This window comes from Ciceribacter thiooxidans (assembly GCF_014126615.1).
In the GTDB taxonomy this organism is placed as follows: Bacteria; Pseudomonadota; Alphaproteobacteria; order Rhizobiales; family Rhizobiaceae; genus Allorhizobium; species Allorhizobium thiooxidans.
In genome coordinates this window covers 1,201,459-1,259,129 of the sequence record NZ_CP059897.1, presented here as the reverse complement: position 1 = coordinate 1,259,129, position 57,671 = coordinate 1,201,459, and the positions used below count along the sequence as shown (strand labels likewise).

The window sequence follows — 57,671 nt, the reverse complement described above, 5'->3', positions numbered from 1 at the left end:
CGACGGGATGGTCATCGGCACGACGCCAGTCTTGTCCGATCCGGCGGACTACGCGATCCAGGCGGGCGGCGGCAATGTCGACCTGTTCATCGCTGCATCCGGCGACGACACCCTGCAGCACTGGCAGGGTGGCAACGGTACATGGAACGCGACCGATGACAAATGGCTCAGCACCGGCGGCGTGATCCCCGTCGCCTGGGCGGGAAATACGGCGGTGTTCAAGAACGAGCCCGGCGGCTTCAGCGGCGGCACGATCACCGTGACCGGCACGCAGAGCTTCAAGGGGTTGCAGTTCGTCGACGGCGGCTACCGCCTGGAAGGCGCCGGAGAACTCCTGGTGGACGGGTCGGCGCGCGCGGACGGCAACGCGGAAATCCGCGTGCTCGCGAATGAGACGGCGGAAATCGCCACCGAGATCTCCGGCACCGGCGGCATCTCGAAGACCGAAGGCGGCGTCCTGGTGCTCGCGGGGTCCAACACCTATCAGGGCAGTACGCGGCTGCTCGGCGGCACGATTTCCGTCTCGGCGGATGGGAACCTCGGCGATGCCGCGGGTGCCCTGGCCTTCGACGGCGGCACTCTCAAGGTGACCGGCACAAGCTATAACGGGACGGCACGGACCCTTTCCTGGGGAGCGGGCGGCGGCGGACTGGAGATTGTCGACCAGAACAACACCTTCACTCTTTCGCAGGACATCGTAGGCGGTGGTGCACTCGTCAAGAACGGTACCGGCACGCTCATCCTGACCGGCACGAACTCCTACGGTGGGACACTCGTTGCCGCCGGAACCCTCCGCGGCGACGCGGCGTCGCTTGCCGGCGATATCGGGAATGCGGGGACGGTCATCTTCGACCAGAGCGCCGACGCGAGCTTCGCCGGTGATATCTCGGGCTATGGTGGCACGAGCGGGACGATGGTGAAGCAGGGTGCCGGAACGCTGACGCTCGCGGGGACTTCATCCCTCGACTGGACGATCGACGACGGTGGGCTGACGACTGCGGCCGAGCGCTTCACCGGCGATGCGGTGATTGCGGCCGGCGGCAACCTCACTTTCTCCCAGCAGGCGGACGCCCAATATGGCGGCACGCTCTCCGGTTCGGGCAGCGTGGTCAAGAGCGGGGACGGGGCGCTGCTCTATACCGGGGACGGGTCGGGCTTCACCGGCACCACCACCGTTGCCGGCGGGCTCCTGAGCGTCGGTCTGACGGGGGAACGACCGTCCTCGGCGGGGCCATAGACGTGCTCTCCGGCGCGACGCTCGGCGGGTCGGGCACGGTCGGCACGACGACACTCGGCGCCGGCGCGACGATCGCGCCGGGCAACTCGGTTGGAACCATCAATGTCGTCGGCGACGTGGTCTTCGACGCCGCATCCAGCTATGAAGTGGAAGTCGATCCGGCAAGCACTGACAGCGACCTCATTCACGCGACAGGAACCGCCTATCTGAATGGTGCCACCGTCGCCCATGTCGGCATGACCGGGAGCTACCGGCCGTTCTCCACCTATGTCATCCTGACCGCCGACGGCGGTATCGACGGCACGTTCGGCGATGTCGTCTCGAACTATGCTTTTCTCACGCCGGAGCTCGGCTATGACGCCAACAACGTCTATCTCGAACTGACGCGCAACGACATAGACTTTGTCGACAAGGCGAGGACCAGGAACCAGAAGGCGACCGCTGCGGGCGTCGAGGGACTCGGCCTCGGTTCCGAAATCTACGGTGCGGTCGCGATCCTGCCTGACGACGAGGAACTGATCGGCCAGGCGTTCGACGCGCTTTCCGGCGAGATTCATGCCTCGGCCAAGACGGCACTGATTGAGGAGAGCCATTTCGTGCGCGATTCCGTCAGTGAACGCCTGCAGGCTGCATTCTCCGGCGTTCCCTCATCCTCCATGCAGACCATGGCGTACGGGCCTGTCGGGTTGCACTCTGCGCCGGCCGATGCCGACGGACTGCTTGCGTGGGGCCACGCCTTCGGCGCCTGGGGCTCTTCGGACGGCGACGGCAATGCTGCTGCACTTGATCGCTCGATCGGAGGATTTCTCGCCGGCATTGACGGTGCGTTTTCTCCCGACGTCCGGGTCGGCCTGCTGACAGGTTACAGCCACACCTATTTCGCGTCGAACGACAGGTCATCTTCCGGTTCGAGCGACGATTATCACATCGGAGCCTACGGCGGCGGCCGTTGGGATGCTTTCCGGTTTACAGGTGGATTGGCCTATACTTGGCACGACATCGGAACCGATCGCTCCGTCGCCTTCAACGGCTTCTCCGATCGCCTGTCCGCCGCCTATGATGCCCACACCTTCCAGGCCTTCGGTGAAGCGGGATACCGGATCGACACTGCCAACGGCTTCTTCGAGCCCTTCGCCGGCCTTGCACATGTCAATCTCCGCACAGGCGCCTTCAGCGAAGATGGCGGCGCGGCGGCGCTGGCGGCAGGTGCCCAGTCGACCGCAACGACCTTCACCACGATCGGACTGCGCGTCGCGTCGGACCTGGGTGCGCCGGATCTGCGAGCCCACGGCACGCTCGGCTGGCGACATGCCTTCGGCGACACGGTGCCTCAGTCGACGCAGGCCTTTGCCGGTGGTGATGCATTCACAGTTGCGGGTACGCCGATTGCCGAGGACGCCGCCGTTATCGAGGCAGGTCTCGATTTCGATATCGCCACGGGCGCCAGGCTCGGACTTTCCTACAACGGCCAGATCGCAGCCGACGCTCGGGAACACGGATTCAAGGCGAGGATCGACGTGCGGTTCTGATACGTCCTGTCGTGGAAGGCGTGGCGCTTCACCGGCGCCGCGGCCGTATGATCCGACGGGATGGAAATCTGCAAACATTGGCATGTGCTGTTCTCGGCCGTTGCGACCTGTCGCAACCATCTGCCAGCCGATGCTCCGCATACAGAATATTCTGCTTCGAGGCGCGGCAATTCAGTCGGGCTGGCGGCCTGAACGCGGCTTATGATGATCCCAATAGCCGATCCGGCTCCCGCGCCGCTTTCTCAAAGGATGCCCCGCATGACGACCTTCCGCCCGAAATACATCACCTTCGACTGCTACGGCACGCTCACCAATTTCCAGATGGCGGAAGCCGCGCGCGATCTTTACGGCGATCGGCTCGACGAGCCGAAGATGCTGGAGTTCATCAGGAACTTCGCCGCCTACCGGCTCGACGAAATCCTCGGCGACTGGAAGCCCTACGCCGAAGTCGTGCACAATGCACTCGAGCGCAGCTGCAAGCGCAACCATGTTTCCTTCAAGGACGAGGATGCGCGCATGGTCTACGAGCGGGTTCCGACCTGGGGACCGCATGCCGACGTGCCGGCAGGGCTTGCGAAAGTGGCGAAGGAAATTCCGCTCGTCATCCTGTCCAACGCCATGAACGCGCAGATCATGTCCAACGTCGGGAAGCTCGGCGCCCCCTTCCACGCCGTCTATACCGCCGAACAGGCGCAGGCCTACAAGCCGCGCTTCAAGGCCTTCGAATACATGCTCGACATGCTGGGCTGCGGTCCGGAAGACATTCTTCACTGCTCCTCGTCCTTCCGCTACGATCTCATGTCCGCCCACGACCTCGGCATCAAGAACAAGGTGTGGGTCAATCGTGGACACGAGCCGGCAAATCCCTTTTACGGTTACGTGGAAATCTCCGACATTTCCGGACTTCCTGGCGTGGTCGGGCTCTAGGCGAGGCGGAGATGCCATGAAATACCTGTCCTATTGGCATGACACCGCACCCGCCTTCGCCGGCGGAACCGAAGGAGATGTCGAAGGTCACTTCGATGTCGCAGTCATCGGCGGCGGCTTCACCGGACTGGCCGCGGCCCGAAGGCTCGCCATGGGCGGCGCGCGGGTCGTCGTGCTGGAGGCTGAACGCGTCGGCTCCGGTGCATCCGGTCGCAATGGTGGACATCTCAACAACGGTCTCGCCCACAGCTATCTCGCCGCCAAGGCGGAGCTCGGCAAGGAGCGGGCCATCGCGCTCTACAGGGCGCTCGACGAGTCCGTCGATGAGATCGAGGCACTGGTCGCCGTGGAAGGCATCGACTGCAATTTCCGCCGTGCCGGCAAGCTGAAACTGGCTTCGAAGCCGCAGCATTTCGAGGCCATCGCCCGCAATTTCGAGGCCGTGCACAGCGAGGTCGATCCCGACACGGCGCTTCTTTCGGCCGCCGACCTGAAGAACGAGGTCGGGTCTCTCTTCCACGGCGCGATGCTCTCGAAGAAGAGTGCCATGATGCACATGGGCCGTTATGCGGCCGGTCTTGCCGATGCGGCCTGCCGGCGCGGCGCGGTGATCTACGAGAATGCAGCGGTCATCGATCAGGGCACGGCCGGTGCGCGTCACATCCTGCAGACGACGCGCGGAACGGTCACGGCCGATCAGGTGCTGGTCGCGACAGGAGCCTATACGACGCCGAGTTTCGGTTATTTTCGCCGCCGTATCATCGCCGTCGGCAGCTTCATCATCGCAACACGGCCGCTGACCGATCAGGAAGTGGCCGTGACGATGCCGGGTAACCGCACCTGCGTCAATTCGATGAATATCGGCAACTACTTCCGGCTGTCGCCGGACAATCGGCTGATCTTCGGCGGGCGCGCCCGCTTCTCCGCCACGTCCGACCAGCGCTCCGATCAGAAGAGCGGCGAGATCCTGCGGGAAAGCCTCGCCCGGATTTTCCCGCAGGTCGCAGATGTCGAGATCGACTATTGCTGGGGCGGGCTGGTCGACATGACGAGAGACCGCTATCCGCGGGCCGGCTACCATGACGGCCTCTGGTATGCGATGGGCTATTCCGGCCATGGCGCGCAGTTTTCCACCCATCTCGGCATGGTGATGGCGGATGCGATGCTCGGGCGGGACGACCGCAACCCGTTGAAGGGCCTCGACTGGCCGGCGGTGCCGGGACATTTCGGCAAGCCGTGGTTCTTGCCGCTCGTCGGCCTCTACTACAAGATACTCGACAGGATCCGTTGAAGGTGGGACTCACGGAAGGGCATTGACGCCCGGTCGATGCCGCAGGCGCTCGGCGGCGAAGTCGACGAAGGCACGCACCCGTGCCGACACCATGCGCCCTTCGGCATGCACGATGTGGACCGGCACCGGCTCGCGCTCGTAATCGGCAAGGACGACCTCAAGCCGCCCGGCCTCGACATCTGCCGCTACCTGATACGACTGGAAGCGGGAGATACCCCATCCGGCGACAGCTGCGGCGATGCTCGCATCATTGGTATTGCAGATGAGACGGGGAGCGATCGGAACGCGGATGTCGTTGTCACGCCCGAACAACCATTCGGAATGGCCGAAAAGGCCGTCGCGTCCGATGACCCGATGGTGCACAAGGTCCTGTGGCGTTTGCGGCTCGCCGAAACGGCTGAAGTAATCGGGTGACCCGCAAAGAACCTGACGGATAGACCCGACCCGCCGCGCGACGAGGCCCGAGGCGGGCAGGGTGGCGATCCGCACCGCGACGTCCAGCCCCTCCTCGACGAGGTTCGCCACACGGTCAAGGAAAACCGTCTTCACCTGCATGGCCGGGTAGCGATCGAGGAAGTCGAGAACCACCGGCAACACATGGATGCGGCCGAAGAGCGTCGGCGCCGTGACCGTGAGCAAGCCCGCAGGTCGGGTGAAACTCCCGGCGGCATTCGCCTCGGCTTCGGCAATTTCCGCCAGGATGCGCCGGCAGTCGGCGACATAGCCTTCACCGGCGGCGGTCAGCTTCAGCGACCGGGTCGTGCGGACGAGGAGCCGCGTGCCGATGTGCTTCTCCAGGCTGGCGACCGCACGGGTCACGGCCGGCGGGCTCATATGCAGTAGTCTCGCGGCCGGTGCAAAACCGCCGCAGTCCACCACCTGGGTGAATATCCGCATCGCTTGCCAGCGATCCATACCTGAAGCTCCCGCGCATCATTCCACTCAATGCAATAGTCCAGTGTCGATAACGATAGTTCTCAACATCGAAAATAACAATCACTCTGCGCCATCGTCGTTTGCAGGAGACCCGACATGAAGCTCTACTATCATCCGCTATCCGGCCACGCTCACAGGGCACGGCTCTTCCTTTCACTGCTCGACATCCCGCATGAGCTCCAGAACGTCGATCTCGCCAAGCGCGAGCACAAGTCGGAGACGTTCCTCGCGATCAACCCGTTCGGGCAGGTTCCCGTTCTCGACGACGACGGGACAATCGTTTGCGATTCGAACGCCATCCTTGTCTATCTCGCCAAGAAGACGGGCAGGACCGACTGGCTGCCGGAAGACCCGGCCGGTGCTGCTGCGGTCCAGCGGTGGCTTTCGGTGGCTGCCGGACAAATCGCCCACGGCCCGGCGCAGGCCAGGCTGATCAATGTCTTCAAGGCACCCTATCGGCCGGAGGAAGTCATCCCCCGTTCGCATGCGATCCTGGCCCTGATCGAAGGCGCGCTCGGCGGGAGAGAGTGGATTGCGGCCGACCATCCGACGATCGCCGACGTCGCTCTCTACAGCTATGTCGAGCGGGCGCCGGAAGGGGATGTCGACCTTAAGCCCTATCCGAACATTCGCCAGTGGCTCTGGCGCATCGAGGCACTGCCGGGGTTCGTCGAATTCCAGAAGACGCCGATCGGGATCGATGCCTGAGGGGAGATTGCCATGGATGACCCTGCGCTCCTCGGTTCACCCTGGCACGAGGGCGAACTTGCCCTCCAGAGGCGCTATGGCGTGGCGACGCGCATGGACGAGGTCGGCCGCCGTGTGCTGCGCGATCATCTCATTGATCAGCACCGGGAATTCTATCCGCTGCTGCCGATGGTGGTGCTCGCGGCCGTTGATGGGGAGGGGCATGTCTGGTCGACCCTGCGGGCGGGTCACCCCGGGTTCCTCCGGGCGCGCGACGCGCACCGGTTGACGATCGAATTCGCGCGGGATCCGGCGGACCCTGCCGACGCCGGCATGGAGGATGGTGCAGCCATCGGCCTTCTCGGGATCGACCTGACGACCCGCCGTCGCAACCGACTGAACGGCACCGTGCACCGCCACGAAGAAGGTTTCGATGTCGTCGTGGAGCAGAGCTTCGGCAACTGTCCCAAGTATATCCAGCTTCGGGAGCCCCGTTTCGTCCGCGATCCGGTAATGCCGTCGGCGGCACGGCCGGTGACCAGCGCCGGGCTCGACCCGGTCGCCCGAAGCCTCGTCGAAGGCGCGGACACGTTCTTCGTCGGCACCTATGCCGACATAGACGGTCGTCGCCAGGTGGACGTCTCCCATCGCGGCGGACGGCGGGGTTTCGTTCGCGTCGGCGACGACGGCTGGTTCACCATTCCGGATTTTGCCGGCAATCGCTTCTTCAACACGCTCGGCAACATCGCCGTCAATCCGCGGGCCGGGCTGGTCTTCACGGACTTTTCGACTGGTACCTTGCTACAGATGACGGGCGAGGCCGAATTGCTGCCGGACGACTTGGCCGATGTTTCGGTCGCCGGCGCGGAACGGTACTGGCGATTTCGCCCAAAACGCGTCATCCGCAGGGATGATGCGCTGCCACTTCGCCATGAACTCACCGAGTGGTCGCCGTTCTCACAGGCAACTGGTGAATGGGCGAAGTGACGACCGTCTGGCAGGTGGACCGGTTCAGGCGAGCCCTCCGATGTGGAAGGTTTTCATTTCCAGATATTCTTCGATGCCGGCCTGGGCGCCCTCGCGACCGAGACCGGACTGTTTCACGCCGCCGAAGGGAGCGACCTCGGTCGAGATCAGCCCGGTGTTGAGGCCGATCATGCCGGCTTCGAGCGCTTCACCCACGCGCCAGGAGCGCTTCAGGCTCTGGGTGTAGAAATAAGCCGCGAGACCGAACGGCGTGTCGTTGGCGATCCGGATCGCCTCGTCGTCCGTTTCGAAGCGGAAGAGCGGCGCGACCGGACCGAAGGTCTCTTCATGGGCGAGCAGCATATCGGTCGTCGCACCCGTCAGCACCAGCGGTGCCGTGAACTGAGGTCCGAGACCGTCGATTGTGGCGGCCGAGGCAATCTGAGCGCCTTTCGACAGGGCGTCCTCGACGTGCCGGTTGATCTTCTCGATCGCCGCCTGGTTGATCATCGGTCCGATCGCGACGCCCGGTTTCGTGCCGGGGCCGACCTTCATCGCATTGACGCGGGCGGTGAGCCTGTCGGCGAATTCGTCATAGACACTGGACTGGACCAGTATGCGGTTGGCGCAGACGCAGGTCTGGCCGCCGTTGCGGAACTTGGACGTGATCGCACCTTCGACTGCGAGATCGAGATCGGCGTCGTCGAAGACGATGAAGGGGGCGTTGCCGCCGAGCTCGAGCGACAGGCGCTTCACAGAATCCGCGGCCCCGCGCATCAGAAGAGAGCCGACGCGCGTCGATCCCGTGAAGGAGATTTTCCGCACCGTCTCGTTTTCCAGGATCTCGGCGCCGATTTCGGATGGCAGACCCGTGACCACGTTGATGACGCCGGCCGGAATACCGGCACGCTCGGCGAGCACCGCGATCGCGAGCGCCGAATAGGGCGTGAAGTCGGACGGCTTGATGACGACCGTGCAGCCGGCGGCGAGCGCAGGCGCGACCTTGCGGGTGATCATCGCATTGGGGAAGTTCCACGGGGTGATGATGCCGCAGACGCCGACCGGCTCCTTGAGAACCACGATGCGGCGGTCAGGCGTCGGCGAGGGGATCGTCGTGCCACCGATGCGGCGGGCCTCTTCCGCGAACCACTTGACGAAGCCTGCGCCATAGCGGATTTCACCGGCGGCTTCGCTTAAGGGTTTGCCCTGCTCGGTTGTGAGGATCAGCGCGAGGTCGGCCTCGTGCTCCGCCATGAGCGCGTACCATTTCTCGATGAGCGCCGCGCGTTCGGCATGGGTCCTGGCGCGCCAGGCGGGATAGGCGGCGCCGGCAGCGGCGATTGCCGCGCGGGTGTCCTCGGCTCCCATGTCCGGCACCGTGCCGATCATCTCCTGGGTCGCCGGATCGATGACCTCGATCACCTTGCCGGAGGCCGCCGCGCACCACTTGCCGCCGATGAGGCCGGCCTGGCGGAAAAGATCTTTGTCCCTGAGGGTCTTCATGGTGGTCATCCGTCTGAAAATACGTTGTCAGGCCAAGGCCGCGAGAACGGCCTCGGTGATCGTGTCGGTCTTGTCCTTGCCGGGCACCGTGCCGATGCCGGCGGCGGTCGTCCTTTCGATTGCCGCCATCACGGCCGCGGCCGCTTCCGTTTCGCCGAGGTGATCGAGCATCATGGCGCCCGACCAGATGGCGGCGATCGGATTGGCGATCCCGAGATGGGCAATATCCGGGGCAGAGCCGTGCACCGGCTCGAACATCGAAGGTGCCGTGCGGTCGGGATTGATGTTGGCCGAGGCGGCAAAGCCGAGACCGCCCTGGATGGCTGCACCGAGATCGGTCAGGATATCGCCGAAGAGGTTGGATGCGACGACGACGTCGAGGCTTTCGGGCGCCATGACCATGCGGGCCGCCATCGCGTCGATGTGGTAGCTGGTGACCTCGATATCCGGATATTCGGCCGCGAGCCGCTGGGTCACCTCGTCCCAGAAGACCATGGTGTGCTTCTGCGCGTTCGACTTGGTCACGGATGCGAGTTTTCCGCGGCGTGTGCGGGCCCGTTCGAAGGCGAAACGCAGGATGCGTTCGACGCCAGTGCGCGTGAAGATCGAGGTTTCGATCGCGACCTCGTCGGCGGTGCCCTGGTGAACGCGCCCGCCGGCGCCCGAATATTCACCTTCCGTGTTTTCGCGGATGCAGAGGATGTCGAAACCCTCTGCCTTCAGGGGACTCTGCACACCGGGCAGGAGGCGGTGCGGGCGAATGTTGGCGTACTGGACGAAGGCTTTGCGGATCGGCAGGAGAAGACCGTGAAGCGACACCGAGTCCGGCACCTCCGCCGGCCAGCCGACGGCGCCGAGCAGGATGGCATCGAAGCCGCGCAGCGTCTCGATGCCGTCGTCCGGCATCATCGCACCGGTTTCCTTGTAGAATTTGCAGGACCACGGGAATTCGCGGCCTTCGAACCTGAACCCGCCAGCGCTCGCCGCTTTCGTGAGAACCGCCCAGGCTGCGGCGGTGACGTCGCGTCCGATGCCGTCACCGGGGATCTGTGCAATTTTGTAGACCTTCATGGGTTTCCTCAGGCGGTTTCCTAGAGACTGATGAGGACGCTCTTCGTCCTGCGATTCGCGTGATAGGCTTCGCGGCCGAGATCCTTGCCGATGCCGGAGCGCTTGTAGCCACCCGTCGGCAGGATATGGTCGCGCGAGCGGCTGTAGCGGTTGATCCAGACCGTGCCGGCCTGCAACCGCCTCGTGAGGCGGACGGCGCGTGAAAGGTCACGGGTGAAGAGGCCGCTCGCCAGTCCGTAGTTCGGGTGGTCGGCGAGCGCGAGGGCCTCCTCCTCGTCGCGGAAGGTTTGCAGCGTCAGCACCGGCCCGAAGATCTCCTCGATGAGCGCGGGCGAGGCCTGATCGACACCTGCAATCAGCGTCGGCTGATAGAAATATCCGGGTGCATCCATCGGGGCCCCACCCGTCAGGCATTCGCCACCGGCACGGACGGCCGCCGAAACGATCGAATGGATGCGCTCGCGCTGCCGCTCGGAGATGATCGGCGAATACTGGCTCGCCGCGTCCCAGGTCGGGCCGGCGCTCGCCGCCTTCATGCGGCGGACGATCGCCGCCACGAGGGGTTCGGCGACAGCTTCCTCGACGATCAGCCGCGATCCGGCCACGCAGGCCTGCCCGGCATTCGAAAGGATGCTGCCGGCGATCGCCGCCGCGGCCTTGTCGAGGTCGGCATCGGCAAAGACGAGTTGCGGGCTCTTGCCACCAAGTTCCAGCGTCATCGGCTTGACGCCAGTGCGGGCGATGTTCTCCATGATCGCGGCGCCGGCGCGGGTCGAGCCGGTGAAGCTCACCTTGGCGATATCCGGATGGCCGGTAATCGCATTGCCGGTGACCGGGCCGTCACCGAGCACGACGTTGATGAGCCCAGCGGGGATGCCGGCGCGAACGGCAAGCTCAGCGATGCGGACGGTGGTGAAGGGCGTCATTTCCGACGGCTTGATCACCACCGCATTGCCTGCGGCAAGTGCAGGACCGAGCTTCCATGCCGCCATCGAGAGCGGGAAGTTCCAGGGCGTGATCGCGCCGACCACGCCGTAGGGTTCGCTCATGATCATGCCGAGGCTCGCATCGTCGGTCGGAACGAGATCGCTGCCCTCCTTGTCGGCGAATTCCGCGAAGAAGCGGATCTGCTCGGCCGACACGGCAATGTCGCCGTCGACCAGATGGCTGACGGGCCGGGTGGAGGAGACGGCCTCGAGCCTCGCGAGTGTCCCTGCGTCTTCCTCGATGAGATCGGCCCAGCGCTGCAGCACGCGCGTGCGTTCACGCGGGCGAAGGCCGCCCCAATTGCTGTCCTTCAGCGCCTTCCTGGCCGTTTGCACGGCCTGGTCAACAACGTCGCCGTCGGCAACGGGACAGCCGGCATATGCATGCCCGTCGGACGGACGATGCATGTCGATGATGCCGTCTGCGGCGATCAGCCTGCCGCCGATGAAGTGACCGACCGGAAAGGGCAGGCTGTCTGGATCGAAACTCAGCGTCATGGGTACACCTTTCATCACTGGAAGGGATGGTAGGCGACCCGGCGGAGCAGCTTGATCCGAGCAGCGAGCCGGCAATGGCGGAAAAAGCCGTTTTGCCGGCTCGCTGCAGCGTATTCTACGGCAAGCGGACCTTGCTCTCGGCCGAGGGCCGGGCTTCGTCGGTCAGCCCTTCGGGGTAACCGTCAAGTAGATCTTGCGGACCGTTTCGATCGTCTTCCAGACACCGGTAAAGCCCGGTTTCATGACGAAGCTGTCGCCCGCCTTGTAGATCACCGGCGCACCGCCCTCGGGCGTGATTTCAACGACGCCGGCGAGGATGTGGCAGAATTCGAAGGTTTCGCCCTTGATCGAGCGGGTTTCGCCCGGGGTCGCTTCCCATACGCCGGTATGCACCAGGTCTCCGTGGGCGACGTCCTGCGCCCAGGTCTTGAAGGCCGGACTTCCGGAAATCAGGCGGTCCGGTTGCGGCAGGCTTTCGCGCGGCGCAAAGGAGGGGTTCGGGTCTATGGTCTTGAGGAGCGACATGGTTTTCCTTTCAGGGTTCGAAGGTCAGTAGCCGCGGCTGGGGTCGATGAGCCCGACGGGATCGAGGCCTTCGCGCAGGCGCCTGATGTTGTCGACCACGGCACGGGCTGCGGTTTGCGGTTGGGTGACGCTTGCGACATGCGGGGTCAGCACGATCTTCGGATGGCTCCAGAAGGCATGTCCGGGAGGCAGCGGTTCCGGTTCGGTGACGTCGATCATCGCGCCCGACAGTTGCCCGCCATCCAGAGCCGCGATCAGGGCGTCATGGTTCAGCTGCGGGCCGCGTCCGACATGGACGAGCCCGGCGCCGCGCGGTAGCCTGTCGAAGAGGTCGGCATCGAGAAATCCTCGCGTCTCGTCGGTCAGCGGCAGCAGGCAGACGAGGATGTCGGATTGAGCGAGCATGGCGTCGAGACCGGCCTCGCCTGCAAAGCAGGTTACGCCATCGATCGTACGTTGCGACCGGCTCCAGCCGGAAAGCGGAAAGCCGAAGAGCTTCAGTCGTTCGATCACCGCCTGGCCGAGCATGCCGAGGCCGAGCACGCCGACATGACGTTCGCACGCCTGTGGCTGCGGCAGGGCTCGCCAGACCTCGTCGCGCTGCTGGCGGAGAAAGGCGGGGAGGGCACGATGAAGCGCCAGTACCGCCAGCACCGCATATTCCTGCATCATCCGGATGATGCCGTCCTCGACCATGCGGACGACCTTCACGGAAGCCGGCACATCGGCAAGCCGGAACTGGTCGACGCCAGCGCCGATGGAGAAGAGCACTTCGAGGTTGCGATAGCGCGCGAGATCGCGAGGAACCGTCCAGGTGATCAGGTATCGGACGGCGTCCGGATCGACCGTCGCCGGATCCATGGAAAAGGGCAGGTCGGGCAGTTCGCGAGCAAAGAGCTCCCGAAACACGGCGCCGCGCACTGCGTCGGAGTGGAACAGGAAGGTCATGGCGTTCTTCCACTCAGGCCAGGCACTGCCGGCCGAGCCGCTCGATCAGTGTCTCGCAGGCGGAGAGTTCCTCGGTGCAGATATATTCGTCCGGCTTGTGGGCGCGGTCGATCTCGCCGGGGCCGCAGATGATCGCGTCGATCCCTGCCCTCTGAAAGAGCCCGGCTTCCGTCCCGTAACTCACTGCCGCAAGCGGCACATGGCCGGTAAGGTCGCAGAGCAGGCCGGCAAGAGGCGACGTGCGCGGAAGCGACAGAGCCGGATAGCTGCTGAGTTCCTCCCATGTCACCCCGAAGCCCTCTGCCGTGAGCGCCTCGGCGGCTTCCCGCACAGGCGCGAGGAGAAGCCGCGGATCGACGCCCGCGATAGCGCGCGCCTCCAGCTCCGCTATGCAGAGGTCGGGAATGACGTTGACCGCCCGCCCGCCGTTCAACAGGCCGACCTGCAACGAGGAATAGGTGGGCTCGAAGGTTGCATCGAATGGCCCTGCGGTGAGTGCGGTTGCCGTGGCGACCGCCTTGGTCAGCACCGTCGCCATTCCGTGGATCGCGTTCAGCCCGAGGTCGGGACGCGAGGAGTGGCCGGCGTGCCCCCTGATCGCCACCTTCGCCGCCGCCTTGCCCTTGTGGGCGAGGATCGCCTGCAACCCGCTCGGTTCCCCGATCACCGCGCCGAGAGGCGGTGCGCAAAGGTCGGGAAGGCGTGCCAGCATGTGCGGGACGCCGCGGCAGCCTGCCTCCTCGTCATAGGAAAAGGCGAGGTGGATCGGCCGCGCCAGTGTCAGCTTGGCGAGTTTCGGAACGGTTGCGAGTGCCGCGGCAAGGAAGCCCTTCATGTCGGTGGCGCCGCGCCCGTAGAGGCGGTTCGCCTCCTTGCGCAAGCGGAACGGGTCGCCGGTCCAGCCCGGTTCGGTGGCCGGAACGACGTCCATGTGTCCGGAGAGGACGTAGCCGGCGGTGCCGCGCGGCCCGAGTGTTGCGAAGAGGTTGGCCCGGTCTCCCTCGGGTCCGGGCAGAACGTGGACAACCGCACCATGCGCCTCGAGATAGGTGCGGACCCAGTCGACGATCGCGTCGTTCGGAGTGCCGACGACGGAAGGGAAGGAAACAAGCTTTTCCAGGATGTCTATTGCTTGCATTCGTGCCGCCACATCTGCTTTGGTTGCGACCGGGCCGGTCGCCCCTCGGGGAGGAAGATTGGAACTTCTGGAGGAAGGCGTCAGGCAAGATTAGTCCCGGAGGCGGGGAGCGGATGCCGAAGGTGCACGCCTTTCAGTCGAATCTTGCGCGCAGAAGCGGATGAGAAGCGGATTGTTTTGCGGGACGCAGTTTAGCTTCGGGCACATCGCGGCTCGCGAGCACGCCGGATCGATATCTGAAGGGTTTGTAAAAAAGGGAGGGATGATGGAGGCCAGAGTCTCGGATAGCCTGGTTGTGGACACGTTCCGCATGCGTCTTGCCGACATCGCGGACGTCGATCTCTCGCAACTGCACGCCCTCTCGATTGCAGTCGGATGGCCGCATCGTGCCGAGGACTGGCGTTTCCTGCTTGACATCGGACGGGGATTTGCCGCGCTGGACGAGATCGACCGGGTGCTCGGCTCGGCGATGTGGTTTCCCCACGGTGACGACTTCGCCACCATCGGCATGGTCATCACGTCGCCGCGGCTGCAGACCAACGGTGCGGCACAATGGCTGATGCGGAAGCTGATCTCCGGGGAATTCGGAAAGCGCCGACTGCGGCTCAACGCAACGCGCGCCGCCTATCGGCTCTATCTCTCACTGGGTTTCTCGCCGAGGGCCACCGTCTATCAGTGTCAGGGCGATGCGCGTCCGATGCCGAATGCTCCGCACATCCCCGCCGGGCTGACGCTTCGGGAGCTCTCCCCGGCCGATCTCGACCAGATGACGGCGCTCGATGCACCGGCCTTCGCCGCCGCCCGACCGCTTCATCTCGCGCGCCTCTTCGAAGAATCCGTCTCCTATGGGCTTTTCCGGGGACAGAACCTCAGGGCTTTCTCCATGTGCCGCCGCTTCGGCCGCGGACACGTCATCGGGCCGGTTACTGCCTTAAACGAAGAAGAGGCGATTGCCGTCTTGCATCCGCATGTGACCGCTCACGCAGGCACCTTTCTCCGGCTCGATACGCACTTCAAGACGGGGACATTCGCCAATTTCGTCCAGCAATGCGGGCTGCCGGTTTTCGACACCGTCACGACGATGACACTCGGCGAGCATGCCGACTATGGCCCGAGTGAGGACGGAGAGGCCATGGTCTTCACGCTCGCCTCCCAATCGATGGGGTAACGAACTCGCCGTCTGCCGGCCGTTCCTGACGTGATCGTTGCGGACGGGTCGGATACTCCCCAAGTCGGCGGCTTTCTAGCGCGCCCCTGCGCTTGCTGTCTCACCGTTGGCGGACCGAGCCAGGAACTCGAAGAGCAGCGCCACAGCCTCGGCGCCCGGATCGACGTGCCCCAGGAGCTGTCTCGAGCTGAGATAGGCGGCACGGCCGGCATGGGCCTTGGCAAGCGTCGCGGTCCGGTCGGCGCCGGCGCGCGCTGCCTCTGCCGCCGCCTTCAGTCCACCTTCGAGCGCATCGAGAGCAGGCGCGAGGGCGTCGACCATCGTACGGTCACCCACCCTCGCCCCGCCGATCTCCTGCATGCGCGCAAGCCCGGCCCGCAAGGCGTCTCGGATCGGCAGACCACTCGATGCGCCGTCGCCGGCCGCGGCAAAGAAGATAGCGAGCAGGACGCCGGAAGAGCCGCCCATAGTCTGGCTGAGTTCGAGGCCAATCGCCCGGAAGAGTTGCGTATGGTCGGAAAGCGGCAGCCTGTCCATCGCCTTGACGAGCGCACGGGCGGCGCCGGCGAGCGTCGACCCGGTGTCGCCGTCACCCGACTTGGCGTCGAGCGCATTGAGGCGCTCCTCGGCGGTGATCAGCACGTTGCAGCAGTCGGTCAGGAATTCGCGCGTCGGCCTGTGGTCGGACGGCAGCGGCATGATCGGGCTGAGCCCATCCGGCAAGGCGACGACCGAAACGGGCCGGACGGGAGAGAGCCCCGGCCAGGCAGCGGGGCCGACCGGCCGTGCAAGTGCGGCGATGTCCTCGGTCTCGGCCGGGTAAAGCGAGATGGAGAAGCCGCGCATGTCGAGCGAGGTCATCATGGCCGCCGGACCGACGACGTGGCTGATCAGCCCGCCGATATCGGACTGGATCAGCTCATGGGCGAGGATCGACATTTCGAGCACCGACGTCCCGCCGAGATTGTTGATCAGTGCGACGTGCGGCTTGTCCCCGATCGCCGACCGCAGCTTGGCGACGACGGCAGTCATCGCCGAGCGGGCGCCCGAGAAGTCGACCTGCTCCACCCCGGCCTCGCCATGGATGCCGAGGCCGAGCTCGGCCATGCCCGCCGGGATGCGGTTTTCCTTCGGCGATCCCGGAACGGTGCAGGTGTCGAGCGACATGCCGATGCTCTTCGTCGCCGCAATCACCCTGCGCGCCGCAGCCGTCACCGTTTCGAGATCGGCGCCGCTTTCGGCGACCGCTCCGGCGATCTTGTGCACGAACAGCGTCCCGGCGACGCCACGGGCCTGCGGCAGGTCCGGAAGCGCGATGTCGTCGTCGACGATCACCATGCCGACATTGAGCCCGAAAGCCCGTGCCCGCTCCGCCGCCAGCCCGAAATTCAGCCGGTCGCCGGTGTAATTCTTCACGATCAGGAGGCATCCGGCCGGACCGGTGACCGCCAGAATACCCGCGAGCACCGCATCGACGCTCGGCGAAGCGAAGACGTCGCCGCAGACCGCCGCAGTCAGCATGCCAGCACCGACGAAGCCCGCATGCGCCGGCTCGTGTCCGGAACCACCGCCGGAGACGAGCGCAACCCTGGACTTGTCCCAATCCGCCCGCACGATCACGCGGATATGCGGGTAACCGTCGAGGCGCGCGAGCGGCACGCCGCCCGTTGCCAGCAGGCCCTCCACGGCCTCGATGACGACGTCTTCTTTCTTGTTGATGAACTGAGCCATGGGAACCTTCCTTAAGCGAGTCGCATGCCGTCGGCATCGAAGTAGAGTGGATCAACGGGTTCGATCTTGACGATCTCTCCGTCACGCCGTGTCGTGTGGGGTTCGGTGACGGTGACGATGGTGTGTCCGCGGAAAGACAGGTGCAGGCGCGTCTGGTCGCCGAGCCTTTCGACGCGCGTGACCAGACTGTCCTCGCCGGTGCCCTGGCGGATGTGCTCCGGCCGAAGGCCAATGCTGGCCGCACGCGGAGGTGCCGCCGGGAAGAGGTTCGCCGGCAGGACGTTGATGCGCGGCTGCCCGAGCCGCTGGGCGGCATAGAGGCTCACCGGGCGTTCGTAGACGTCCCGCGGCGAGCCGAACTGCACCAGCCGCCCGTGGTGCAGGACACCGATATGGGTCGCCATGGTCATCGCCTCGACCTGGTCGTGTGTGACATAGAGGAGGGTCGCCCCGGAATTGGCCTGGATGCTCTTCAGTTCCACGCGCAGATCGGCCCTCAGTTTCGCGTCGAGCGAACTCAGCGGCTCGTCCATCAGGTATATCTCGGGCGTGCGGACGAGCGCGCGGCCGATCGACACCCGCTGCATCTCCCCGCCCGACAGTGCCGTCGCCTTGTTGTCGAGCTTGTGGGCGATGCGGAGCGTCTCCGCGACGGCGCGCACCTTGCGCTCGATTTCGGCGGGTGGCGTTTTCAGAAGCGGTGACTTCAGCGGGAAGGCGAGGTTCTCGCGCACAGTCAGGTGCGGATAGAGCGAATATTGCTGGAAGACCATCGCGACGTTGCGCTCTGCGGGCGTGAGGCCCTTCATCGACCGGCCGCCGATGAATACGTCGCCGCGGTCGGGATGATCGAGTCCCGAAATCATCCTGAGCGTCGTCGTCTTGCCCGCGCCCGTCGGGCCGAGCAGCACGACGAAGGAGCCGTCGGGTATGGTCATCGACACGTCGTCGAGCGCCCTGTGGCCGGAGAAGCTCTTCGTAATCGACTGGAGAACGACATCAGCCATGGTGCAGTACTCCTTCGTTTCCTTCGGAGATCAGGGCATGCCCGCGTTCGCCCGCGAAGACCGTCAGCGTGCGGCTGTCGAAGTCCAGCCCGACCGTCTCGCCCTCCCTGACGGTTTCAGCGGAGGAGATCCGCGCCTTGATCTTGCCGTTCGGCGTCGAGAGCGTGATAATCTGGGTCGTGCCAAGATACTCGGTTGCGAGGACCTTGCCGCGATAGGTGGATGCGTCGGAAAAGCGGACATGCTCGGGCCGGACGCCGAGCGTCAGCCTTCCCTCGGCGCCCTGCCGCGACACCGGAACCGTAAAGCAATGCCCGTCGAGAACGACGTGGTCGCCGCCGATGCCGATCATGCCCTCGAACTCCAGGAAATTCATCGGCGGTGAACCGATGAAATCGGCGACGAAGCGGGTCGCCGGCCAGTCGTAGATCTGCTGCGGCTGGCCGAACTGCTCGACCACGCCATGGTTCATGACGACGATCTTGTCGCCCATCTGCATGGCTTCGAGCTGGTCGTGAGTCACGTACACCGTGGTCGCGCCGATCCGGTCGTGAAGCGCTCGCAATTCTTCCGCCATGTGTTCGCGGAATTCCGCGTCGAGTGCGCCGAGCGGCTCGTCCATGAAGAAAGCCTTCGGCCGGCGCACGATCGCACGCCCGAGCGCCACGCGCTGGCGGTCGCCGCCGGACAATCCACCCACGGGCTTGTCGAGAATGTCTTCGATCCTCAGGATTCTCGCCACCTCATCGACCCGCGTCCTGACGTCCGCCTTGGGAACGCCCTGGCTCAACAGCGGATAGGATATGTTCCGGCGCACGTTCATGTGCGGATAGAGGGCGAACATCTGGAAGACGAAGGCGATGTCGCGCTGGCTCGCCGGCTTCATGCCGACCTCCTCGCCGTCGATATGGATTTCGCCGCTGCTCGGCAGCTCGAGACCCGCCATCATCCTGAGCGTCGTCGTCTTTCCGCAGCCGGAGGGTCCGAGCAGCATGAAGAACTCACCGTCCTCGATGGTGAAGCTCGAAGACTGGACGGCGGTGAAGGCGCCGAACTCCTTGCGCAGGTTCTGTATTCTGATCTGCGCCATGTCTTACTCCGGGAAGTGGCTGACGATGACGAACATCACCGTGCCCACCAATGTCACGACGAAGGAATAGGTGTAGAGCGACAGCGCGAAGGGCTGCATCATCATGAAGACGCCGAGGGCGATCAGCGTCGAGGCGACGAGCTCCCATTCGTTGCGCCGCAGCCGGCGCAGCCTGTTGAGGAATTGGCTCATTTGCGTACAGCTCCGAAGGTGATGCCGCGCAGGAGATGCTTGCGCAGGACGATCGTGAAGACGACGACCGGAAGAAGAAACAGAGTGGCCCCGGCGGCGACGGCCGGCCAGTCCTGACCGCTGACGCCGATGATCGTCGGGATGAAGGGCGGTGCTGTCTGCGCCGTGCCCGAGGTCAGGAGGACCGCGAAGGCATACTCGTTCCAGGCGAAAATCAGGCAGAAGATCGCGGTCGAGGCGATGCCCGTCACGGCCTGCGGCAGCACGACCTTGTAGAAGGCCTGGAAGCGCGTGTAGCCGTCGATCAGCGCCGCCTCCTCGTATTCGATCGGGATCTCGTCGATGAAGCCCTTGAGCAGCCAGACCGAGAGCGACAGGTTCACCGCCGTGTAGAGAAGGATCAGGCCTGCATGGGTGTCGCTCAGGCCGAGCGACCGGAACATCAGGAAGATCGGGATCGCGACAGCGATGGGCGGCATCATCCGGGTCGACAGAATGAAAAAGAGGAGGTCGTCCTTCAAAGGCACCTTGAAGCGGGAGAAGGCATAGGCCGCCACCGTTCCGAGGACGATGCAGAGCAGTGTCGACCCAAAGCCGATCACGACCGAGTTGTAGAAGCGCTCGCCGAAGCGGGAGGGGCCGGCGATCACCAGTCCGTCCTTCCGCACGAGCCTTTCATACCAGGTCTTCGGTTCGCCGAGGGCCTGGAGGTCCGCATCTGAGACGCGGGTCCTGGTCGTGAAGAGGTTCACGTAGCCTTCGAGCGTCGGCTCGAACAGCACCTTCGGCGGATAGGCAATCGCGTCGGAGGGGCTCTTGAAGCCGGTGGCGATGATCCAGACGAGCGGCATGATCGTCACGACGGCATAGAAGATGACGAGGATGCCGGCGAACCATTTCTGGCGAGCCGAAGGCTCGGTGACGGAGTAATTGCTCATCGTTCTTTCACCTTGTTCAGCGCCTTCACATAGATCGAGGCGAGGCCGAAGACCGTGACGAAGAGGATCACCGCATAGGCTGAGGCATAGCCGGTGCGCCATTTCTCGAAGGCTTCACGCTTGAGGTTGATCGAGGTGAGTTCCGTCACCGAGCCCGGACCGCCGCCGGTCAGCTGCACGACGAGATCGAACATTTTGAAGTTCTCGATGCCCCGGAACAGGACCGCGAGCATCAGGAAGGGCAATACCAAAGGAATGGTGATGGTCCAGAACTGTCGCCATTTGCTCGCCCGGTCGCATTCGGCAGCCTCGTAGATGCTATCGGGGATCGACCGCAGTCCGGCGAGGCAGATCAGCATGACGAAGGGCGTCCACATCCACGTGTCGACGATGACGATGGCCCAGGGTGCGAGCGAGACGTCGCCGATCATCGAGAAGCTTGAGGGGTCGGCGCCGGTGAAGAAGCCGACCACGTAATTGAAGAGGCCGATCTGCGGCTGGTAGAGGAAGGTCCAGAAGTTGCCGACGACGGCCGGGCTCAGCATCATCGGCAGCACGATGATCGTCGTCCAGAGGTCGTTTCCACGAAACTTCTTGTTGATCAGGTAGGCAAGTGTAAAGCCGATCAGCACCTGAAGGGAGATTGTCCAGAAGAGAAAATGCGCAGTCGCCTGCATGGTAAGCCAGATGTCGCCATCGGTCAGGATGCGGGTGTAATTGCGCAATCCGACGAATTCCGGCGCCTCGCCTGGCCGGTTGACCCGGAAATTGGTGAAGCTCAGCCTGACGGTCCAGATCAGCGGAAAGATGTTGACCGCAAGTAGCAGGAGGATCGTCGGCGTCACGAAGATCCAGGCGATAGCCCTGTCGGACAGGCCTGAAATTCTCCTGGAGACACCGGACGGTGTTGCGCGCGCGAGGCGGTCGATTGCGCTCTCGGACATGGGCTACCCCCAATAAGAATGGAATGAGCGGGCGGTGCCGGAATGATGCCGGCACCGCTTGAACGAATGACCTCGAGTCGTGAGGCCCGGGGCAGGGGTCAGATCTTGCCTTCGTCCTCGAAGACTTCCGTCCAGTCCTTGACCAGCCCGTCGAGGGCTTCCTTGGCCGTACCCTGTCCTGCGACCACGTAGTTGTGGAAGCGCCTCTGCGTTGCCTGCAGGAGCGAGGCATAGGACGGTTCCGCCCAGAAATCCTTCACGATGGCCATGGAGTCGAGGAAGGTCTGGGCATAGGGCTGGCTGGTGGCGAAACCCGGATCTTCCACGACCGAACGGAGTGCGGAGTAGCCGCCGAGCGACCACCACTTCTGCTGGATCTCGGGCTGCGCAAACCATTTGATGTATTGGAGCGCGGCATCCTGCTTCGTGGATGCGGCAACCACCGAGATGCCCTGGCCGCCGAGCTGGGCGAACTGCTTACCGTCAGGACCTGCAGGGTTGGGGAAATAGCCGGACTTGTCGCCGCCGACATTCGGGTCGGCGTTGATCCCCGGCCAGATGAAGGCGAAGTTCATCTGCAGCGCGACTTGGCCCGATTTGTAGGCATCGATGTTCTCCGACATGTAAGCGTCGGACGATCCCGGCGGCGTGCAGCAGTCGTAGAGCGTCTTGTAGTATTCGAGACCCGCGATTGCCTGGGGCGAATTGACGAAGCCGTCCATGTCATAGGCCTTGTCCGGGTTCTGGTATTCGAAGCCGAAGGAATAGAGGGCATCCATCGCCCCCATGGTGATGCCTTCAGAGCCGCGCTCGGTATAGATCGCTGCGCCGTAGACGGTTTTGCCGTCGATGTTGCGCCCCTGGAAGAACTCGGCGATGTCCTTGAGTTCCGCGAAGGTCTTCGGCACGGCGAGATCACGGCCGTACTTCTTCTTGAATTCGTCCTGCAGTTCGGGGCGGGAGAACCAGTCCTTGCGGTAGGTCCAGCCGACCACGTCGCCGAAGGCGGGAAGCGCCCAGTAGTTCGGCGAGTTCTTCGGCCATTCGGCATAGCCGACGACGGTCGCGGGGATGAAGTTCTCCATCTTGATTCCTTCCTTGTCGAAGAAATCGTTGAGCTTCACATACTGTCCGTTCTCTGCGGCGCCGCCGATCCACTGGCTGTCGCCGATCATCAGGTCGCACAGCTTACCGCCGGAATTCAGTTCGTTGAGCATGCGGTCGGCGAAGTTCGGCCACGGCACGAACTCGAACTTCATCTTGTGGCCGGACTTGGCTTCGAAATCCTTGCTGAGTTCGACCAGTGCGTTGGCCGGGTCCCACGCGGCCCAGCAAAGCGTGAGTTCTTCGGCCTTGACTGCGGTCGCGCCCGACAGGCTCGACCAGATCAGAGCGCCCACGGCGACCGTGGATTTCAGGAATGCGGATTTCATGACGTTCTCCTCCCTTGACCGATCCCGATCTCCATCGGGATGCGTTCGACGCCCCCTCCAGGGCAACCAATGCAATGTTCAGTCCTCCGGGCCGGCAATTCTCCTCCGCCGGCCGCATGTCGAGTGCTTGCCGGACGCAGCTCGCGTCCGGGTTCTCGACCCTGGACGAGTCTATAATTGAGGTGCGCACCTCAATGCAAGGAAATTTTGAGGTGCGCACCTCAATTTCTTGCTTTTCGTTTGAAATTGTTGGAGAAGTCTATGCCGACTCCGGTGTCGATATGTAGAAAGGCCTCATGAGACCCACAGCCAAGGACCTCGCGGAAGCCGCAGGTGTCAGTCTTGCCACGGTGGACCGTGTGCTGAACGATCGGCCGAATGTCAGCGCGAAGGCGGCGCGGAAGGTGAACGAGGCGATCGAGCGGATCGGCTTCGTGCGCAATCCGGCGGCCGTCAACCTCGCGCGCAACCGCACCTACCGCTTTCGATTCGTCCTGCCGCGCGCAGGTGATCAGTATCTCCAACGGATCCTGAGGGAAGTGGGGGAGGCGCGCGAGGCGCTGCGTTCCGATCTGACCGACATCGATCTCATGCAGATGCCGATGTCCGACCCGCATGCGGTCGCGAGGTATCTCTCCGGCCTCGAACCCGATGAACTCGACGGTGTGGCGATCATGGCGCCGGAATCGCCGCAAGTCCGCGACGCCATGGCCCGGCTGATCGAGCGCGGCATCAAGGTCGTGCAGTTCCTTTCAGGTCACGAAAAGCTGCCAGCGGCGGATTTCGTCGGCGTGAACAATCTCGCCGCCGGCGCCACGGCGGGAAAGCTCATCGGGCGGTTTCTCGCGAGCGCGCCGGGGAAGATCATGGTCGTGGCAGAAACCATGATGGCGCAGGACAGCATAGAGCGCAGGCTGGGCTTCGACAGGATCATCCACGACCAGTTCCCGTATCTCGTTTCCTTACCGTCGGTGGAGACCTACGGCGACGAGCGTCGCGCCGGCCTCGTGATCCGCCGGATGCTGGAGCACAACCCGGATATCGCTGCGGTCTACGTGTTGAGTGCCGAGGCAAGGATCCCGGTCTCGGCCATAGAGGCGGTCACCGTCCCAAGGCCGCTCACCGTGATCGTTCACGAGCTTACGCCTTTCAGCGAGGACGCGCTCCGTGACGACAGGATCGATGCCGTCATCGCTCAAGATCCGGGGCATGCGGTTCGAAGTGCGACCCGCATCATGCGCGCGCGCCTGGAGCAGCGCGAACCCATCGTCTCACAGGAACGGATACGCATCGAGATTCTGCTGAAGGAAAATCTCTGAACAGGTCGGCGATCGAGCAAACGACTGCACAAGCAGTCCGAACGTATTAAGCCGCCGGCGATCGTTCCGTCCGGCCGCCATTTCCCCTCGTGGCCATCACGGTCGGCTCCTCGCCGTCGATCAGGGGCGAGGGATTGGCGAACCCGGTCAAGGCGGGAAGATCCGACAGGAGAATGCTGCCGCCGCTGGCCTGCACTCCGTATTGCGCAAGCGTGGCAAAACCGCGGGACAGGTTCTCGGGTGTCATCCCGAGATACGAGGCAAGCACGCGCTTTTCGAACGGCAGCCTCATCGCGACATTTTGCTCCTGCCGGGCGTATTCGCGCAGGATCCAGTTGGCCAGACGCTTTGCCCCGCTGCGAAGCTTCTGCTTCTTCAGTTCCTTGACGGTGCGGCGATAGGCCCGTGCCAACTCGAAGACAACCGCTCTCATGAAGTTCTGGTCTTCGCCGAGCAATTCCCGGATCAATGGAGCCGGAATCATGAGAATACGCGCGGGTGTCAGCGTGCGGGCGGACTGAAGGCAGACGTTATCGTTCAAGACCGCTGCAAGTATAAACAGATTCACGGGGCCTAAGATTTCCGTGACAGTTTCGCTGCTGTCGGATGCTGCCGACATCTCCACCAGTCCTTCCAGCACAATATACAGGAAGTCAGCTGGTGTATTCTCGCGAAGAAGAACGGTTCCGGCGGGGAAGGACTGCAAAAAGCTCGGCGTTATGATCCGGCCGAACGTGCTTTCCTTTACGCCTTGCAGAATGTTCAGGCGCCTGAGCGTCTCGATGTCGTCCGTATGCATCCCTACCGCACCTGCCTTGCTCTCCAGCGATTTCAATTCACGACACGAAAAAAGTCAATTGAAAAGAACACAATATCGCGTCATAAAGTAAAAACATGTCAAATCACTGTATAAAATAGTTTTGTATATGTATAATTATGTCGCACCGAAAGGCTCTTGACCCAAATCAACGACAGAAAGCGAGAATCTGCGATTTTGTGTGCTGTGCAATACGTGAAAATTCCGAAACGGGAGCATGGCAATGCCAAACGCAGTGGGTGGCAGTCCGCAGGGACAGAAGACAGCACTGGCGATGAGTACCGTCGCTTTCACCGTCTGTTTCGCCGTCTGGACGATCTTCGCAATCATCGGCATTCAGATCCGCAAGGACCTGAACCTGTCGGAAACCCAATTCGGTCTGTTGGTCGGTACGCCGATCCTGACGGGCTCGCTCGTCCGCGTCGTGCTGGGCATCTGGACCGATCGCTATGGCGGACGCGTCGTGTTCACTGCCACCATGCTGGCGGCCGCCGTCGCAACCTTCTTCCTGACCTATGCCACGACCTATCCGCAGGTGCTGGTTGCTGCCCTGGGTGTTGGCATCGCCGGAGGATCGTTCGCGGTCGGAGTGGCCTATGTGTCGCGCTGGTACCCTCCGGAAAAGCAGGGCACCGCGCTCGGCATCTTCGGCGCGGGCAATGTCGGTGCGGCGGTGACGAAGTCTCTCGCACCTTTGGTGCTCGTCGCCTTCGGCTCGCACGCTGTCGCCCAGGTCTGGGCGGGTGCGCTGGTCGTCATGGCGATTGTCTTCTGGTTCACCGCCAAGGATGATCCGGTTCTCGTCGCGCGCCGTCGCGCCGGTGAAAAGCCGAAGAGCACCTGGATGGAACTGGAACCGCTGAAAAACGTCCAGGTGTGGCGCTTCTCGCTCTATTACTTCTTCGTTTTCGGCGCCTTCGTCGCGCTCTCGCTCTGGCTGCCGCAGTACCTGATCAACGTCTATGGCGTCGACATTCGCGCCGCAGGCATGATCGCTGCCTTCTTCTCGGTTCCGGCCAGTCTGTTCCGTGCCTATGGCGGGCACCTCTCCGACGTCTACGGCGCCCGCCGCGTCATGTACTGGACTTTCCTGGTTTCGGTCGCCGCGACCTTCGTTCTCGCTTACCCGCCGACAGACTACGTCGTACAGGGTGCGAAAGGACCGATCGCCTTCCACGCAGAGATGGGCTTGATCGGTTTCACCGTCACTGTCTTCATCCTCGGCTTCTTCATGGCGCTCGGCAAGGCCGCGGTGTTCAAGCACATACCGGTCTATTATCCGGAGAGCGTCGGCTCCGTCGGTGGCCTGGTCGGCATGATCGGCGGCCTCGGCGGCTTCATCCTGCCGATCGTCTTCGGGCTGCTGCTCGATCTCACGGGTCTGTGGACGAGCTGCTTCATGCTCCTCTTCCTCGTCGCACTCGGGTCGCTCACCTGGATGCATCTCGCCGTCCGCCAGATGGAGAAGGAGGCCGTTGGCGAGAAGCTGGCGGAGCTGCCTTTCTTCCCGGAAATGAAGGGTATGGGCGAGGGCGTTCGCAAGCCGGTCAAGGAAAACAGCACCGTTCTGACCGACTGGCGACCAGAAGACCCGGCATTCTGGAACGACAAGGGCCGAGCCATCGCGCGCCGCAATCTGTGGCTCTCGATCCCGGCACTGCTTCTCTCCTTCGCCATCTGGCAGGTCTGGTCCGTCGTCGTGGCCAAGCTGCCACTGGTCGGCTTCACATTCACCACCGACCAGCTCTTCTGGCTCGCGGCGTTGCCCGGCCTTTCGGGCGCGACGCTTCGCATATTCTACTCGTTCATGGTGCCTGTTTTCGGCGGGCGGCTCTGGACGACGCTCACCACGTGGTCGCTGATCATTCCGGCACTCGGTATCGGCTATGCAGTGCAGAATCCCGACACGCCCTATGTGATCCTTCTCCTGCTCGCGCTGCTTTGCGGCTTCGGCGGCGGCAACTTTGCCTCCTCCATGTCGAACATCTCCTTCTTCTTTCCGAAGGCGGAAAAGGGCAACGCGCTCGCCCTCAACGCCGGTCTCGGCAACCTCGGGGTCAGCGTCGTACAGTTCGTCGTGCCGCTGGCGATCACCGCGGGCATATTCGGCGGGCTGGGCGGTGATCCCGCGATGGTTACGTCGGCCACAGGCGAGGCGCCGCTATGGCTGCAGAATGCCGGCTTCATCTTCGTGCCGTTCATCATCCTGGCGGCCCTCGGCAACTGGTTCGGCATGAACGATATCGCCTCGGCCAAGGCTTCCTTCGCCGAACAGGCGGTGATCTTCCAGCGCAAGCACAACTGGATCATGTGCTGGCTCTATACGGGTACCTTCGGTTCCTTCATCGGCTATTCCGCAGGCTTCCCGCTGCTTACCAAGACGCTGTTTCCGGACGTCAACGTCCTGCAGTTTGCCTTCCTCGGGCCGTTGGTCGGTGCGCTTTCGCGCTCCGGCACCGGCTGGCTCTCCGACAAGTTCGGCGGCGGTCGCGTCACCTTCTGGGCGTTTGCCCTGATGATGATTGGTGTCTCGGGTGTGCTCTACTTCATCGGCATCAAGGAGCAGCCGAATGCCTTCTGGGGCTTCTTCGCCTCCTTCCTGCTGCTCTTCTTCGCAACCGGTGTCGGCAATGCCTCCACCTTCCAGATGATCCCCGCGATCATGCGCAAGGAAATGGCTCGACTGATGCCGAAGGCGACTGCGGAAGAGCGTCGCCTGCAAGCCGAGAAGGAATCGGCGGCGATCACTGGCTTCACCTCCGCGATCGCCGCCTTCGGAGCCTTCTTTATCCCCAAGGGCTACGGCACCTCGATCATGCTTACTGGCGGACCGGAAGCGGCGCTCTGGTCCTTCCTGCTCTTCTACGTCACCTGCATCGCGATCACCTGGGCCGTCTACACACGCAGGGGCGGCCTGCTCTACGACCTCGAGCGCGGTCGGGTCAGCCCGGCTGCCGCAACCGCCTGAAATCGGAGGAGAACACCATGAGCCATCTGCTCGATCGCCTGAACTTCCTGGCGCGCAAGAACGTCGGCACATTCTCGCAGGGACACGGCGTCACGACGACAGAAAACCGGGATTGGGAGGATGCCTATCGCAAGCGTTGGCAGCACGACAAGATCGTGCGCTCGACGCATGGGGTGAACTGCACGGGTTCGTGTTCGTGGAAGATCTACGTCAAGGGCGGGATCGTTACCTGGGAGACCCAGCAGACGGACTATCCCCGCACACGGCCGGATCTTCCCAACCACGAGCCGCGCGGCTGCGCGCGCGGCGCCAGCTACAGCTGGTACATGTATTCGGCCAATCGGGTGAAACATCCGCTGATACGCTCGCGCCTCCTCAAGCTGTGGCGGAAGGAGCGCACGCTCAAGACGCCGATCGGCGCGTGGGCCGCAATCCAGGAAGATCCTGAAAAGCGTGCCGACTACATGAAAATGCGCGGCCTCGGGGGCTTCGTGCGTGCAAGCTGGGACGAGGTCAACGAGATCATCGCCGCCGCGAATGCCTATACCGCCAAGACCTATGGGCCGGACCGGGTCGTCGGCTTCTCGCCGATCCCGGCCATGTCCATGGTCTCCTATGCCGCGGGGTCACGCTACCTTTCGCTGCTCGGCGGCGTCTGCATGTCCTTCTACGACTGGTACTGCGACCTGCCGCCGGCCTCGCCGATGACCTGGGGCGAACAGACGGACGTGCCGGAATCGGCCGACTGGTACAATGCCGGCTTCCTCATCCTCTGGGGCTCGAACGTGCCGCAGACGCGCACACCGGATGCCCACTTCTATACCGAGGTCCGCTACAAGGGTGCAAAGTCGGTCGTGGTGTCGCCCGACTATTCGGAAGCGGCGAAATTTTCCGATCTGTGGCTGCATCCGAAACAGGGAACGGACGCGGCACTCGCCATGGCGATCGGCCATGTCATCCTGCGGGAATTCCATCTCGATCGGCAGGCAGAGTATTTCGAGGATTACTGTCGCCGCTACAGCGACATGCCCATGCTGGTGAAGCTCACCGGCAAGGACGGGCACTTCATCCCTGACCGCTTCGTGCGTGCCTCCGACTTCATCGGCACGCTCGACGAGACGAACAATCCGGAATGGAAGACCGTTGCGGTCGACGCCAAGACGAAACAGTTCGTCGCGCCGAACGGCTCGATCGGCTATCGTTGGGGCGAAGAGGGCAAGTGGAATCTCGAGGCTAAGGACGGCAAGGGCGCAGACGTCGAGCTCGCCATGAGCTTTATCCTCGACGGCGACCATGACACGGTCGCCAATGTCGGTTTTCCCTATTTTGGCAATCGCGAGCACGACTACTTCGAAGGAACCGACCACGACAGCGTTTTGGTCCGCAAAGTGCCGGCCCGCAAGGTCAAGCTTGCCGATGGTGAAACGCTCGTCGCCACCGTTTTTGATCTTTTCGTCGCCAACTACGGGCTCGACCGCGGGCTCAATGATCCGAACGCGGCGAAGTCCTACCAAGAGAACCTGCCCTATACGCCCGCATGGGCGGAAAAGATCACCGGCGTTCCGCGCGACCAAATCATCGCGGTCGCTCGTGAATTCGCCAGCAACGCCGAAAAGACCAGAGGGCGCTCCATGGTCATTCTCGGGGCCGGCCTGAACCACTGGTACCATATGGACATGAACTACCGCGGCATCATCAACATGCTGGTGATGTGCGGTTGCATCGGTCAGTCCGGCGGCGGCTGGAGCCACTATGTCGGGCAGGAAAAGCTGAGACCCCAGACGGGCTGGACGGCGCTCGCCTTTGCACTCGACTGGAACCGTCCGCCGCGCCACATGAACTCGACATCGTTCTTCTACGCCCACACCGACCAGTGGCGCTACGAGACGCTAAAGATCGACGACATCCTCTCGCCGACCGCACCGGAAGGTCCGTGGGACGCTTCGCTGATCGACTACAATATCCGGGCCGAACGCATGGGATGGCTGCCGTCGGCTCCGCAGCTCAAGACCAATCCGCTGGAGGTGTCGAGGCAGGCCTCGGCCGCAGGCAAGGAGGCCAAGGACTATGTCGCCGAACAGCTGAAGGCCGGGACGCTTTCCATGGCGTGCGAAGACCCCGATGACAAGGCGAACTGGCCGCGCAACATGTTCGTCTGGCGGTCCAACCTGCTCGGCTCGTCTGGCAAGGGGCACGAATACTTCCTGAAGCACCTGCTCGGCACCAAACACGGCCTGCTCGGCAAGGATCTCGGCGAAGAGGGCCGGCAGGCTTCGAAGGAAGCGGTCTGGCACGACGAGGCCCCGGAAGGAAAGCTCGACCTCCTGGTCACACTCGACTTCCGCATGTCGACCACCTGCGTCTATTCCGACATCGTCCTTCCGACCGCCACCTGGTACGAGAAGAACGACCTCAATACCTCCGATATGCACCCCTTCATCCATCCGCTCTCGAGTGCAGCGGATCCGGCCTGGGAAGCGCGCAGCGACTGGGAGATTTTCAAGGGCATCGCAAAGGCGTTCTCCGACGTCGCCCCGGAAATCCTCGGCGTCGAGAAGGACGTCGTGCTCGTGCCCACTCTCCACGACACGGCAGGCGAACTTGCTCAAGCCTTCGACGTCAAGGACTGGAAGAAGGGCGAGATAGAGCCAGTCCCGGGAAAGACCATGCCGGCGGTTGTCGTCGTCGAGCGCGATTACCCGAACCTCTACAAGAAGTTCACATCGGTCGGAAACCTGCTCGACAAGCTCGGCAACGGCGGCAAGGGGATCGCCTGGAACACCGAGCACGAGGTCGATCTGCTCGCCCGGCTGAACGGTGTCGTACAGGAGGAGGGCGTCACCAAGGGGCGTCCGCGGATCGAGAGCGACATCGACGCCACCGAGGTCATCCTGTCGCTCGCGCCGGAAACCAATGGCGAAGTGGCGGTGAAGGCGTGGGAGGCGTTGTCGAAGTTCACCGGCCGCGACCACACCCACCTCGCGATCCCCAAGGAGGACGAGAAGATCCGCTTCCGCGATGTGGTGGCGCAACCGCGCAAGATCATCTCGTCGCCGACCTGGTCGGGCCTGGAATCGGAGAAGGTCTGCTACAATGCCGGCTATACCAATGTGCACGAACTGATCCCCTGGCGCACGCTCACAGGCCGCCAGCAGCTCTATCAGGATCATCTGTGGATGCGCGCCTTCGGCGAAGGCTTCTGCGTCTACCGGCCGCCGATCGATACCAAGACGGTCAACCCGGCGATCCGCTCCAAGGCTGACGGCAAGCCGCATCTCGTGCTGAACTTCATCACGCCGCACCAGAAGTGGGGAATCCACTCGACCTATAGCGACAACCTGCTGATGCTGACGCTCAATCGTGGCGGTCCGGTCGTATGGATTTCCGAACCTGACGCCAAGCGGGCCGGCATCGTCGATAATGACTGGGTCGAGGTCTACAATACCAACGGCGCGATCGTCGCGCGTGCAGTGGTCTCTCAGCGCATGAAGGACGGCACGATCTTCATGTACCACGCCCAGGAAAAGATCGTGAACACGCCCGGCTCGCCGATCACCGGCCAGCGCGGAGGCATTCACAACTCGGTGACGCGCGTCATCACCAAGCCCACCCATATGATCGGCGGCTATGCCCATCAGGCCTACGGCTTTAACTACTACGGCACGGTCGGGTCCAACCGCGACGAGTTCGTCGTCGTTCGCAAACTCGAGACGGTGGACTGGCTCGAAGGGCCGCACAGCGAAGGCATCGCAGACAACAAGGAGGCGGCAGAATGAAAATCCGCGCACAAATCGGCATGGTCCTCAACCTCGACAAGTGCATCGGGTGCCATACCTGCTCGGTCACCTGCAAGAACGTCTGGACCAATCGCGAAGGCGTCGAATACGCCTGGTTCAACAACGTCGAGACGAAGCCCGGCATCGGTTTTCCGAAGGAATGGGAAAACCAGAAGAAGTGGAACGGCGGCTGGGTCAGGAAATCGAACGGCAAGATTGAGCCCAAGATGGGCGCCAAGTGGCGCATCCTCGCCAAGATTTTCGCCAATCCCGATCTGCCGGAAATCGACGACTATTACGAGCCGTTCGACTTCGACTACGGCCACCTGCAGACCGCCGGCGAAAGCCGGGCAATGCCGACGGCCCGCCCGCGCTCGATGATCAGCGGCGAGCGGATGGAAAAGATCGAATGGGGACCGAACTGGGAGGAAATCCTCGGCGGCGAGTTCGAGAAGCGTTCGAAGGACTATAATTTCGAGGGCGTGCAGAAGGAGATCTACGGCCAGTTCGAGAACACCTTCATGATGTACCTTCCGAGGCTGTGCGAGCACTGCCTGAACCCAACCTGTGCTGCGGCCTGTCCTTCGGGGGCGATCTACAAGCGCGAGGATGACGGCATCGTCCTGATCGACCAGGAAAAGTGCCGCGGCTGGCGCATGTGCGTTTCCGGCTGTCCCTACAAGAAGATCTACTACAACTGGAGCTCTGGCAAATCCGAGAAGTGCATCTTCTGCTATCCGCGCATTGAGGCCGGCCATCCGACGGTCTGCTCGGAGACCTGCGTCGGTCGCATCCGCTATCTCGGCGTCATCCTCTATGATGCCGACCGCATCTCGGAGGCCGCCTCCACGGCCGACGAGCAGGATCTCTATGAAGAACAGTTGAAGATCTTTCTCGATCCGAATGATCCCGCCGTGATCGAGCAGGCACGAAAGGACGGCGTTCCGGATGCCTGGCTCGAGGCCGCCAAGCGTTCGCCGGTCTACAAGATGGCGATGGACTGGAAGATCGCCTTCCCGCTCCACCCGGAATACCGCACTCTTCCCATGGTCTGGTACATCCCGCCGCTCTCGCCGCTGCAGTCGGCCGCCCAGTCGGGCAAGCTCGGCATGGACGGCCCGCTGCCGGATGTCCGGTCGCTGCGCATTCCGGTGCGCTATCTCGCCAACCTGCTGACCGCCGGCAAGGAAGCTCCCGTCATTTCGGCGCTGGAACGCATGCTGGCCATGCGCGCCTATATGCGCTCAAAGACGATCGATGGGGTCATCGACACCTCGATTGCCGCGAAGGTCGGCATGAGCGCCGAGATGATCGAGGAGATGTACCACATCATGGCGATCGCCAATTACGAGGACCGCTTCGTCATCCCGACGACGCACCGCGAAGTGACCGAGGACGCCTATGACGTCCGTGGTTCCTGCGGGTTCTCCTTCGGCAACGGCTGCTCTGGCGGCACCTCGGAGAGTGATCTCTTCGGCGCCAAGCGCCCCAAGGTCGTCCAGACTCCGACCGACCTCTTCAAGGAGCGCCTCTGATGCACAAGGCTTTGAAAATCATCTCGCTGCTGCTGAGCTACCCAAGTGACGAACTGCTTGCGGGCGCACCCGAACTGAAGGCGGCCCTTGACGGCGACGATACGATCGCCCGTGAGGTCAAGCTGCTGCTTGGCCGCCTGATCGACGATCTCGCCGGCCAGGACCTCTATGATGCGCAGGAGCGCTACGTGTACCTGTTCGACCGCAGCCGGTCGCTGTCGCTGCATCTGTTCGAACATGTGCACGGCGAGAGCCGCGACCGCGGTCAGGCCATGGTCGACCTGATGACGATGTACGAGGACAGCGGCTTCGTCATCGATGCGAAGGAACTGCCGGACTACCTGCCGCTCTTCCTCGAATTCCTGTCGACCCGCTCCGTCGAGGAGGTCGACGACCTGCTCGCCCAGACCGCCCACATCACGGCGGCGCTAGGTGAGCGGTTGAAAAAGCGGCAATCGGTCTACGCCGATGCCTTCCTGGCGCTACGCCTCCTGTCGAAGGCCAAGCCGGACCAGAAGCTGCTCAAGGAATTGCTCGAAGGCGCCGAGGACGATCCGAACGATCTCTCCGCACTCGATCGTCTGTGGGAGGACGAGGCGGTGACCTTCGGCGGAAACGCTGGTGACAACAGCTGCGGCCCGGATCGGCTGCGCACGCAGATGCGGGCGGCGGCCCGCAAGCCGAACGATCCCTTGAACACGATACCGGTCTAGGAGGCAGGACATGTCTGGTTTTCTCAATTCACTCTTGTTCGGCATCTACCCCTATATCGCGCTCGTGGTGCTCATCCTCGGCTCGATCATTCGCTATGATCGTGAGCCCTATACCTGGCGTTCCGGCTCGAGCCAGCTCCTGCGTCGCAAACAACTGATATGGGGCTCGGTGCTGTTCCATCTCGGGGTGCTCTTCATCTTCGCCGGCCACCTCGTCGGCCTTTTGACCCCGATCGTGATCTTCGAGACACTCGGCATCAGCCACAGTGCCAAGCAGACGCTGGCGGTGGTGGCGGGCGGCATTGCCGGGACGATGGCGATCATCGGCGCGACGCTTCTTGTGCATCGCCGGCTCTTCGATCCGCGCGTGCGCGCATCGTCGAGCACCACCGACACACTGATCATTATTCTCTTGTGGATGCAGCTTTTCCTCGGGCTTTCGACCATACCGACGTCGCTCGCCCATCTCGACGGTCAGGAAATGGTGAAGTTCATGAACTGGGCGCAGGGAATTTTCACGTTCAATCCGCAGGCCGCTTCCTATATTGCCGACGCGGCAGTGATATTCAAACTGCACCTTTTCCTCGGGCTGACGATCTTCCTTCTCTTCCCATTCACGAGGCTCGTGCACATGCTGAGCGCGCCGGTGCGCTACCTCTGGCGGCCTGGCTATCAGGTCGTTCGCCAGCGCAACCGCAGCGCTTCCGTCAACCGAATCCCGGCGGAGTGAGCCATGGTCACGCTTTTCGACAAGGCCTCCAATGGCGCCGCGCCCTCCCGGGCGACCATGAAGGACAGCTATTCGACCTACCAGGAACCCGACACCCGGGTTCCACCGAAGGCGAGGCCGGTGCTCGACGCGGTTTCGGTCAACGGGGTGGAAATCGCCGAAAGCGATATCCTGGCCGAGGCGCAGAACCATCCGGCCGAAAATCCGGGTGCAGCCATTCTCGCCGCGGCGAGGGCGCTCGCCGTCAAAGAACTACTGCTGCAGCGGGCTCGTGAACGGCAGATTGCGGTCTCGCCCGAGAGCGACGCTGAAGGCCGCAGCGAGACGGACGAGGATGCCGCGATACGCCGGCTGATCGAGGAAGAAGTTGCCGTTCCCTCGGCGACGGCGGAGGAGTGCCTGCGCTTTTATGAAAACAACCGCGCCAAGTTTCGCAGCGAGCCGATTTTCGAGGCGAGCCACATCCTGATCGCCGCCGATCCGGCGGATGAGCAGGCCCGCGCCGCCGCGCGCGGCGATGCTGAGAGGCTGGCCAAGGTGCTTGCTGAGCATCCGAGCGAGTTCGCCACCATGGCGCGCACGCATTCGGCCTGTCCGTCGGCGGAGCAGGGCGGTAATCTCGGGCAATTGACCCGAGGCAGCACGGTCGCGGAGTTCGAGCGGGCGCTGGCGCGGATGGCGGAGGGTGAGATCACCTCTCGGCCGGTCGAAAGCCGCTTCGGGTATCACATCATCCGGTTGGAGCGGCGGATCGAGGGCGAGCAATTGCCGTTCGATTTCGTCCAACAGCGGATCGCCGGCTGGCTTGAGGCTTCCACCTGGTCGAAGGCGGTTTCGCAATATATCGCGATCCTTGCCGCGGACGCGACGATCACGGGCATCGACCTGCTCGGCGCCGACGGGCCACTGGTGCAATGATGCAGTGTCTGCTGCCTGAAAATGCGCAGCCAGGGTTTCGGTAGGACTGGAAGAGAGAATGTGATGGACGGATTGCCTCAACGGGCCTGCGGATGCGACGAGAGTCGACACCACGTCGCCCTCACGCCGGTCGAAAAGGCCATCGAAATTGCGGTCGGCATGGTGCAGCCGTTGACGGCTGTGGACGACGTCGCCGTCCACAAGGCGCGCGGGCGGGTATTGGCCCGGAGCCTCCGCGCCGGTCGCCCGATGCCGCACTTCGACAATTCGGCGATGGATGGCTTTGCCGTGGCACTTTCTGATTTCGCGGGCGAGGGGCCTTGGCATCTCCCGGTGGCCGGCACGATTGCCGCCGGTGCGGCGGCACCATTCCTCACGGTAGGAACGGCCTTGCGCATCTTCACCGGAGCGCCGGTCCCCGGCGGCTCGGACGCGGTGGTGATGCAGGAGAAGTGCGACGACCGCGGCGACACAGTGTTGGTTCACGTTCGCCCCCGGCGCGGTGACAATATCCGCCAGGCAGGCGAGGACATCGCGTCGGGCGATCTGCTCGTCTCGGCGGGCACGATGCTGGACGGTCGTCACGTCGGTCTTCTTGCCGGCAACGGTCATGGTCACATTTCGGTCGTTCGCCGGCCGCGCATCGCGGTGCTTTCGACCGGCGACGAGCTCGGCGAGGACGGCGCGGGTGTTCACGACGCCAATCGCCCGATGCTGCTTGCGCTCTGCGAGGGCCTCGGGGCCGAAGCAACCGATCTCGGCATCTGCCCGGACGACATGGAGCGGATGACCGAGATCTTCCGCGCATCGACGAACCGCTTCGACCTGATCGTCACGTCCGGCGCCGCCTCGGTCGGCGGCAGGGACTTCGTCCGTCCGGCGCTTCTTGCCGCCGGCGGGGCGGTAGAGGCCTGGCGGGTCGCGCTCAAGCCTGGAAAACCGGTGTTCTTCGGACGTCTTGCGGATACGCTGGTGACCGGATTGCCGGGAAATCCGCTGTCGGCCTATGTCGGCTTCCAGCTCTTCGTCACCCGCCAGATCGGCGCGATGCTCGGGCTTGGCGGCCCGAGCGCGAAGCCGGAGATGGCCGTGGCCGGACTCGGATGGGAGCGCAAGCCCGGGCGGACCGAGTATCTGCCGGGGCAAGTGGTCGGCCGAAGCGAGAGCGGCCTGCCGATCGTCGAGCCCCTCGGGCATGGCAGTTCCGCGACGCTCATGCCATTGTCGCTGGGCGACGGCGTTATCGTACTTGCCGCCCATTCCAGGCATGTGGCGCGCGGCGACGTCATCGACTGGATGCCCTTCTGCAGGAAAGATCTCTCATGGAAGACCGCATGACCGACAATGCCTTTCCGCTTCAGGCTGCCATTCACGTCCAGAGGGACCGCCCGGTGGACGATATCCTTAGGGCGACAGCCCTGGCACTCAGCGCCGACGGACAAACGGTCATCGGCTTCCTGCAGTGGGAGGGCACGGGCGACGGCGAATGTTGCGGCGAGATTGCGCTCCAGGACATCGGCACCGGCGAATTGATCACGATCTCGCAAGCGCTGGGCTCCGGCGCGCGCGGATGCAGGCTCGACCCGCAGGCCCTGGCGGCAGTCGCCGGATCGCTGCTGGCACGCCTCGACGACGATACCGACTTGCTCGTTCTCAACCGTTTCGGCAAGGGCGAGTCCGAAGGGCAGGGATTTCGGGCCGTGATCGAGGAGGCATGCATTCGGGGCATCCCGGTGCTGACGGTCGTACGGGACGAGTATCTGCCCGCGTGGGAGGAATTTTCCGGCGAGTTCGGGTGTCTTCTCGCGCCGGACCGGCAAAACGTCCTCGACTGGGCGCGGCGCGCGGGGCTGGCGGCAAGGAGCCTGCGTGATGCGGCATGAACGGCGTGGCCCGGATGAGCAGTTGCCCTGCGGGACCATCCCATCCGGTTGCCTCTCGTCATGTAGTGTCCCGGAAAACCGACCTATTTCGTCTCCAGACCGTTCAGTCTCGCGATGAAGTCGGCGAGGTGCGGCACGTAGTCTTCCGGTCCGTTGCCGCCGCCTGCGACCGCGATGGCGTAGGAGTTCTTCGTCGCACTGGCGAGCGGCGTCGCGACGGTCGCCGCATTCGCCATGGATTCCAGGTATTTGAGATCCTTGTAGGCGTTCGACAACGTAAACCGGTGCGCTTCCCTGTTGCCTTCGAGGACATAGCCCATGAAGGTCTGGTAGAAGCCGCTATCCATGCGTCCGCCGCGGATCACACTGTCGAACCGGTCGATCGAAATCCCCACCTTGCGGGACAGTGCTACCGCTTCCGCGAAAAGTGCGCCCATTCCCAGCGCGATGAAGTTGTTCAGCAGCTTCATCCGGTGACCGTCAGCAATGCCGCCGATGTGAACGATCTTTCCAGCCCAGGTCGCGATCACCGGTCGGATTCTTGTGAAGATCTCGTCATCGGCGCCGACCATCGCATCGAGTGTGCCTTCCCAGGCTTCCTTCGGTGTTCGGCTCAAGGGGGCGTCGGCGAAATCGACGCCGAGCGCCTTCAGCTCCTCCGCCAGTCGGGCGGTGACCGTGGGGTCTCCCGTCGAACAGTCGATAACGACCGCGCCACGGGCGAGCTTCGGCTTCATCGCGTTGATGACGGCTTCGACCTCTCTCGAGCTGGTGAGGCAGAGAAAGACGATCGTCGAGGCGGCAGCAAGCTCCTCGAGGGACTTTGCTTCCGTCGCACCACGGGAAACGAGATCTTCGATCGGCTTGCGGTTCCGGTGGGCGATGACTGTTAGCGGGTAGCCCTTTTCGACGATGTTCTTGGCCATGCCGTGCCCCATAAGGCCGACCCCGACGAAGCCCACCGTTTCATTTGCCGTCGTGTTCATAGTTTTCTCCTGCGAATGTATGGAAAATTGTGTCTGTTGATCGCCCGAACCGGTCATGGAAGGGCGAAGCGTCGGCGCAGATCTGCGACCTGTTCGGGCGTCAGAACGCGCTTGGCGTGGTTCTGCAGCATGAGGAAGAGCTTGGCCGTCTCCTCGAGTTCCTCCGTTGCATACTGCGCATTGGCGAGACTCGTGCCGGCGACGACCGGTCCGTGATTGGCGAGCAACATTGCGTGGTGTCGGCTGGCGAGGCTGCGCACCGCCTCGGCGAGTGCCTGGTCGCCAGGCGCGTAATAGGGAACGAGTGGCAAGCGGCCGACGCGCATGACGTAATAGGCGGTCAGTGCCGGCAGTACGTCCTCAGGATCGACGTCAGCCATGATGCTGACGGCCGTCGAATGGGTCGAATGGAGATGCACGACCGCACCGGCATCAGGGCGTTCGCCGTACATCGAAAAGTGCAGAAATGATTCCTTTGTCGGCGCGTCTCCGTCGACGAAGCGGCCTTCGGCGTCGAACAGCGACAGGCGTGACGGATCGAGGTTTCCGAGCGAGGCATTGGTCGGGGTCATCAGCCAGCCGCCGTCGGGCGTTCGGACCGAGATATTGCCCGTCGACCCGGAGGTCAGCCCCCTTTGGAACAGCGACTGCCCGACCCGGCACACCTCGTCGCGCAGACGGTTCAGATCATGCATCGGCGGTCTCCAGTTCAAGCAGATCCCAGGCTTTCAGGAAGAAGTCCGGCGCGCCGAAATTTCCCGATTTGAGTGCCAGCGCGAGGTCTGGACCTGAAATGCTGCGCGTCCACGGCACGCCCGGGTCGATCTCCGGGCCGATCAGCAGGACCTTCACGCCGAGGGCCTCGACGATTGCACCGGACGTTTCCCCACCGGCAATGAGAAAGCGGGAGAAACCGGCGTCGGCGAGGCGGCGTGCGACATCCGCCAGTGTCCTTTCCACCAGGGCGCCCGACTCGTGGCGCCCCATCTGCGCCTGAATTCCGGCGAGTTCGTCGGGGCCGGCGCTGGAGTAGATCAGCGGCGGCAGATCGGCCGGCGTGTTGATCGCCCATTGGGCGAGATCGGCCCCCGTCTGTCGCCCATCCGCAACCGCGGCGATGTCGAGCCGCAGCACGCGCCGTCCGGCGGCCTTCGCCGCCTCGATCTGGCCCCGTGTCGCCGCCGAGCAGGAGCCGGCGAGAATAGCCGCGCGGCCGGCCGGCGCCGCCATCCTCGCCTTTCTTGGTGGCGGCACGAAACCTCGCGACTGCCTGAAGTTCTCCGGCAATCCCATTGCGACACCGGAGCCGCCCGTCACGAGCTTCATCCCGGCGCAGGCCTTGCCGATGGTCCTGAGATCGGCGTCGCTCAACGTGTCGACGATCAGTATGCGCCTGCCGGCTGCGTATTGTTCGGCAAAGGCGGCCTTCACGGCGTTCGACCCTTTCGCAACGGTCTCCGCTTGCACGAGACCCACCGGTCGGCGGCATTGCCGCTGCAGCACGCGGACGAGGTCCGGGTCGCGCATCGGGGTCAGCGGATGATCCTTGAGCGGGCTTTCCGAGAGCAGCCTGTCGCCGACGAAGAGGTGTCCCTTGTAGACGGTGCGCCCGGCGGCGGGAAAGGACGGACAGGCGATCGTCACCGGCGCGCCGGTCAGATCCTGCAACGCCTCAGCGACGGGACCTATGTTCCCGGCGTCCGTCGAATCGAATGTCGAGCAGTATTTGAAGATGAGCTGTTCGGCTCCGGCGGCCAGAAGCACGCGGGCGGAGGCGCACGACATTTCGACTGCCTCGGCAGCAGGTATCGTGCGTGACTTCAGCGCGACGACGACGGCGTCCGCATCGGAAAACGCGACTTCCCCGGTGGGTACGCCGATCACCTGAATCGTGCGCATGCCCTCCCGAGAGAGCATGAGGCACAGATCGGTGGCCCCGGTGATGTCGTCGGCAACAGCGCCAATCAGCACATTCTTCCTCCCAGATATGGCCACGACCGCGCGGCCGTGAGCCGACCCTCCGGAAACACATCGAAGCCGTTGATCTTCTGCCGAAAATAAGGGCTTGCAATGGAATTCGCAGATGGGCTAACCATGTTGTGGCAACGCTATCATTACTTTTCCACGAGAGGAAAAGCAAGCGTCCGCGGAGCGGCAGAAAGACGACGGATCAGAAGGTGTTTTCATAGATGAGCAATCAAACGGGTTTGAAAGTCTGCGTCGTCGGACTGGGGTCCATGGGCATGGGGGTCGCCACGTCGCTGTTGCGCGCCGGCTTCGAAACAACCGGCTGTGACGTCAGCGAGGACGCGATGGCGCGGTTTGTCTCGGCCGGAGGCAGAGCGATCGCCAATCCTGCCGATGCGGCACAAGACGCGGATGTCGTCATCACCGTGGTCGTGAATGCCGCGCAGACGGAGACTGTCCTCTTCGGCGAATGCGGCGTGGTCGAGGTCATGGCGAAGGGGGGTGTCGTCCTTTCCTTTGCGACAATGGGCCCGGATCTCGCTCGCGGTTTCGAAGAGCGAGTGCAGGCGCAAGGGCTCGATTATATCGACGCACCGATCAGCGGCGGCGCCGGCAAGGCCGCCGCGGGCCAGCTGACGATTATGGCGTCGGGCCGACCGGCGGCCTTCGACAAGGTCCGCCCCGTACTCGATGCCATCGCGCAGAAGGTCTACGAGCTGGGAGACCGGGCGGGGATCGGCGCTTCGTTCAAGATTGTCAATCAGTTACTGGCCGGTGTTCACATTGCGGCTGCATGCGAGGCCATTACCTTCGCGAAGGCTTTGGGGCTCGACATAGACAAGGTCTACGAGGTCATCACAGCATCTGCCGGGAACTCCTGGATGTTCGAAAACCGCGTGCCGCATATTCTTGAGGGCGATTACGCGCCGCGGAGCGCGATCGATATCTTCACGAAGGATCTCGGGATCGTTTCCGATATCGGGCGAGACCTGAAGTTTCCACTGTCGATCGCCTCGACGGCTCTGCAGATGTTCATCATGACATCGGCGGCCGGCATGGGACGTGATGACGACGCCTCGGTTGCCCGCCTTCTGGCGCAGGTCTCCGGACTGGAACTGCCCGAAGCGCCTGGGAGGCAGTGATCATGCCGCGCTTCGCTGCAAATCTGACCATGATGTTCAACGAGGTCGATTTCCTCGATCGGCTCGCGGCTGCATCCGCCGCCGGTTTCGAGGCGGTTGAGTTCCTGTTTCCCTACGACTTCGAGCCGGACGTCATCCGCTCGCGGCTGGACGCCGCCAGCCTGACCCAGGCGTTGTTCAATCTCCCGCCTGGTGATTGGGCACGCGGTGAACGCGGGCTGGCTGCGCTGCCAGGGAGGGAAGGGGAGTTCCGCCAATCCGTGGAGACGGCATTGCGCTATGCGCGCGCGACCGGTGTCGGGCGGCTGCATGTGATGAGCGGGCTCGCCGATCGTTCGGATGCCAAGGCCCGTGCCACGTACCGCGCCTCCTTGGCGCTCGCCTGCGACAAGGCCGGGGAGGCGGGGCTCGACGTGCTAATCGAGCCGATCAATCCACGCGATATGCCAGGCTATTTTCTCAATAATTTCAATTTCGCCGCGGACCTGATTGCCGATATGGGGCGTCCTAATCTCAAGCTCCAGTTTGACATTTATCATCGCCAGATCATCCATGGCGACGTGATCCATGGGCTGCGCGAAATGATGCCGATCATCGGCCACATCCAGGTCGCATCGGTGCCGGCGCGCAACGAACCGGGGACCGGGGAACTCGACGATTTCCGGGTCCTGCGGGAGCTCGATGCCCTCGGTTATGCTGGCTACGTCGGCTGCGAGTATCGCCCGGCGGGCGACACTGTCGCCGGACTGGGCTGGCTGAAGACCTTCGCCGGCTGATCCGCCCGGGCTTTCAAGGCAAATTCCGCGGGGGGCGGGCGGCGGGTCCGGGACCCGCCTACCTTCGTCAGATCTTTCCAAGATCCTCATAGCTCTGATGTAGCGCCCAATCGCCTGCGCAGAAGCGTTCCCTGGCAAAGTTGTGCTGGTGCCAGTAGGGATAGATGTAAGGCGCACGGCTGACCGCGTTCAGTCGTTCCAGTTCCTTTATGCTCAGCTCCAGGTCGACAGCAGCAATATTGTCCCTAAAGTGCTGTTCGGTCAGTCCGCCGACGACGACGGAGGCAATGGCCGGTCGCGAAAGCGTCCAGGCCAGTGCGACCTGAGCCGGCGTGGCGTCTCTTGCCTCGGCGATTTCGACCAGAACGTCGACGATGTCCCACAGACGGCTCTCGTCGCGGATGGGAGGCTCACTCCAGCCGGCGGCCTGACGCGAATCTGCCGGCTTGCGATCGCGGCGGAACGCACCCGACAGCAACCCGGCGGCAAGCGGACTCCAGACCATGACGCCGAGGCCCTGATCCACGGAGATCGGCAGTAGTTCGTACTCTGCCTCCCTAGCCTCCAGCGTGTAATGGATCTGCTGCGCGACGAAGCGCGGATAGCTCTTAAGGTCCGCAGCAGCCAGCGCCTTCATGATGTGCCAGCCGGAATAGTTCGAGCAGCCGACGTAGCGGACTTTGCCCTGTGCAACCAAGGTATCGAGAGCCGCGAGCATTTCTTCGGCCGGGGTAAGTCCGTCCCATTCGTGCATGAAATAGATGTCGATATGGTCGGTTCGCAGGCGCTTCAGGCTCCGCTCGCATTCGCGGATGAGGTGATAGCGCGAAACGCCCTCGTCGTTGGGGCCGTCTCCGATCCGCATTCTCGCCTTGCTGGAAATGAGAAGCTTGTCGCGGCGACCTTCGAGGACCTCCCCGAGAATCTCCTCGGATCGTCCCATGGAGTACATATTGGCGGTATCGAAGAGATTGATGCCGCCGTCGATACAAGTGTCGACCAGTCGTTGCGCCTCCTTGACGCCCTGGCTTGCGACCATGGCGAAATCGCCCTGGCCGCCGAACGAGAAGGTGCCCATGCTCACCGCCGAGATCTTGAGACCCGAGCGACCGAGTTGTCGGTATTCCATGCGTTACTCCCTGGATCATTCCTGTCGGGAAGGATGCCCGACAGCGTTGATGTTATCGTCTTGGTACTCGGTTATCGGCCATTTCACCCGCGGCGGGCAGCTGCCGAAAGCAGCTCCTTCCTGACGTGCTGCATGCCGAGTTCCGGGCTTGTAAGCACGGGTATGCCGTCCGGCTCCGGGCCAAGAGGGGCGAGCGCGTTCGCCATTGATGCCTGGGCGAGGACGATCAGGTCCACCTTCGGCGCCAGCCGGCGGAAACCGTCCACCACCATGGCGTCGTGTCCCTCCCTGTCGCCGACAGACAGGCGTTGGAACGCGCCCTCGCACAGCTCCTCCGTGACGCCGCACCCGGTCCGCCCGGTATCTGCCGCGACCCTCCTGATGATATCACCCGTCGGAGCGAGCGTTGTCGGTAAAGTCGCCAGAACGCCGATTCGTGAGGATTTCGACACCGCTTCCAGCGCCATGCCCGTGTCGATTCGGAAGAGCGGCACTGGGCACAGCGCACGTGCGGCATCAACGGCTGGGCCGAGGGAGGAGCAGGTGACGAGAACGGCCTCTGCGCCACCATCGACGGCCGACCAGACGTACTGCGCCAGGCGTCGCATGGTCGTCTTCGAGAGGCTGCCCTCGCGGATCGTATTCTTCAGCAGGCTTTCATCGAGAATGTTGAAGGGCTCCCAACCGGCCAGTTCACGCCGCGCAAGTGCGTCCAGCGTCGGAACGAGGCCCGCGACTGTGTGAATCATGGCGATGGACATCGCGGTATTTGTCACGTCGGGCATGTGAGCGCTCTCCGGCTAGAAATCGCGTGTGAAGTCGCGATTTGACGGTATTCAACATGGTAGCGCTGCCATCATATTATGCTTGCGCCACTGAGTGCAACATCCAAAGAAGCGGCATCACACCAGAGTGCGCCGGATTTGCGGGAATCCGCAAATGAAATGCGAATATCCGCAAATCGCAAAAAGCCGGTTGACAAGATCGCAGACTTGAAACACAGAATGACAGCGCTGCCACTCGACGGCCGTTCGACCGCCAATTTGCGACCGGATATCGAGGGCAGGGACGGCCGGCGGGTTGAGGAGCCCCTCGCGGTCCAGGTGGCAGTGCACCGAAGCAACATTTTGGGAGGAATGAGAAAATGCTAGCGACCGATCAGCATGAAACCGCGTCTGGATCGCTGCATTCGCGCCTGATCGCAGAAGCCGGGAAGCTTTTCCAGGTCCGCGAGTTCAACGTCCTGATTGCGCTCGTCGTGGTAGGCGTGCTGATCAGTCTTTATACGCCCTATTTCTTCACGACGAACAACCTGATGGGTGTGTTTCGCGCCTTCTCGCTGACGGCGATCATGAGCATCGGGATGGTCATGGTGATCATCACCGGAGGGATAGACCTGTCGGTCGGATCGGCTATGGGGCTCGCCTCGCTCGTGACTGCTCTGTGTTTCTCTGCGGGCTACCCAACGGAGGTCTGCGTTGCCGCAGGCCTGGGCGTCGGCCTGGTGTTCGGTCTCTGCAACGGACTCCTCATCACCTTCATCGGCCTGCCGCCGTTCATCGCAACCCTTGGAACGCTCAGCATCGGGCGCGGGCTGATGTACATGATCACGCGCGGCGTCCCCGTGACACCCGAGACGCCCGAAGGTTTTGCCGTGCTGGGCCAGGGCTATCTCGGTCCTGTGCCGGTACCGGTCATCATCATGGTTCTGCTGATGCTGGTCTTTGCGGTCATTATGCGCCGCACCCGCTTCGGCCGGCATGTTTATGCGACCGGCGGAAACGAGCATGCCGCGCGCCTGAGCGGGGTCAAGGTCGACCGCATCAAGTTGTCGGTCTACGTGCTCTCTTCGACGATTGCCGCATTGGCCGGTGTCATCGGTTTCTCCCGCTATCTCTCCGCCGAGCCAGCTTCCGGCTTCGGATCTGAACTCGACGTCATCGCAGCCGCTGCGATCGGCGGTGCGAGTCTTGCCGGCGGGGCAGGGAGCGTGACGGGAGCGGTTATCGGCGCGGCGCTCGTGGGCGTGATCGCCAACGGTGTTGTGCTGCTCAACATCAATACCTACGCGCAACAAGCCATCACCGGCGGCGTCATCCTGATCGCTGTCAGTCTGGACGTGCTGCGGAGCAGACTAATGGGAGGAAAGAACTGATCGAAGACGAATGAGCATACCGAAAGTCTAGAACAACACCAAGAATCCAGGCTCGAGGAGAGCTTGTTGAGGAGGAGGATTTCATGCGTGTACTTTTCAATTCCGCTCGTGCGGCTATCCTGACGATGTCGCTGCTGGCGACGGGCGCAGCCTTTGCCAAGGATAAGGCCGACATCACCGTCGCCGTCGTTCCGAAGGTCGCTGTGCCGTTCTTCGACGACTGCAATACCGGTGCGAAGGAAGCGGCCGACAAGCTCGGCGTTCAGTATCAGTGGGTCGTTCCGCAGAACACCCAGGGCTCGACGCAGGTCAAGATCATCGAGGACCTGATCGCGCGGCACGTCGACGGGATCGCGATTTCGGTGAACGAACCCAAGTCCGTCGAGGGCATCATCAAGCAGGCAGTCGATGCCGGTATCGCTGTTCTCACCTTCGACAGCGACAGCGCCAACAGCGGCCGCAGCATGTATATCGGTACGATCAATGAAGCCGCTGGCGAAACCATGGGCAAGGCGATGGCGGAAGCCATCGGCGGCGAGGGCAAGGTGGCGATCGTCACCGGTCAGCTCGGCGCATCGAACCTGAACGAACGCATTGCTGGTGTGAAGAAGGCGCTCGAAGCCTATCCGAAGATCACCATCGCCGCGACCGAAGGTACCGAGGACGATCTTGCCCGCGGCGTTTCGGTGACCGAAGCCCTGCTTCGTGCCAACCCGGACCTGAAGGGCATTTTCGGCATGAGCCAGGTTGGCGGTCCCGCGGTTGCCAAGGTCCTTGCCGAGAAAGAGTTCTCCGATCGCAAGGGCGTGCTGAAGGTGTTCGCATTTGATGACCTGCCGGATACGGTCAAGGGCGTCAAGGACGGCTTCATCGACGGCATCATGGTTCAGCGTCCGGTTACCATGGGACGCCTCGCCGTCGAACACCTGGTGGCGCAGATCACCGGTGAGGAAAAGAGCCCGGCCGATGTCGACACCGGCGTCACGGTCGTCACCGCCGACAATCTGGGCAGCTACACGAAGTAAGACCTGCAGAAACCGGGTGCGGGAGCCGTCGGCCTCCGCACCCAATCACATCGGAGCGGGATTCGAGCGGACCATGACCCCATTTCTCGAAATGCGAAACATATCAAAGACCTTCCCCGGCGTGAGGGCCTTGAAGGGGGTGGACCTTACCCTCTATCGCGGACAGGTCCATGCCGTCGCGGGCGAGAACGGGGCGGGAAAAAGCACGCTGATGAAGATCATGACAGGCGTGCAGCGCTGCGATCCGGGCGGCACGATCACGGTGGAAGGTGAAGAGGTCGTGATCTCCGATCCAGTACATGCCAGATCGCTCGGCATATCGATCATCTACCAGGAGCTCGCGGTCGTCGATAACCTGTCGATCGCCGAGAACATCTTTCTCGCTCGTGAGCCCGTAAATGCGGCCGGTTTGATCGATCGACGGAAGATGAACGCAGCCGCCGCAGCCGTCTTGGCGGAGCTCGACATGAAGCTCAATCCGGCGATGCTGGTCGGCGATCTCAGCATCGGGCAAAAGCAGATGGTCGAGATCGCCCGTGCGATATCCTATCAGTCGAAACTCATCATCATGGACGAACCGACCGCGTCTCTCAGCCATCACGAGGCGACGGTCCTGCTGCGCATGGTCAGGAGGCTCGCTGCGCAGGATATCGGCATTGTCTACATCTCGCATAGGCTCGAGGAGATCTTCGAGATCGCGGACACGGTGACCGTCATGCGCGACGGCGAGACCGTGGACTCCCGGCCCGTCGGCGAAATGACGCGTGATCTTCTGGTGCGCAAGATGGTCGATCGCGAACTGTCGCAGTTCTTCGGTGAACACGTCTCACATGCCACCGACGAAGTGCTTTTGTCCGTGCGCAATCTCGGCATGTACCGGCCGACGCATCATTCCGCTCATGTCAGGGATGTGAGCTTCGACCTGCACAGGGGTGAAATCCTCGGCTTCTTCGGCCTCATCGGGGCTGGCCGCACGGAAGTCATGGAAATGATCTTTGGCAGCCGCGCCTATGTCGGCGACATCCTGATCGATGGCAAACCGGTCAGGATGAGCGACCCTTCGGTTGCGATCAGTGAGGGTCTCGGCTTCGTAACCGAGGACCGCAAAGGGCAGGGGCTCGTGCTCGACATGTCGGTCCGCGAGAATTTCAGCCTGACGCATCTCTCGGACTATTGCCGGCTCGATTTCGTCGATCGCGGCCGCGAGACGAAACGCTGCAGGGAGTTCATCCAGGCGCTCGGGATCAAGACGCCGAGCCCGGAGCAGAAGGTCGTCAATCTGTCGGGCGGCAACCAGCAGAAGGTCATCATCGCCAAATGGGTCGCCCGCAAGCCGCGCATTCTCATCGTCGACGAACCGACCCGTGGCATCGATGTCGGCGCGAAAGCCGAGGTCCATGCCTTGCTCAACAAGCTGGCGGCGGAAGGCATGTCGATCATCGTGGTCTCGTCCGACCTGCCGGAGATCCTCGCAATCAGCGACAGGGTCATCGTGCTCAAGGAAGGCCGCATCACTGGTGGCTTCACCCACCAGGAAGCCAGCCAGGAAAACGTGATGTTCGCCGCGACAGGCTGAGCACGGACACGGAAACATCCCCAAACATCAGTATCAGCAGCAATGGAGTATGAGATGAGCAAACGCATTATGTTCACAGGGGGAAGCGGCAAGGCTGGAAAGCACGTCGTCCAGTACCTCCTCGACCAGGGCCACCAGGTTCTGAACATTGACACAAAGCCGCTCGACAATCCCAAGGTCCGTACGCTGATCACCGACATTACCGACAGCGGCCAGGTGTTCAACGCGTTCTCGAGCTATATGGGACTGCACGAGTTCGACCCGTCGCTCAGGGCACAGCCCGTGGATGCAGTGGTCCACTTTGCGGCGATCCCGCGGATCATGCTCACGCCGGACAATGAAACGTTCCGCGTCAACACGATGGGAACCTACAACGTCATCGAGGCGGCGGTGAAGCTCGGGATCAAGAAGGTGATCATTGCCTCGTCCGAGACCACCTACGGCCTCGTCTTTGCCAACGAGCCGCGCAATCCCGTGCACTTCCCGCTGGAGGAGGATTATCCGGTCGATCCTATGGACAGCTATGCGCTGTCGAAAATCTGCAACGAGAAGACCGCGCAGGCCTTTGCGCTGCGGTCCGGGATCGATATTTACGCCATCCGCATCGGCAACGTGATCGAGCCGCATGAATACGAACTTTTCCCCAAGTGGTTTGCCGATCCGGGCTTCCGCAAGAGAATTGCGTGGAGCTACATCGACGCGCGTGACCTCGGGCAGATCGTCGATCTTGCCGTTCACAAGGATGGGTTGGGCTTCGAGGTGTTCAACGCAGCCAACGACGAGACCTCTTCGGACCTGCCGACACAGGAACTGATCGATCGCTTCTATCCGGGCGTCAAGGTCACGCGTCCGATGGGAGAATACGAAAGCCTGCTGTCCAATCGTAAGGCGCGCGAGATCCTCGGCTTCCGGGAGCAGCACTCGTGGCGGAAATACGTCGGACAAAAATGATGCGTATTCGCCGTTCGCGTCACGGCCTCTTGTGAAACAAGTCGTCCGGCGCTCTTCGCAGAGTCGGACGACTTGATATAAAGGTTCTACGGGAACGAATGGTCGGAATGAGCCGACGGGTCTTCTTGAACCGGCACTGGAGCACAAAGAATGGGAGAAGGTACGCAACCGAGACTGCGTCTGCCTGACAGGAAGAGCAAGGTCACGGTCAAGGATGTCGCCCAGCGTGCAGGGGTCGGGGAATCGACGGTTTCCCGCATCATGCGCAACAAGGGTCCGGTTGCGGAAGAAACGCGAAAAAGGGTGATGGAGGCGGTACGGGCAACCGGCTACGTTCCGAACAAGATTGCCGGCTCGCTCGCCTCGCTCGACTCGCACCTCGTCGGCGTCGTCATTCCTTCACTCTCGAACATCGTCTTTCCGGAAGTGCTCCAGGGCATTCACGCCGCGCTGCGGGACGGGGAGAACCAGCCGGTCATCAGCGTCACAGAATACGATATGGACCGCGAGGAAGCGGTCGTTCGCGGGCTCTTGTCCTGGAAGCCGGGCGCCATCCTGATTGCTGGCTTCGAACACACCGACGCGACGCGACGGATGCTCATCCAAAGCGATATTCGTGTCGTGGAAATGATGGATATCGACGCCGTCCCGATCGATATCGCCGTCGGCATGTCGCACCGGCGCGCCGGCTACGCCACCGGGCGCTATCTCGTCGGACGCGGCTATCGCCGCTTCGGCTATGCCGGTCACGACTGGACGGCGGACCGGCGCGCGCGCCTTCGCTATGACGGCCTCGTGGATGGGTTGCGGGATGCCGGCCTGACGATCACCGCGGAAGCCGTGGCGGAAGCGCCGAGTTCCGTCGGTGTCGGCAAGGAAATGACGGCGCGCCTTTGCGCGGAGCATCCGGAGCTCGACGTCATCGTCTATTCGAACGACGACATGGCGGTCGGCGGCATTTTTCACTGCATGGCCGCGAATATCACGATCCCGGACCGCCTGGCGATCTTCGGATTCAATGGCCTCGACATCGGGCGGGAGTTGCCGCAGCCGCTTTCAACCATCCGCTCAAACCGTTTTCTCATTGGCCGTACCGCGGTTGAAAAGGCGTTCGAGTCACCGCAACGCCCGCCGGAACCTTCGGTTTACGACACCGGCTTCGAGGTGTTCGCGGGCGCGACGGCGTGATGTGCTCGCTATGGCGCAGGTTGTCTGGGCGTATTGCTGGAACGACTGAATGTCGTTGATCTCGACTTCACCGACTTGAGTGTCGGATGATCGAGAAATGCGTTGGAGGGGATAACAGCCTGGCGCAGCGTTTTCTCACATCGTGACTCCCACAGCGATTGTCAGATTACCGAAGGCTCGACCGTGCCGCGCGTAGCCAGAGCCTACGACGGGTTAGACGTGACACCCCTTCGTCCGAGGGTCAAAAAGGCCAGCAGCGCAGGTCCGGCTCCTACTGCAGCCGCAGTCCATTGATCACTAAAAGCAGCGAGATCATTCGGGCGCAACTCCAGATCGTTCTTGCGTGGCCGCTTATCGTTCTGGTATCATCGCCGAGATCGCGTTTACAGTGGTATTGCATGAGCGAAGACTTCGAAGTACGAAACAGGGTTCTCGGAGCGTTGAGGCCGGACGCCCAGATCTTCCTCTCGAAACGCTCCCTAACCCGCGAGATGCACGCGGGTGACATCATTTATGAGGACGGTGCGCCGTTTACACATGCTGTCTTCCCGCACGAAGGTGTACTGTCACTTATGGCCGTCATGCAGGATGGCCGGAGCGTTGAAAAGACGTCTATAGGGCTGGAGGGCTTCCTCGGCTTCGTGCTCTTGATGGGTGGAGGCAACGCAATCAGTCGGTCTGTCGTACAAGTCCCCGGCTATGCTTCCTGGATCGCCATAAAGGACCTTGATCAGGCATTGGACCTTTATCCATGCGTTCGTCAGGCTATGCTTCGGTACGCGAAATTCCTCATTGCGCAGACGATGGAGACTGTTGCATGTAATAGTCTCCATGTAGCAGAGCAGCGTGTTTGTCGGTGGCTCTTGCATGCCCATGACAGGGTAGCGGGTGACAGGTTTCAGATCACCCAGCAATCGGTATCGGAAGTTCTCGGATTGCGGCGTGCCACTGTGAGCGAGGTTTGCTCCAGGTTGTCGGATGCCGGAATCATCACTTACTCGCGGGCATGTCTGGAGGTGCTTGACCGGCGGGCGCTGGAGGGCCGCAGCTGCGAATGCTATGAAAGAATAAGTCGCCTCTCGGGTAACCGCTCCCATACAACCTCGGAGCAATCAAGCACGGCGCCGCGCTATTGATGAGCGCGCGTCCGCGTAGGCAATGAGTGCTTCGCCATCAAGGGGGCGACTGAACAAGTAGCCTTGACCGAAGTCGCAGCGTTGCGTCCGCAAGAACGCTAGTTGTTCGCTGGTCTCAATGCCTTCCGCGACAACACTCAGTCCTAAGCTATGCGCAAGGCTGATGATCGCTTTCGAGATCATGGAACTGTCCTGGCTCGACTCGATATCGCCGACGAAAGATCGGTCAATCTTTAGTCGATCGACGGAGAACCGCTTCAGGTGTACCAGTGACGCGTAACCTGTGCCGAAGTCGTCGAGCGCAATCTTGACGCCAAGCTCCTTTAGCTCCGACAGCGTGCGGGCAATCTTATCTGATCCGCGGTCCAACAGCGTATTTTCGGTGATTTCCAGCTCGAGGTTCCCCGGCGGCATGCCGTACCGTGCCAGCATCGTAGCTACCAAGCTCGCAAAACCATCCATCTTGAGCTGCGCGGCAGCGACATTCACAGCCACCGTACCGCAGGAAAACGAAAGTCCGTTGAGTTCCCTTGCAGTGGCGAGTGACTTTCCCAACATGTAGGTTCCAAGTTGAACCGCTAGGCCAGCGTCTTCAGCAACGGGAATGAACTCGGCCGGAGGCACTGCGCGTCCATTGAGACGCCAGCGAGCTAGAGCTTCGAAGCCAACATGACTTCCATCGCGGAGACAAACCTGGGGCTGGAATGCCACTGACAGCCGTTCGGCTGCGACATCCGTTCGCAACGACGCGGCGAGCCTATCCCGCTTATCGATCGCAGCTCGCATCGTGGTGTCGAAAATTCGACAGCCGCCTCGATTGCTACTCTTCGCTGCATACAGCGCAATATCCGCGTTCTTCATTAGATCGCTGGGCGTTGCGGCTTGGTTTGGAAAAAGGCAGGCACCGAGGCTGCAGCGCGGTTGGATCTGGCGCGAGCCGATCGCAACGGGCTGCGTTACCGATTTAATCACCCGGCCCAAAAGGCGAATGAGCGCTCCCTCGCTGGTGATCCGAGGAAGGATGATCGCGAATTCATCACCTCCGAGTCTCAGGACGATGTCATTTGCCCGCAATGCGACGCAGAGACGCGAGGCAACTTCCCTTAGAAGCGTGTCTCCCGCCTCGTGGCCAAGCGTATCATTAATTGACTTGAAGTCGTCGAGATCCCCAACGACCAAGGCACCGGTGTAGTTTCCCTTCTGCGCTCTGGTGCAGGCCCTATGGAGGTAAGCGTTCAGTACTGAGCGGTTGTAGAGTCCTGTGAGTGGATCACGTTCCGCTTGTTGCTTGATAGTGATCTCGGCTCGCTTCAAGCCTGTGATGTCAGTTCGAACGCCAACCGTATTTCCGGAGTTGGAACGACGCTCATGAACCTGGATCCATCGGTCATCGTACAGATGTTGTACCAGCGGTCCGTTCGGTTGGTGATAGGCTCTGAGTCGTGCCTCAAGCCATTCGGCCTGGCCCTTGTCGCTATCGTCGGGCAACACGAACTGTCCCCGCTCGACAGCATGCCGCAACAAGTCACCAAACGGTATGCCAGCTTGGATTTCGTCCGAAACCTTGTCGTGTATGTCAACGTAAGCTTTGTTGAAAAGGATCAGTTTGTCGTCGGCGTCGAAGGCGGCGACGCCGTCCGGCAGCGTTTCGATAACATCGAGCAGTAGGGTTTCAGCCTTTCTACGCCGAACGTTTTCAGCCAGAAGTGTTGCCTCAGCGGTCTTGCGCTCCGTGATGTCGTAGCGAATTGAGACGTACCCAATGTTTCTTCCCGTGTCGTCAAGGTAGGGAACTATGGAGGTGTCTACCCAATAGAGTGTGCCGTCCTTTGCCCGGTTGCAAATCTCTCCCCGCCAGACCCTGCCCGCTGAAATGTCGCGCCACATTCCAGTAAAGAATGAACGGGGATGATGCCCTGAGTTCACTATGCTGTGTTTCTGACCGACTAGCTCATGGCGATCATACTGACTGATGCGACAAAAGGGTTCGTTGACGTGTGTGATCTTTCCCCTTCGATCGGTGATTGCAACGATGGCGTGCTGGTCGAGCGCAGTCCTGTAGGCATCTAGTTCCGACTGGAGGGCAGAAGCCTGCCTGCCAGCTGTTTCGACGAAACTACAGCAATGTGTGATAGCCATTGGGTCTTGGACTGTCTCAGTGAGGGCCCCGTTCCACAAGAACTCATGGTCTTTGGAGGGGGCTCTTGATCAAGTGGCAAACTCGCTAGGCTCAATTGGCCAATAGGCTGGATCCGCGAGACGGATGCAATTTCCCGGTCAACGAACCCGGCAACCAAACGCTCCGGAGGGGAGCGATCTCGGCAGCTGGGCGGATTGAATGATCGGCAGTCCGATATCGGTCCTTCTGGACCACAGTCATGGCGCGAGCAGGAACAGCATCGGGCAGAACACCGCATCAACTTTGGGCACATGGGAGACCTGTTTGAAATAGGAGGATCGTCGTATCGGAGGAATTGCGGCTGATTGGCGTTCCGTCCCCGCCGGAGGAGCGGAGCGCTATCAGGGGCCTATGATGTCGCTCTTGTGCCTCTCGACACGTAAATGTCTCTTGGCCCAACCGCAATCACCTGTTGGACAGGGGTGCTCTCTTGATGGAGCGCGTGGCCTGCATCAGACTGTTGCGCCCCGAAGCGAAACCTGGACAACAGGTTGGTGAGCGCTGCGGCTTGCATTGCGAGACCGGAACAGGCGGTTGAGGACTGTTCAACCATCGCAGCATTCTGCTGCGCACTTTGGTCCATCTGATTGACTGCGGTGTTGATTTCTGACAGTCCGATTGACTGTTCTCTCGCTGCGTCAACGATTCCGACAACATGTCGATTAATCTCCTGTACCTCCGCGACAATCGATCGCAGGGCGTTCCCGGTCTCGCCCACGAGCAGCACACCCTGCTTAACCTGATCGGTCGACGCAGCGATCAACACCTTAATCTCCTGTGCTGCGTCTGCAGAACGTTGGGCAAGCTCGCGAACCTCCTGAGCGACGACAGCAAAACCTTTGCCTGCGTCTCCGGCCCGTGCAGCCTCTACGCCCGCATTGAGGGCCAACAGATTTGTCTGGAACGCTATGTTATCAATCACCGTGATGATGGTGCCTATTGCGTCTGATGAAGTCTCTATTTCCCCATGGCGCGCACAGCCTGTTCTACAATCGAACCAGAAGTCTCGGCCTGGTCACGTGTCCTCGCCACGAGGTTTCCGGCTTCACCAGCGCGGCGACTCGCGTCTTTAACGGCCGTAGTGATTTCCTCGATCGCAGCAGCAGTCTGTTCGACCGAAGCGGCTTGGGCTTCAGTGCGTCTCGCGAGGTCGGACGTTGCCGAACGGAGCTGCTCGGTGGATGTATGGATAGCTGCGGCATTTCCACCAACCTCGCGCAATGCGCTTTCAAGCGTCTCTGCTGACTGGTTGAAGTCGACGCGTAATGTATCGAGCGAACCGGCGAATGCTGAGTGTATACGGTGTTCCATATTGCCGTTGGCCAGGTGCGCAAGTGCAGCACCAAGGGCGGAGATAGCGAATTGTAGGCTCTCCGATTCCGCCGCCTTCTGAGCGTCCCGGTGGGCCCGTTCTCGCTCAGACTGCGAACGGTTTTCTTCGGCCTCAGCCTCCAATCGGCGGTTTGCGGCGCCCGCTTGACGAAACACCTCGACTGCTTGCGCCATCTGGCCAATCTCATCTCGTCGGCTGACAAAGGGTACGGTGAGCTCTAGTTCTCCGTTGGCAAGCCGCGACATCGTGCCTGTCAGGAGATGGACCGGTCGCGTGATACGGACAACGATCGTCCATAATGCGAGGCCACCGAAGGCGAGGGCGACAAGCAGAATAGCGATGCTAGAAACTAACGTTTGCAGACTGTCGGTTTCGATGAGGTCGGCATAGGTTCCGGCAGCCGCGCCGATATCTTCTGAGAGGTTAAGGAGGCTGTCGATCGCCTTCGTTGCGGCGGTGATCCATTCATCACCGCTGACTGGGTATTTTCTACGATCGGCATTAGCAGCATAGACCTCCTTTCGAAGTTTCTCGAATGTCACGAAGAACTCCGAACGTGCCGTCGCGATCGCCGAAAGCACATTGGCGCTCGCGAAGTCGCGCTTTTCATATGCTTCGATCGTGGCCCAAGACTGTTCCAGACGACCCCGGTATCCGGCCAAGATTGCTAGTGTATCGCCGTCGAGCGGTTTGCCCGCCGCGATCTTGCCGCCAATCACGGCGCGTTCGCGCCCCGCATATTCGGCAATCACCCACATGGCTTGGCGTAGGTCGAGCATAATCTGGGTTCGTGCCAGCGCCGTCGATGGAACGACCTGCGCGGCAATTCGGAGTTCCTGCGACGACATAATCAACGCGGTCACTGATGGCACCCAACGTCTTGCGACGGCTGCATCGCGCTCGGAGGCTATCCTGCTCCATTGCGCTTCCACTTCGCTGCGTAGGGCAACCAACGCCTCAAAGTCCTGCCGAACCCTCGCCAGTAGCCGCCCTTTACCTTTGAAATCTGGGCCCTTCCGGACTTCGGCCAATGCGGAGGAGAGCGCTTCATCGCCCTTGCGACGCAGTTCTTGAATTCGGCTAATAGAGTTTTGAGTGGCGATCGAATTTTGGGCCAAGACCGTATTGGTGAAACCTCTTTCAGTCGCCAGCGCGCCGGCGCTGGTCAAGAAGAGCTCTCCTACCTCGGCGTTCGCGTGCATGGCCTTGGCTGCGGTCATGTCTTCCCAGGCGGCGTAGATGTTGCTGGATGCGATGAACAGCAACGCGAAAACGAATGCCGACAATATCAATAGAAGAATATCTCGGATGCCAAACCCGGCGCGTGTCGGTCGCTCGGCTCGATGGATATCATGCGTTCTTTCGCTGAAAAACGTTTCAGAATTCATGGGGTTCCCTCCAATGATATAAATCAACATCCAAATAGGGTGACAGTGGAAACTGGGTCCATTTCCATAATCCATAGAGTCCGTGAGCGTCATGTTATTGCTGCGGATGATATGAATGCGCTGATGATGCCTATGCTGGAAGTTGTCGCCAAGGACCTACTTGTCTATCGGGTTTATCGATATGGACTGTGCGGCCCGGCTGTGTCGCAGTAACGTGCACTCCTCCGAGTCGAGTGAGAGGATTCAGAATCTCTCCTTCGTATGTACGGTACCGTAACTATGCTTATTTAAGGTTCGGTTAAAATTGTTCTCTGTCAATAATCGTAGCGACATAGAGTGATGCGTCTCGATAGAGGTGTTGTGCGTCCGGTGGATTGAAAGCGTTGTTCTCCGCAGGATGCTCGAGTCGTCTTAGACGGAGAAATTACTCTGCTGACCCGTTCGAGCGAACAAGTACAAGATCCCTGTCACATCAGGAGCGCGTCTGGGATGACGTGGTTTGGACGCGACCTTCTATACTCGAGAGGCGAGGCCGAACGTCCGACAGATCTCGGGTGTGGTTTGGATCGATGCCGTTCCGATCGATATCGGCCGATTAACGGTGTGATCTACGCGGAACTCGGCGTTCGCTATGAGCGCATCGAAGGCTTGAATGCGTCCGTAGAAGCGGCTGGTCTGGAGTTCTCCGTGTTGCCGCGCTCGGCGCTGTTTCTCGCGGGTAAGGCTTCTTACATTGCCGCCGTGCTGCCGGACTTCTTCATTGGTGCACAACCGCCGTGGAGCAGTTGTCTCTGCTGACGCGAGACATCGGTCGCTACAGAACGTATTTCCCGAAGGCTGAATTGATTACACCGAATTTCTGATGCCGCAGGTCGCGCCGGTCCAGGTCGAGACTGCGGCCGACATCTGGTCGCACTTTGAGCAACGTAGTCTCTGCATTCCCGTTCCAAGCTGGTTGGGCGCGTGATGTGCATAAACTGGTTTGTTTCAAAGTTCCATAAGCTGTCTTATGCGATCTTCGAATGTAAGGGGGGCAGATTCCAATTTCAAATGCAACGAAGAGAATAATGGCCATGATCTCAGGAGGATAGGATGGGCCGCTCTTTTGTTCAGTTGAGTTTGGACGAACGTCGCGTGATTGCGCGGATGCATGAGAAGAAGATCAGCCAGGCGCAGATCGCCCGCACTCTGCGGCGAGATCGGTCGACGATCTGCCGGGAACTGCGGCGCAATTTCTGGCATGACCGTGAAGCTCGCGTCGCCGACGGATATTGGCACGTCACAGCACACGCTATGGCGTCGGACCGACGGCGCAAATATCGCAAGCTCCTGCGT

46 protein-coding genes and 2 pseudogenes (2 of these 48 only partly in view) are annotated in these 57,671 nt (G+C 62.1%); 26 read left to right on the top strand and 22 right to left on the bottom strand.

What is annotated here, in order from left to right; genetic code table 11:
• The 4 genes from H4I97_RS24840 to H4I97_RS23915 all read left to right on the top strand — a co-directional run.
• A protein-coding gene (locus H4I97_RS24840; RefSeq protein ID WP_210297109.1) for a beta strand repeat-containing protein crosses the window boundary here: on the top strand, window positions 1-1,237 show its 3' portion. Its footprint begins 1,589 nt before the window's first position; 1,237 of the gene's 2,826 nt are visible here — the last part of the coding sequence; its start codon lies off the left edge, out of view; it ends in the stop codon at window positions 1,235-1,237.
• Window positions 1,238-1,239: 2 nt separating this feature from the next.
• The gene (locus H4I97_RS24835; RefSeq protein ID WP_210297108.1) at window positions 1,240-2,766 is read left to right on the top strand and encodes an autotransporter family protein; all 1,527 of its coding nucleotides are present in this window, start codon (window positions 1,240-1,242) and stop codon (window positions 2,764-2,766) included.
• Window positions 2,767-3,024: 258 nt separating this feature from the next.
• Window positions 3,025-3,693, top strand: a complete 669-nt coding sequence (locus tag H4I97_RS23920) for a haloacid dehalogenase type II (RefSeq protein ID WP_182308177.1) — start codon at window positions 3,025-3,027, stop codon at window positions 3,691-3,693.
• A 16-nt stretch (window positions 3,694-3,709) separates the two neighbouring features.
• Window positions 3,710-4,984, top strand: a complete 1,275-nt coding sequence (locus tag H4I97_RS23915; protein ID WP_182308176.1) for an NAD(P)/FAD-dependent oxidoreductase — start codon at window positions 3,710-3,712, stop codon at window positions 4,982-4,984.
• A 9-nt stretch (window positions 4,985-4,993) separates the two neighbouring features.
• Here H4I97_RS23915 and H4I97_RS23910 read toward each other — a convergent pair whose 3' ends face one another.
• Window positions 4,994-5,899, bottom strand: coding sequence for a LysR family transcriptional regulator (locus H4I97_RS23910; protein ID WP_182308175.1), 906 nt, complete (start codon window positions 5,897-5,899; stop codon window positions 4,994-4,996).
• A 117-nt stretch (window positions 5,900-6,016) separates the two neighbouring features.
• Here H4I97_RS23910 and H4I97_RS23905 point away from each other — a divergent pair, with 117 nt between their 5' ends.
• Both H4I97_RS23905 and H4I97_RS23900 read left to right on the top strand, forming a co-directional pair.
• The gene (locus tag H4I97_RS23905) at window positions 6,017-6,628 is read left to right on the top strand and encodes a glutathione S-transferase family protein (RefSeq protein WP_182308174.1); all 612 of its coding nucleotides are present in this window, start codon (window positions 6,017-6,019) and stop codon (window positions 6,626-6,628) included.
• 12 nt (window positions 6,629-6,640) lie between these two features.
• A complete protein-coding gene (locus tag H4I97_RS23900; protein ID WP_182308173.1) occupies window positions 6,641-7,594 on the top strand; it encodes a pyridoxamine 5'-phosphate oxidase family protein in 954 nt (317 codons plus the stop codon).
• 24 nt (window positions 7,595-7,618) lie between these two features.
• Here H4I97_RS23900 and H4I97_RS23895 read toward each other — a convergent pair whose 3' ends face one another.
• The 6 genes from H4I97_RS23895 to argE form a co-directional block, all read right to left on the bottom strand.
• Window positions 7,619-9,076 (bottom strand): NAD-dependent succinate-semialdehyde dehydrogenase, encoded by a 1,458-nt coding sequence (locus tag H4I97_RS23895; RefSeq protein WP_182308172.1) that lies wholly within the window; start codon window positions 9,074-9,076, stop codon window positions 7,619-7,621.
• A gap of 27 nt (window positions 9,077-9,103) precedes the next feature.
• Entirely contained in the window at window positions 9,104-10,147 is a 1,044-nt protein-coding gene (locus H4I97_RS23890) for a tartrate dehydrogenase (RefSeq protein ID WP_182308171.1), read from the bottom strand.
• Window positions 10,148-10,167: 20 nt separating this feature from the next.
• Complete coding sequence (locus H4I97_RS23885; protein ID WP_182308170.1) at window positions 10,168-11,631, bottom strand: aldehyde dehydrogenase family protein; 1,464 nt, start codon at window positions 11,629-11,631, stop codon at window positions 10,168-10,170.
• 162 nt (window positions 11,632-11,793) lie between these two features.
• Window positions 11,794-12,156 carry a cupin domain-containing protein gene (locus H4I97_RS23880; protein WP_182308169.1) on the bottom strand — a complete coding sequence of 121 codons (363 nt, stop codon included), beginning with the start codon at window positions 12,154-12,156 and terminating at the stop codon, window positions 11,794-11,796.
• A gap of 24 nt (window positions 12,157-12,180) precedes the next feature.
• Window positions 12,181-13,104 carry a 2-hydroxyacid dehydrogenase gene (locus tag H4I97_RS23875; RefSeq protein WP_182308168.1) on the bottom strand — a complete coding sequence of 308 codons (924 nt, stop codon included), beginning with the start codon at window positions 13,102-13,104 and terminating at the stop codon, window positions 12,181-12,183.
• Window positions 13,105-13,117: 13 nt separating this feature from the next.
• Window positions 13,118-14,242 (bottom strand): acetylornithine deacetylase, encoded by a 1,125-nt coding sequence (gene argE / locus H4I97_RS23870; protein WP_182308167.1) that lies wholly within the window; start codon window positions 14,240-14,242, stop codon window positions 13,118-13,120.
• Window positions 14,243-14,507: 265 nt separating this feature from the next.
• On the opposite strand from argE, the gene H4I97_RS23865 reads away from it, so the two are divergent.
• On the top strand, window positions 14,508-15,410 hold the full coding sequence (locus H4I97_RS23865) for a GNAT family N-acetyltransferase (protein WP_182308166.1): 903 nt from the start codon (window positions 14,508-14,510) through the stop codon (window positions 15,408-15,410).
• Between the two features lie 75 nt (window positions 15,411-15,485).
• Here H4I97_RS23865 and H4I97_RS23860 read toward each other — a convergent pair whose 3' ends face one another.
• The 7 genes from H4I97_RS23860 to H4I97_RS23830 all read right to left on the bottom strand — a co-directional run bounded on the left by H4I97_RS23860 (window position 15,486) and on the right by H4I97_RS23830 (window position 22,745).
• Window positions 15,486-17,141 carry a dihydroxyacetone kinase subunit DhaK gene (locus H4I97_RS23860; protein ID WP_182308165.1) on the bottom strand — a complete coding sequence of 552 codons (1,656 nt, stop codon included), beginning with the start codon at window positions 17,139-17,141 and terminating at the stop codon, window positions 15,486-15,488.
• Between the two features lie 11 nt (window positions 17,142-17,152).
• On the bottom strand, window positions 17,153-18,148 hold the full coding sequence (locus tag H4I97_RS23855; RefSeq protein WP_182308164.1) for an ABC transporter ATP-binding protein: 996 nt from the start codon (window positions 18,146-18,148) through the stop codon (window positions 17,153-17,155).
• Window positions 18,141-19,238: an ABC transporter ATP-binding protein gene (locus H4I97_RS23850; RefSeq protein ID WP_182308163.1), complete on the bottom strand. Its 1,098-nt coding sequence runs from the start codon at window positions 19,236-19,238 to the stop codon at window positions 18,141-18,143. The genes H4I97_RS23855 and H4I97_RS23850 overlap by 8 nt, the downstream gene beginning before the upstream one ends.
• Window positions 19,239-19,241: 3 nt before the next feature.
• Window positions 19,242-19,430, bottom strand: a complete 189-nt coding sequence (locus H4I97_RS23845) for a hypothetical protein (RefSeq protein WP_182308162.1) — start codon at window positions 19,428-19,430, stop codon at window positions 19,242-19,244.
• Entirely contained in the window at window positions 19,427-20,368 is a 942-nt protein-coding gene (locus H4I97_RS23840) for a carbohydrate ABC transporter permease (protein ID WP_182308161.1), read from the bottom strand. The genes H4I97_RS23845 and H4I97_RS23840 overlap by 4 nt, the downstream gene beginning before the upstream one ends.
• Window positions 20,365-21,312, bottom strand: coding sequence for a carbohydrate ABC transporter permease (locus H4I97_RS23835; protein WP_182308160.1), 948 nt, complete (start codon window positions 21,310-21,312; stop codon window positions 20,365-20,367). Before H4I97_RS23835 ends, H4I97_RS23840 begins: the two co-directional genes overlap by 4 nt.
• Window positions 21,313-21,410: 98 nt before the next feature.
• Window positions 21,411-22,745 carry an ABC transporter substrate-binding protein gene (locus H4I97_RS23830; RefSeq protein ID WP_182308159.1) on the bottom strand — a complete coding sequence of 445 codons (1,335 nt, stop codon included), beginning with the start codon at window positions 22,743-22,745 and terminating at the stop codon, window positions 21,411-21,413.
• Window positions 22,746-23,041: 296 nt separating this feature from the next.
• Between H4I97_RS23830 and H4I97_RS23825 the strand changes: the two genes are divergently transcribed.
• On the top strand, window positions 23,042-24,064 hold the full coding sequence (locus H4I97_RS23825; RefSeq protein ID WP_182308158.1) for a LacI family DNA-binding transcriptional regulator: 1,023 nt from the start codon (window positions 23,042-23,044) through the stop codon (window positions 24,062-24,064).
• Window positions 24,065-24,110: 46 nt separating this feature from the next.
• Here H4I97_RS23825 and H4I97_RS23820 read toward each other — a convergent pair whose 3' ends face one another.
• The gene (locus H4I97_RS23820; protein ID WP_182308157.1) at window positions 24,111-24,863 is read right to left on the bottom strand and encodes a cyclic nucleotide-binding domain-containing protein; all 753 of its coding nucleotides are present in this window, start codon (window positions 24,861-24,863) and stop codon (window positions 24,111-24,113) included.
• 241 nt (window positions 24,864-25,104) lie between these two features.
• Here H4I97_RS23820 and H4I97_RS23815 point away from each other — a divergent pair, with 241 nt between their 5' ends.
• The 8 genes from H4I97_RS23815 (at window position 25,105) to H4I97_RS23780 (ending at window position 37,404) form a co-directional block, all read left to right on the top strand.
• Window positions 25,105-27,849 (top strand): nitrate/nitrite transporter, encoded by a 2,745-nt coding sequence (locus H4I97_RS23815; protein WP_182308156.1) that lies wholly within the window; start codon window positions 25,105-25,107, stop codon window positions 27,847-27,849.
• Window positions 27,850-27,866: 17 nt separating this feature from the next.
• On the top strand, window positions 27,867-31,625 hold the full coding sequence (locus H4I97_RS23810; protein ID WP_182308155.1) for a nitrate reductase subunit alpha: 3,759 nt from the start codon (window positions 27,867-27,869) through the stop codon (window positions 31,623-31,625).
• Window positions 31,622-33,160 carry a nitrate reductase subunit beta gene (narH, locus tag H4I97_RS23805; protein ID WP_182308154.1) on the top strand — a complete coding sequence of 513 codons (1,539 nt, stop codon included), beginning with the start codon at window positions 31,622-31,624 and terminating at the stop codon, window positions 33,158-33,160. Before H4I97_RS23810 ends, narH begins: the two co-directional genes overlap by 4 nt.
• Window positions 33,160-33,873: a nitrate reductase molybdenum cofactor assembly chaperone gene (gene narJ / locus H4I97_RS23800; RefSeq protein WP_182308153.1), complete on the top strand. Its 714-nt coding sequence runs from the start codon at window positions 33,160-33,162 to the stop codon at window positions 33,871-33,873. The genes narH and narJ overlap by 1 nt, the downstream gene beginning before the upstream one ends.
• Before the next feature lie 10 nt (window positions 33,874-33,883).
• Entirely contained in the window at window positions 33,884-34,603 is a 720-nt protein-coding gene (gene narI, locus H4I97_RS23795) for a respiratory nitrate reductase subunit gamma (protein WP_182308152.1), read from the top strand.
• Between the two features lie 3 nt (window positions 34,604-34,606).
• Complete coding sequence (locus H4I97_RS23790; RefSeq protein ID WP_182308151.1) at window positions 34,607-35,521, top strand: peptidylprolyl isomerase; 915 nt, start codon at window positions 34,607-34,609, stop codon at window positions 35,519-35,521.
• A gap of 63 nt (window positions 35,522-35,584) precedes the next feature.
• Window positions 35,585-36,859: a molybdopterin molybdotransferase MoeA gene (locus tag H4I97_RS23785; RefSeq protein WP_182308150.1), complete on the top strand. Its 1,275-nt coding sequence runs from the start codon at window positions 35,585-35,587 to the stop codon at window positions 36,857-36,859.
• Entirely contained in the window at window positions 36,856-37,404 is a 549-nt protein-coding gene (locus H4I97_RS23780; RefSeq protein ID WP_182308149.1) for a DUF2478 domain-containing protein, read from the top strand. The genes H4I97_RS23785 and H4I97_RS23780 overlap by 4 nt, the downstream gene beginning before the upstream one ends.
• An 83-nt stretch (window positions 37,405-37,487) precedes the next feature.
• Here H4I97_RS23780 and H4I97_RS23775 read toward each other — a convergent pair whose 3' ends face one another.
• The 3 genes from H4I97_RS23775 to otnK are packed head-to-tail and all read right to left on the bottom strand — an operon-like array spanning window position 37,488 to window position 40,361.
• Entirely contained in the window at window positions 37,488-38,390 is a 903-nt protein-coding gene (locus H4I97_RS23775) for an NAD(P)-dependent oxidoreductase (protein ID WP_244658846.1), read from the bottom strand.
• A gap of 53 nt (window positions 38,391-38,443) precedes the next feature.
• Window positions 38,444-39,085, bottom strand: a complete 642-nt coding sequence (gene otnC / locus H4I97_RS23770; RefSeq protein ID WP_182308147.1) for a 3-oxo-tetronate 4-phosphate decarboxylase — start codon at window positions 39,083-39,085, stop codon at window positions 38,444-38,446.
• On the bottom strand, window positions 39,078-40,361 hold the full coding sequence (otnK, locus tag H4I97_RS23765; RefSeq protein ID WP_182308146.1) for a 3-oxo-tetronate kinase: 1,284 nt from the start codon (window positions 40,359-40,361) through the stop codon (window positions 39,078-39,080). Before otnK ends, otnC begins: the two co-directional genes overlap by 8 nt.
• Window positions 40,362-40,579: 218 nt before the next feature.
• On the opposite strand from otnK, the gene ltnD reads away from it, so the two are divergent.
• Window positions 40,580-41,500: an L-threonate dehydrogenase gene (ltnD, locus tag H4I97_RS23760; RefSeq protein WP_182308145.1), complete on the top strand. Its 921-nt coding sequence runs from the start codon at window positions 40,580-40,582 to the stop codon at window positions 41,498-41,500.
• Between the two features lie 2 nt (window positions 41,501-41,502).
• On the top strand, window positions 41,503-42,276 hold the full coding sequence (gene otnI / locus H4I97_RS23755; RefSeq protein ID WP_182309058.1) for a 2-oxo-tetronate isomerase: 774 nt from the start codon (window positions 41,503-41,505) through the stop codon (window positions 42,274-42,276).
• A 67-nt stretch (window positions 42,277-42,343) separates the two neighbouring features.
• On the opposite strand, the gene H4I97_RS23750 is transcribed toward otnI, so the two are convergent.
• On the bottom strand, window positions 42,344-43,405 hold the full coding sequence (locus H4I97_RS23750) for an aldo/keto reductase (RefSeq protein ID WP_182308144.1): 1,062 nt from the start codon (window positions 43,403-43,405) through the stop codon (window positions 42,344-42,346).
• A gap of 83 nt (window positions 43,406-43,488) precedes the next feature.
• Window positions 43,489-44,190, bottom strand: a complete 702-nt coding sequence (locus tag H4I97_RS23745) for an aspartate/glutamate racemase family protein (RefSeq protein WP_182308143.1) — start codon at window positions 44,188-44,190, stop codon at window positions 43,489-43,491.
• A gap of 359 nt (window positions 44,191-44,549) precedes the next feature.
• On the opposite strand from H4I97_RS23745, the gene H4I97_RS23740 reads away from it, so the two are divergent.
• The 6 genes from H4I97_RS23740 to H4I97_RS24895 all read left to right on the top strand — a co-directional run bounded on the left by H4I97_RS23740 (window position 44,550) and on the right by H4I97_RS24895 (window position 51,436).
• On the top strand, window positions 44,550-45,560 hold the full coding sequence (locus tag H4I97_RS23740; protein WP_182308142.1) for an ABC transporter permease: 1,011 nt from the start codon (window positions 44,550-44,552) through the stop codon (window positions 45,558-45,560).
• Between the two features lie 125 nt (window positions 45,561-45,685).
• Window positions 45,686-46,585 (top strand): sugar-binding protein, encoded by a 900-nt coding sequence (locus H4I97_RS23735; RefSeq protein WP_244658917.1) that lies wholly within the window; start codon window positions 45,686-45,688, stop codon window positions 46,583-46,585.
• Between the two features lie 73 nt (window positions 46,586-46,658).
• Window positions 46,659-48,161, top strand: a complete 1,503-nt coding sequence (locus H4I97_RS23730) for a sugar ABC transporter ATP-binding protein (RefSeq protein ID WP_182308140.1) — start codon at window positions 46,659-46,661, stop codon at window positions 48,159-48,161.
• 54 nt (window positions 48,162-48,215) lie between these two features.
• Complete coding sequence (locus H4I97_RS23725; protein WP_182308139.1) at window positions 48,216-49,112, top strand: NAD-dependent epimerase/dehydratase family protein; 897 nt, start codon at window positions 48,216-48,218, stop codon at window positions 49,110-49,112.
• A gap of 150 nt (window positions 49,113-49,262) precedes the next feature.
• On the top strand, window positions 49,263-50,300 hold the full coding sequence (locus H4I97_RS23720) for a LacI family DNA-binding transcriptional regulator (protein ID WP_182308138.1): 1,038 nt from the start codon (window positions 49,263-49,265) through the stop codon (window positions 50,298-50,300).
• A 398-nt stretch (window positions 50,301-50,698) separates the two neighbouring features.
• Window positions 50,699-51,436 carry a helix-turn-helix domain-containing protein gene (locus tag H4I97_RS24895; protein ID WP_182308137.1) on the top strand — a complete coding sequence of 246 codons (738 nt, stop codon included), beginning with the start codon at window positions 50,699-50,701 and terminating at the stop codon, window positions 51,434-51,436.
• Here the strand turns inward: H4I97_RS24895 and H4I97_RS23710 are convergent.
• A complete protein-coding gene (locus H4I97_RS23710; protein ID WP_182308136.1) occupies window positions 51,413-53,575 on the bottom strand; it encodes a sensor domain-containing protein in 2,163 nt (720 codons plus the stop codon). The genes H4I97_RS24895 and H4I97_RS23710 overlap by 24 nt on opposite strands.
• 389 nt (window positions 53,576-53,964) lie before the next feature.
• A pseudogene (locus H4I97_RS24960) lies at window positions 53,965-55,286 on the bottom strand (methyl-accepting chemotaxis protein); the annotation flags it as partial.
• Between the two features lie 1,644 nt (window positions 55,287-56,930).
• On the opposite strand from H4I97_RS24960, the pseudogene H4I97_RS23695 reads away from it, so the two are divergent.
• Both H4I97_RS23695 and H4I97_RS23690 read left to right on the top strand, forming a co-directional pair.
• A pseudogene (locus tag H4I97_RS23695) lies at window positions 56,931-57,199 on the top strand (DNA-binding protein); the annotation flags it as partial.
• Between the two features lie 229 nt (window positions 57,200-57,428).
• Window positions 57,429-57,671, top strand: partial view of an IS30 family transposase gene (locus tag H4I97_RS23690; RefSeq protein ID WP_182308134.1) — the 5' end (the start) only. 762 nt of this gene lie beyond the right edge of the window; the window shows 243 of its 1,005 coding nt (coding positions 1-243); it begins with the start codon at window positions 57,429-57,431; the stop codon falls past the right edge of the window.

Bases quoted from the DNA above. Each gene is read 5' to 3' on its own strand.
- H4I97_RS23920 (WP_182308177.1), top strand. From the start codon at position 3,025: ATGACGACCTTCCGCCCGAAATACATCACCTTCGACTGCTACGGCACG.
- H4I97_RS23915 (WP_182308176.1), top strand. From the start codon at position 3,710: ATGAAATACCTGTCCTATTGGCATGACACCGCACCCGCCTTCGCCGGC.
- H4I97_RS23910 (WP_182308175.1), bottom strand. From the start codon at position 5,899: ATGGATCGCTGGCAAGCGATGCGGATATTCACCCAGGTGGTGGACTGC.
- H4I97_RS23905 (WP_182308174.1), top strand. From the start codon at position 6,017: ATGAAGCTCTACTATCATCCGCTATCCGGCCACGCTCACAGGGCACGG.
- H4I97_RS23900 (WP_182308173.1), top strand. From the start codon at position 6,641: ATGGATGACCCTGCGCTCCTCGGTTCACCCTGGCACGAGGGCGAACTT.
- H4I97_RS23895 (WP_182308172.1), bottom strand. From the start codon at position 9,076: ATGAAGACCCTCAGGGACAAAGATCTTTTCCGCCAGGCCGGCCTCATC.
- H4I97_RS23890 (WP_182308171.1), bottom strand. From the start codon at position 10,147: ATGAAGGTCTACAAAATTGCACAGATCCCCGGTGACGGCATCGGACGC.
- H4I97_RS23885 (WP_182308170.1), bottom strand. From the start codon at position 11,631: ATGACGCTGAGTTTCGATCCAGACAGCCTGCCCTTTCCGGTCGGTCAC.
- H4I97_RS23880 (WP_182308169.1), bottom strand. From the start codon at position 12,156: ATGTCGCTCCTCAAGACCATAGACCCGAACCCCTCCTTTGCGCCGCGC.
- H4I97_RS23875 (WP_182308168.1), bottom strand. From the start codon at position 13,104: ATGACCTTCCTGTTCCACTCCGACGCAGTGCGCGGCGCCGTGTTTCGG.
- argE (WP_182308167.1), bottom strand. From the start codon at position 14,242: ATGCAAGCAATAGACATCCTGGAAAAGCTTGTTTCCTTCCCTTCCGTC.
- H4I97_RS23865 (WP_182308166.1), top strand. From the start codon at position 14,508: ATGGAGGCCAGAGTCTCGGATAGCCTGGTTGTGGACACGTTCCGCATG.
- H4I97_RS23860 (WP_182308165.1), bottom strand. From the start codon at position 17,141: ATGGCTCAGTTCATCAACAAGAAAGAAGACGTCGTCATCGAGGCCGTG.
- H4I97_RS23855 (WP_182308164.1), bottom strand. From the start codon at position 18,148: ATGGCTGATGTCGTTCTCCAGTCGATTACGAAGAGCTTCTCCGGCCAC.
- H4I97_RS23850 (WP_182308163.1), bottom strand. From the start codon at position 19,238: ATGGCGCAGATCAGAATACAGAACCTGCGCAAGGAGTTCGGCGCCTTC.
- H4I97_RS23845 (WP_182308162.1), bottom strand. From the start codon at position 19,430: ATGAGCCAATTCCTCAACAGGCTGCGCCGGCTGCGGCGCAACGAATGG.
- H4I97_RS23840 (WP_182308161.1), bottom strand. From the start codon at position 20,368: ATGAGCAATTACTCCGTCACCGAGCCTTCGGCTCGCCAGAAATGGTTC.
- H4I97_RS23835 (WP_182308160.1), bottom strand. From the start codon at position 21,312: ATGTCCGAGAGCGCAATCGACCGCCTCGCGCGCGCAACACCGTCCGGT.
- H4I97_RS23830 (WP_182308159.1), bottom strand. From the start codon at position 22,745: ATGAAATCCGCATTCCTGAAATCCACGGTCGCCGTGGGCGCTCTGATC.
- H4I97_RS23825 (WP_182308158.1), top strand. From the start codon at position 23,042: ATGAGACCCACAGCCAAGGACCTCGCGGAAGCCGCAGGTGTCAGTCTT.
- H4I97_RS23820 (WP_182308157.1), bottom strand. From the start codon at position 24,863: ATGCATACGGACGACATCGAGACGCTCAGGCGCCTGAACATTCTGCAA.
- H4I97_RS23815 (WP_182308156.1), top strand. From the start codon at position 25,105: ATGCCAAACGCAGTGGGTGGCAGTCCGCAGGGACAGAAGACAGCACTG.
- H4I97_RS23810 (WP_182308155.1), top strand. From the start codon at position 27,867: ATGAGCCATCTGCTCGATCGCCTGAACTTCCTGGCGCGCAAGAACGTC.
- narH (WP_182308154.1), top strand. From the start codon at position 31,622: ATGAAAATCCGCGCACAAATCGGCATGGTCCTCAACCTCGACAAGTGC.
- narJ (WP_182308153.1), top strand. From the start codon at position 33,160: ATGCACAAGGCTTTGAAAATCATCTCGCTGCTGCTGAGCTACCCAAGT.
- narI (WP_182308152.1), top strand. From the start codon at position 33,884: ATGTCTGGTTTTCTCAATTCACTCTTGTTCGGCATCTACCCCTATATC.
- H4I97_RS23790 (WP_182308151.1), top strand. From the start codon at position 34,607: ATGGTCACGCTTTTCGACAAGGCCTCCAATGGCGCCGCGCCCTCCCGG.
- H4I97_RS23785 (WP_182308150.1), top strand. From the start codon at position 35,585: ATGGACGGATTGCCTCAACGGGCCTGCGGATGCGACGAGAGTCGACAC.
- H4I97_RS23780 (WP_182308149.1), top strand. From the start codon at position 36,856: ATGACCGACAATGCCTTTCCGCTTCAGGCTGCCATTCACGTCCAGAGG.
- H4I97_RS23775 (WP_244658846.1), bottom strand. From the start codon at position 38,390: ATGAACACGACGGCAAATGAAACGGTGGGCTTCGTCGGGGTCGGCCTT.
- otnC (WP_182308147.1), bottom strand. From the start codon at position 39,085: ATGCATGATCTGAACCGTCTGCGCGACGAGGTGTGCCGGGTCGGGCAG.
- ltnD (WP_182308145.1), top strand. From the start codon at position 40,580: ATGAGCAATCAAACGGGTTTGAAAGTCTGCGTCGTCGGACTGGGGTCC.
- otnI (WP_182309058.1), top strand. From the start codon at position 41,503: ATGCCGCGCTTCGCTGCAAATCTGACCATGATGTTCAACGAGGTCGAT.
- H4I97_RS23750 (WP_182308144.1), bottom strand. From the start codon at position 43,405: ATGGAATACCGACAACTCGGTCGCTCGGGTCTCAAGATCTCGGCGGTG.
- H4I97_RS23745 (WP_182308143.1), bottom strand. From the start codon at position 44,190: ATGCCCGACGTGACAAATACCGCGATGTCCATCGCCATGATTCACACA.
- H4I97_RS23740 (WP_182308142.1), top strand. From the start codon at position 44,550: ATGCTAGCGACCGATCAGCATGAAACCGCGTCTGGATCGCTGCATTCG.
- H4I97_RS23735 (WP_244658917.1), top strand. From the start codon at position 45,686: ATGTCGCTGCTGGCGACGGGCGCAGCCTTTGCCAAGGATAAGGCCGAC.
- H4I97_RS23730 (WP_182308140.1), top strand. From the start codon at position 46,659: ATGACCCCATTTCTCGAAATGCGAAACATATCAAAGACCTTCCCCGGC.
- H4I97_RS23725 (WP_182308139.1), top strand. From the start codon at position 48,216: ATGAGCAAACGCATTATGTTCACAGGGGGAAGCGGCAAGGCTGGAAAG.
- H4I97_RS23720 (WP_182308138.1), top strand. From the start codon at position 49,263: ATGGGAGAAGGTACGCAACCGAGACTGCGTCTGCCTGACAGGAAGAGC.
- H4I97_RS24895 (WP_182308137.1), top strand. From the start codon at position 50,699: ATGAGCGAAGACTTCGAAGTACGAAACAGGGTTCTCGGAGCGTTGAGG.
- H4I97_RS23710 (WP_182308136.1), bottom strand. From the start codon at position 53,575: ATGGCTATCACACATTGCTGTAGTTTCGTCGAAACAGCTGGCAGGCAG.